The following is a 55,881-nucleotide window of genomic DNA, read 5'->3' on the forward strand; positions in this document are numbered from 1 at the left end:
GAATAATGAGCTGGCGATGACTTACTCTCACATGGGTAACCCCACACTACCATCAGCGCTAAGAGGTTTCACTTCTGAGTTCGGGAAGGGATCAGGTGGTTCACTCTTGCTATGGTCGCCAGCACAACTGTTTATGGATACTTGCTTTGGTCTTATTGACTGCCGAAGCGTTTTCCAAATCTTTACAGACTGGGCTGATTGAATCTGATTGTGTTCATTTTATCTAGTGGAATAACTAAATCAAGTTGCTTTGTAGATTTATGAATCGATTGATGCTTTATATACAACTGCTTGGGTGTTGTATAGTCAAGCCTCACGAGCAATTAGTATTGGTCAGCTTCACATATCACTATGCTTCCACATCCAACCTATCAACGTCCTAGTCTCGAACGGCTCTTTAGAGGAATAAATTCCTAGGGAAATCTTATCTTGAGGTAGGCTTCCCGCTTAGATGCTTTCAGCGGTTATCCCTTCCGAACATAGCTACCCGGCGATGCGACTGGCGTCACAACCGGTACACCAGAGGTTCGTCCACTCTGGTCCTCTCGTACTAGGAGCAGATCCTCTCAAATTTCCAGCGCCCACGGTAGATAGGGACCGAACTGTCTCACGACGTTCTAAACCCAGCTCGCGTACCTCTTTAAATGGCGAACAGCCATACCCTTGGGACCTGCTTCAGCCCCAGGATGAGATGAGCCGACATCGAGGTGCCAAACACCGCCGTCGATATGAACTCTTGGGCGGTATCAGCCTGTTATCCCCAGAGTACCTTTTATCCGTTGAGCGATGGCCCTTCCATACAGAACCACCGGATCACTAAGACCTACTTTCGTACCTGCTCGACTTGTGGGTCTCGCAGTTAAGCGCGCTTTTGCCTTTATACTCTACGCGTGATTTCCGACCACGCTGAGCGCACCTTCGTACTCCTCCGTTACTCTTTAGGAGGAGACCGCCCCAGTCAAACTACCCACCAGACACGGTCCTCGTCCCGGATAACGGGACAGAGTTAGAACCTCAACATTACCAGGGTGGTATTTCAAGGACGGCTCCATTGGAACTAGCGTTCCAACTTCAAAGCCTCCCACCTATCCTACACAAGTAAGGTCAAAGTTCAGTGTCAAGCTGCAGTAAAGGTTCACGGGGTCTTTCCGTCTAGCCGCGGGTACACTGCATCTTCACAGCGATTTCGATTTCACTGAGCCTCTGCTGGAGACAGCGCCGCCATCATTATGCCATTCGTGCAGGTCGGAACTTACCCGACAAGGAATTTCGCTACCTTAGGACCGTTATAGTTACGGCCGCCGTTTACTGGGGCTTCGATCAAGAGCTTCGCTTACGCTAACCCCATCAATTAACCTTCCAGCACCGGGCAGGCATCACACCCTATACGTCCACTTTCGTGTTTGCAGAGTGCTATGTTTTTAATAAACAGTTGCAGCGGCCTGGTTTCTGCGGCTGTCATCAGCTCAGGAAGCAAGTTCCATCACCAACAACAGCGTACCTTCTCCCGAAGTTACGGTACCATTTTGCCTAGTTCCTTCAGCAGAGTTCTCTCAAGCGCCTTGGTCTACTCGACCTGACCACCTGTGTCGGTTTCGGGTACGATTCCTGTGTAACTGAAGCTTAGAGACTTTTCCTGGAAGCATGGTATCAGCCACTTCGCTGTACAAGTACAGCTTGCTATCGGATCTCAGTATAGAGTACCCCGGATTTGCCTAAGATACATACCTACATCCTTCCACCTGGACAACCAACGCCAGGCTGACTTAACCTTCTCCGTCCTCTCATCGCATTACACAGAAGTATTGGAATATTAACCAATTTCCCATCGACTACGCCTTTCGGCCTCGCCTTAGGGGTCGACTCACCCAGCCCCGATTAACGTTGGACTGGAACCCTTGGTCTTTCGGCGAACGGGTTTTTCACCCGTTTTGTCGTTACTCACGTCAGCATTCGCACTTCTGATACCTCCAGCATACTTCTCAATACACCTTCATCGGCTTACAGAACGCTCCCCTACCACTTGACTAATGTCAAATCCGCAGCTTCGGCACATAGTTTTAGCCCCGTTACATCTTCCGCGCAGGCCGACTCGACTAGTGAGCTATTACGCTTTCTTTAAAGGGTGGCTGCTTCTAAGCCAACCTCCTAGCTGTCTATGCCTTCCCACATCGTTTCCCACTTAACTATGATTTTGGGGCCTTAGCTGGCGGTCTGGATTGTTTTCCTCTTGACTACGGACGTTAGCACCCGCAGTCTGTCTCCCGGATAGTACTCATAGGTATTCGGAGTTTGCATCGGTTTGGTAAGTCGGGATGACCCCCTAGCCGAAACAGTGCTCTACCCCCTATGGTATTCGTCCGAGGCGCTACCTAAATAGCTTTCGGGGAGAACCAGCTATCACCAGGCTTGATTAGCCTTTCACCCCTATCCACAAGTCATCCCCTGGCTTTTCAACGACAGTGGGTTCGGTCCTCCAGTTAGTGTTACCCAACCTTCAACCTGCTCATGGATAGATCGCCTGGTTTCGGGTCTATACCCAGCAACTAAACGCCCTATTAAGACTCGATTTCTCTACGGCTCCCCTATACGGTTAACCTCGCTACTGAATATAAGTCGCTGACCCATTATACAAAAGGTACGCAGTCACACCACGAAGGTGCTCCCACTGCTTGTATGCATGCGGTTTCAGGATCTATTTCACTCCCCTCACAGGGGTTCTTTTCGCCTTTCCCTCACGGTACTGGTTCACTATCGGTCAGTCAGGAGTATTTAGCCTTGGAGGATGGTCCCCCCATATTCAGACAAGGTTTCACGTGCCTCGCCCTACTCGTCATCATTATGTGTGCCCTTTCGTGTACGGGAATATCACCCTCTACGTTCGCACTTCCCAGAGCGTTCCACTAAAACACACATAACTTAATGGGCTGATCCCCGTTCGCTCGCCGCTACTGAGGGAATCTCAATTGATTTCTTTTCCTAAGGGTACTGAGATGTTTCACTTCCCCTCGTTCGCCTTGCAACACTATGTATTCATGTTGCAATACCTACCTTAAAGTAGGTGGGTTCCCCCATTCAGACATCTCCGGATCAAAGGATATTTGCCGCCTCCCCGGAGCTTTTCGCAGGCTATCACGTCTTTCATCGCCTCTGACTGCCAAGGCATCCACCACATGCACTTAATTACTTGACTATACAACCCCAAACAGTCGACGTTACCTACAAGTTAGTAACTTCAACATTTCAGTTTAGAGTACTGTGTATTTAAACACTGTACAGCTTCAATCTAAATTCATATACCAAAACGCTTGATTCAGTTAATTTGCTAGTTCTCAATTCATTCAGATTAATTGCTTAATCTAAACTCTTGAGTGAACAATTTATTTCAGACTCAATTTTGCCAATCTGTTAATGAATAAACATGCCTTCGTCAGGTCATGCTTAATACCGTGATACTTAAATCACAGAAGTTAATAAACCAAGACCGAAATCTCTATTTACTAATTTCTGTAATCCGAACTTATCTTAAGTTCTGGTGGAGACTAGGAGAGTCGAACTCCTGACCTCCTGCGTGCAAAGCAGGCGCTCTACCAACTAAGCTAAGTCCCCAGCTTACATCATCAGTCATGTATCTTTTATCTATAACTTTAACCAGTCAAAGTCATGGTGGGTCTGACAAGACTTGAACTTGTGACCCCACGCTTATCAAGCGTGTGCTCTAACCAACTGAGCTACAGACCCTCAGATACATCTATGAAGAACAACTTGTTGTGGATTCTTACCAATCGTCAATCTTTCGTTAAGGAGGTGATCCAGCCGCAGGTTCCCCTACGGCTACCTTGTTACGACTTCACCCCAGTCATCGGCCACACCGTGGTAACCGCCCTCTTTGCAGTTAGGCTAGCTACTTCTGGTGCAACAAACTCCCATGGTGTGACGGGCGGTGTGTACAAGGCCCGGGAACGTATTCACCGCGGCATTCTGATCCGCGATTACTAGCGATTCCGACTTCATGGAGTCGAGTTGCAGACTCCAATCCGGACTACGATCGGCTTTTTGAGATTAGCATCACATCGCTGTGTAGCAACCCTTTGTACCGACCATTGTAGCACGTGTGTAGCCCTGGCCGTAAGGGCCATGATGACTTGACGTCGTCCCCGCCTTCCTCCAGTTTGTCACTGGCAGTATCCTTAAAGTTCCCGACATTACTCGCTGGCAAATAAGGAAAAGGGTTGCGCTCGTTGCGGGACTTAACCCAACATCTCACGACACGAGCTGACGACAGCCATGCAGCACCTGTATGTAAGTTCCCGAAGGCACCAATCCATCTCTGGAAAGTTCTTACTATGTCAAGGCCAGGTAAGGTTCTTCGCGTTGCATCGAATTAAACCACATGCTCCACCGCTTGTGCGGGCCCCCGTCAATTCATTTGAGTTTTAGTCTTGCGACCGTACTCCCCAGGCGGTCTACTTATCGCGTTAGCTGCGCCACTAAAGCCTCAAAGGCCCCAACGGCTAGTAGACATCGTTTACGGCATGGACTACCAGGGTATCTAATCCTGTTTGCTCCCCATGCTTTCGCACCTCAGCGTCAGTGTTAGGCCAGATGGCTGCCTTCGCCATCGGTATTCCTCCAGATCTCTACGCATTTCACCGCTACACCTGGAATTCTACCATCCTCTCCCACACTCTAGCTAACCAGTATCGAATGCAATTCCCAAGTTAAGCTCGGGGATTTCACATTTGACTTAATTAGCCGCCTACGCGCGCTTTACGCCCAGTAAATCCGATTAACGCTTGCACCCTCTGTATTACCGCGGCTGCTGGCACAGAGTTAGCCGGTGCTTATTCTGCGAGTAACGTCCACTATCTCTAGGTATTATCTAAAGTAGCCTCCTCCTCGCTTAAAGTGCTTTACAACCATAAGGCCTTCTTCACACACGCGGCATGGCTGGATCAGGCTTGCGCCCATTGTCCAATATTCCCCACTGCTGCCTCCCGTAGGAGTCTGGGCCGTGTCTCAGTCCCAGTGTGGCGGATCATCCTCTCAGACCCGCTACAGATCGTCGCCTTGGTAGGCCTTTACCCCACCAACTAGCTAATCCGACTTAGGCTCATCTATTAGCGCAAGGTCCGAAGATCCCCTGCTTTCTCCCGTAGGACGTATGCGGTATTAGCATCCCTTTCGAGATGTTGTCCCCCACTAATAGGCAGATTCCTAAGCATTACTCACCCGTCCGCCGCTAGGTCCGGTAGCAAGCTACCTTCCCCCGCTCGACTTGCATGTGTTAAGCCTGCCGCCAGCGTTCAATCTGAGCCATGATCAAACTCTTCAGTTAAAATCATTTTGCACCTTATTTATAGACAAGGTGCCAATTCTGGCTCATCAATTACTGACTTAAATTTCGCTCAAATAAACTTCGAGTAATTTAAACCAATCAATCAATGAAAATTATTTCGATTAATCAATCAGTAAAAATCCACACAAGTTGTTCTTCAATTCTCTTAATGATTTTTCTGCTCCTCGTCAGAGACAGTTCCAACACAATACTAAGCTTTTATCTTAACCCTGTAAGCTAAGTTATTCTCGTGTATCGCGTCGGGATGAGTGCATTATAGGGAAAAAAAACCGGTACGCAAGCACTTTTATAAATATCCATGCTCGACCGGTTCTTTTTCAGTCAGATAAATTTAAAAAAATAATTTAAATTATTGATTTATATATTTAATTTATTTTTCCGTTGTTTTGATCTTTATATCTACAATCTTTATAGGCTGTTTTGGTACGTTTTGATGCATGCCATAGTTTGATGTAGGAACCTGAACAATACGGTCTACTACATCCATTCCTTTTACGACTTTACCAAAAACGGCATATCCCGGATTTCCCGGTGAACGGTTAAGAAATTTATTATCTGCGACGTTTATAAAAAATTGGCTAGTAGCTGAATCTGAATCTGATGTACGAGCCATCGCTAAAGTACCACGTGTATTTGCAATACCATTTCCTGCTTCGTTCTTAATAGGTGCTCGTGTTGTCTTTTCCTGCATATTTGCAGTCATGCCACCCCCTTGTGCCATGAAACCTGGGATCACACGATGAAAGATTGTCTCTTTATAAAAACCAGACTTTATATAGCTTTTAAAGTTATTCACACTAATCGGTGCTTTATCGTCATACAACTCTATTTCGATGTTGCCTAAATTTGTTTGCATTTCAACTAAGCTATTAGCCCATACTGAGTGACTACTTAGACCTAGACAAAACAACATCAATAACTTTTTCATATTTTCCTACAATAAGCTTTATAAAAAGATAATTATTAAATCTAATCGCCTACAGCGAAGAATTCTAGTGACTATTTATTAAGAATTTTTAAGTCTATTTGTTTATTTAATCCATGTTCCACGTGAAACATGGATTATTGAATTTACTTAACTATTTTTATCCCAAAATTTTCTGAAGTTTTTACTAATTTCGATAGTATGACGTTTGGCTTTTCTAGAAATTGGAGTCAGGTTAATAAAACCATGAGTCTGTTCCGGAAACTCTTCATAATACATTTTTACGCCATTTTGTCTTAATTTATGACTATATATTTTCGCTTCATCATGTAAGACATCGTGTCCAGCTGTAATCACAAAAGCTGGTGGATTTTTCTTTAGGTTGCCATAGGTGGGTGAAATAATTGGATCATCAAGTTCTACATTATGCTGAGTTGCATAATATTGTGTGACGTAATCAATATCGGTATTTGTTAAAACCAATCCTTCGTTATAGGCATAAAAAGAAGGATGTCTGCTTTTAAAATCTACTGTTGGATAGATAAGTAATTGTGCTTGTGGTGCATAAGCTTTATTTACTGATCTTTGCGCTACAACAGTACTAATATTTCCTCCTGCACTGTCCCCTGCAACCGCAATTCTATTTTTTAATATTTTTAATTGTCTGCGATTTTGATAAACCCATGCTAATGCATCTTCACATGACTGAATTAAATGTTGTGGTGAAACTTCCGGAGCAAGAGGATAGTCGATACTGAGGACCTGTACTTTTGCATATTTTGCTAATAAACGACAAACTTCATCATGAGTATCTAAACCACCTACAACAAAACCACCCCCGTGATAAAACACGATTAATGGCAGTTTCTTATTAGGAGCCGGATGATAATGTCTGGCAAAGATTGTGCCGCTTTGTAGTGGAAGACGAATATCTTCTACTGATTCAATATAAGTTGGTTTTTGACGTATGGCCTGCATTTGTGCATCAAACATTCTTCTTGATTGAATCGGATCAGAGCCAATGAAACCCACTCTCCCCTGTTTGATTTGCACAGCCATCATGCATTTCGTAAATGAATCGAGATCTGGGTATTGATAAGAATATCCTAAAATTTTAGCGAGAGACTCTTGGGCTAGTCGGGGTAACCTATCAAGTGCTCGAGCAGCAGGGCCTTGTCCCTTATCTAGCAATGTTTGAATTTTTTGATTAAATGCTGTCATGCCTGTCTCCTTGAATCCCTCTTATCCTTCATATTTTCTACAGAATTCTTTGTTGTTTGACTATATTCGCATACAACTCATGCAATCAAGATACAAAGGTAAAAACCAATCTACGCTAATCTGATTTATAGCAAATGTCATTAACAAATCTGTCGATTAAAACAGGACTTTTTTGCCAATTATTGTTAACAGACAAAAAGAGGGACTGCTATGTCAGCAAAACTAGTTGTTACTATGTTAGCAACCAGTCTTTTAACTGTAGGCTGTGTTGCTTATCCAGATGATCCTTATTATCGTGGTGGCGGATATGGTTACCATGATCATGATCGTCGCTATGATCGTGATGATCAACGTCGATATAATGATTGGGAACGAAAACGTTGGGAAGAGCGTCAACGAGTATATGAGCAACAACGTAAAGACTTTCGTGAACAAGAAAAAAATCGTCGTGAATGGGAAAAAAGGCACCGTGATTGGGATAAAAAACGGGTAGAAAATCGAGATCATGATCGCCGAGATTATCGTCACGATGATTAAACTCACTAAGATATAAAAAGCCCCAAAGAGATAAGTCTTCTGGGGCTTTTTTGAGGAATATAAATTCTCTCTAATTTATAGAAAAATGAGTAGCAGCTCATTTCATATATGTATCGGCATCATGAACATATATGTTCTATAAACTCATATCTCTTATTTTTAGCAGTGTATTACTGAGCAGTTGCAGAACCTGAAACTGAACCAGAAGCACCAGCGTCTACTTGACCAGGTTGTGCTTGACCAGAAACACCTGCATCGATACCAGCACCAGCATGTACGCCAGATGGGCTAGCACTTGTTTGAGCAGAACCAGAAGCGTTTAAACCAGCTTCTGATGCACAACCAACAGCTGTAAGAGCAACACCAGCAAGTACTACAGAGATAAGACCTAATTTTTTCATGATTGCTTTCCTTTCATTACGACAAACGTTTAAATGCAAAGTTCATCTTCGCGCTGCCTATAATTCACAATTTTTTTTTCTGACGTGCGTATCATTGGTTGTCTTTTGTAGTAATAGAAGTACAAATTCTGCAATTTTTTATTAAATTCATTTTTTTAATATGACCAACCTAATTTGTAAATTAAACCATAGATAAACGATTGTTTAATTTTATCAATTTTTTCTTTTCATTCTGCTTGGCCGTTATATTTAAAATTTTTCCATTTATAGAAACGCTATATAAGGTACGTAGACTGTTACAGAGCTTTTTGGCCCTTAAAAATGGTTTTTCATAAAAAAGCCGCGAATGATCACGGCTCTTTTAAAAGTGAATACGGCTTAAATGTTAAATTATGGCCACTGCATTTCACCTTTTACGACCTTAGCCCCTAACTCTAAGCTATCCACGCTTTGAAGTGTTGGATATTGCTTTTGCATGAGTTTGCTCAACTCAGTAGCATTTTTAGTTGCTTTAGCTGCTTTTTCATAGCTATTTAAATAATTAATTGAAAAGTTAACAGCATCTAGGCCTTGTGGTGCACCTTCTACCATATGAGCAGGTACAACAATTTTAGGTTGAAGGGCTTTAATGCTTTCTAAAGATTGAATGACTTCCACACGATCTTTGGTTTTAGGGGTATCGGCCATCCATAAATGAATGCCTGAAGATACCGGAATACCACCCACGACTGCTTTTGCAGAAGGAACCCATAAATAAGTAAGCTCTTTTTTACCTTTAATCTCGATTGATTCATTCTCAAGTTTTAAAGTTTTAGCAGTGTAAGCTTGAGGCACAATAATTTGGCTAGGTGCATTTGCACCCATTTGTGGCCCCCAATATTTAACTTTAAGCGCTTGAGTATCCTGAATATGCTTTACTGTTTCCGGCGTAGCAATGATCTGTACATTCGGGAAATACTGTTTAAATACGTCTAAGCCGAAATAATAGTCCGGGTCACCATAGCTTACAAAAATAGTTTTTAATGTTTTACCGCTATCAAGAATATTTGCAGCAATACGTAAAGCTTCAGATTTTGAAAATTGTGCATTAACCAATAAAACTTCCTTATCCCCTTTTATTAAGGTTGAAGTCACACCGAAGTGTTCTGGTTTAGCAAGAAAACTCTGAATTTTCAGTTCTTGAGCAAAAGCTGACTGAGCCATGGTTAATGCTGTAGCAGTAGCCAGTGCGGAAGCGGTTAATTTAAATAATTTCATTAGGTATTCTCCTGTTTCATGAAGAACACTTTAAATTGCAATTTATGTAAGATAAACGCACTAATTTAAGATAAACTGTTGCATATATTGTAATAATAGCTAGATATATGGATACTTTAAAAGCGATTCAGGTCTTTGTTTCTATTGCACAACATGGCAATTTGACCAAAGCAGCCGAGCATCTTAATTATTCTCGTGCCATGGTTTCGCGTTATCTTGAACACCTTGAGCATACGTTCTCAACTCGACTTTTCCAAAGAAATACCCGAAAAATATCTCTTACTCCAGCAGGTGAGAAAGCTCTACTCTACTGTGAAAATATTTTACAACAGCAGTTACTCTTACAAGAACTCGCTGCACCTGAGCAGCATAATGGAACAATTCGTTTTACGTGCGGTTTATTTTTGTTTGAACTGGGGGTAGCAGAATGTATTCGACAGTTTAAACGTCAGCATCCACATATTGATTTTGATGTTTACTTAACTGAAAACACCATGGATCTTATCGATGCACAAGTAGACTTGGCGTTACGTATCACTCAAAAGGTGGCCGATGGTTTAATTGCACGACCCGTTTGTCAAATCGAGTCTGTGTTCTGTGCTCATCCTGATTATTTGAAACAGCACAGTCCCCTGCTCCATCCTCGTCAACTTATTCAACATGAATGTATTGCTCATCACAGCCAACATCAATACTGGACACTTTTTGATAATGAACAACAGCCTCAGAACTATCCTTTAAATGTCACTTTTAAAAGTAATGATGTGAATGCGCTTTACGATATGTGCTTACACGCACAGGGAGTCGCAATGTTACCTACTTTATTAGTGGAAAAGGATTTAAAAGAAAAACGTCTAACTCCTTTATTTAAAAACTTTACGGCCCCTGAGTTAAGTTTGTCGGTCGTGTATGCTTCTAGACAGCATTTACCTCGAATTACTCAAGAATTTATAGCTTTTATGATTGAAAAGCTGGATTTTTACTTAAAACCGCAAAATTAAAGCTTTAAATTGCCGTGTACGCTTGAATTTTTAGGCAATGCCCATACTTCATCCCTATTAATGAATTACAGCATATGCATGGCAGTTCAGGTTTTACGCAGTAAATACTGATGCCAAAAAGGACTGTACATGTTTAAAAACCCATTTAAACGGAGATCATCAATGGCTAATGAGCAAAATGAGCAAGCTCAAGACATTCAAAATGAGCAAGCTGAGCAATCTAACGAGCAAACTCAGGCTGAAAGTGTAGAGCAAGCAAACGACGTTACCGTTGAATCTTTACAAGCGCAAATCACCAAACTAGAAGAAAATCTTAAGCTTGAAAAAGCTCGTACTGCTAATGCAGTTTACGAAGCACAAAAAAGCGTAGAGCGTATTCAACGTGAGTCTGAGAAACATAAAGAGACTGTACTTGAAAAATTTGCCAAAGAATTGTTGGACTCTGTCGACAATTTAGAACGTGCAATTCAGGCAGCTGGTGGTGAAGAAACACCTGTACTTGAAGGTGTTAAGTTAACCTTAAAGTCACTGTTAACGACTCTTGAGAAATTTGGTGTTGTAGAAGCTGATACTCAAAATGGTTTCAATGCAGATTTACACCAAGCTGTTGGTATTGATCCAAATGCCAAAGCCAATGAAATCGGCACCGTTTTACAAAAAGGCTATACCTTAAATGGTCGCTTGTTGCGCCCTGCTATGGTTATGGTTGGTCAATAAAATGAGCAAAAGCGAAGCATCGCTTCGCTAAAAGCACAAAATTTGAGAGTTTTTTGATTTTTTTTCATAAAAATGCTTGAAAAAAACCGATTGACTCTCATATCGAATAACAAGCAAAAACATTGCAACAGAATTTTAGAGGAACACACCAAATGGCGAAAATTATTGGTATTGACTTAGGTACTACCAACTCATGTGTTGCTGTACTTGAAGGCGATAAAGTAAAAGTAATCGAAAACGCTGAAGGCGCACGTACAACTCCATCGATCATTGCTTATAAAGATGGCGAGATCTTAGTTGGCCAAAGTGCTAAGCGTCAGGCAGTAACAAACCCTAAAAATACATTATTCGCGATCAAGCGTTTAATTGGTCGTCGTTATGAAGATCAAGCAGTACAAAAAGACATCGGTCTTGTACCGTATAAAATCATCAAAGCAGATAATGGTGATGCTTGGGTTGAAGTAAACGATAAAAAATTAGCACCTCAACAAATCTCTGCAGAAATCTTGAAAAAGATGAAGAAAACAGCAGAAGATTACTTAGGTGAAACAGTAACTGAAGCGGTAATTACCGTTCCTGCTTACTTTAACGATGCTCAACGTCAAGCAACTAAAGATGCGGGTAAAATCGCTGGTTTAGATGTTAAACGTATCATTAACGAACCAACTGCTGCTGCACTTGCGTTCGGTATGGATAAAAAAGAAGGCGACCGTAAAGTTGCAGTTTACGACTTAGGTGGTGGTACATTCGACGTATCTATCATTGAAATCGCGGATCTTGATGGCGACCAACAAATTGAAGTGTTATCAACTAACGGTGATACTTTCCTTGGTGGTGAAGACTTTGATAACGCATTAATTGAATACTTGGTTGAAGAATTCAAGAAAGAACAAAGTGTGAACTTGAAAAATGATCCACTTGCGTTACAACGTTTGAAAGAAGCTGCTGAAAAAGCAAAAATCGAGCTTTCTTCATCAAATGCAACTGAAATCAACCTTCCATACATCACTGCTGATGCTTCTGGTCCTAAACACTTAGTGATCAACGTAACACGTGCAAAACTTGAAGGTTTAGTTGCTGATTTAGTTGCTCGTACGATTGAACCTTGTAAGATTGCACTTAAAGATGCTGGTCTTTCGACTTCTGACATCTCTGACGTAATCTTGGTTGGTGGTCAGTCTCGTATGCCGCTTGTACAACAAAAAGTACAAGAATTCTTCGGTAAAGAGCCACGTAAAGACGTGAACCCTGACGAAGCAGTTGCTATCGGTGCTGCAATTCAAGGTGCTGTATTATCTGGTGACAAGAATGACGTATTACTTCTTGACGTAACACCATTAACTTTAGGTATTGAAACAATGGGCGGTGTATTAACACCAATCATTGAGAAAAACACGACGATTCCTGCGAAGAAATCACAAGTGTTCTCTACTGCTGCTGATAACCAACCAGCTGTAGATATTTCAGTTTACCAAGGTGAACGTAAGATGGCTCAACAAAACAAATTGTTGGGTAACTTCCAATTAGGCGATATCCCACCTGCTCCACGTGGTGTGCCGCAAATTGAAGTATCGTTTGACATCAACGCTGACGGTATCTTGAAAGTATCTGCGAAAGATAAGAGCACTGGTAAAGAGCAATCGATTCAGATTAAAGCAAACTCAGGTTTGTCTGATGCTGAAATCGAAGCAATGATTAAAGATGCTGAAGCGAATGCTGAAGAAGACCGTAAGTTTGAAGAACTTGCAAAAGCTCGTAATGAAGCTGATGCATTAATTTCAAGCTCGAACAAAGCTGTTAAAGATCTTGGTGACAAAGTGACTGAAGATGAAAAAACAGCGGTAAGCACAGCAGTTTCTGAACTTGAAGCAGCAACTAAAGAAAATGACGTTGACGCGATTAAAGCGAAAACTGAAGCTTTACAAAACATTTTGATGCCGATCACTCAACGTGCTTATGAACAAGCACAACAAGCTGGTGGTGCTGAAGGTTTTGATCCTAATGCATTCCAAGGCGGTGATGCTGGTCAACAAAAAGCTGATGATGGCGTTGTAGATGCTGAATTTACAGAAGTAAAAGATGACAAAAAATAATTTGTCTCTTTAAAAAGACCGCGCGAAAGCGCGGTTTTTTATTATTTACAAAAAAATAACAATTATTATTTTTATATTTATTTGCTATTTTTTAGTCAAAAAAGTCAATTATAAAAATTAACTATTTATTATTTATAAAAAATTTAAAGAATTAGAATCACTGTTATTAAATCCATTTATTTTTACATTAATGCCAAATAAATAGATTTATTTATTCCGTTTCTTTAGCAAGATCACAAAATGATCGCCTTCTTTGGTCTCCTTTATCACTTTGACGAATCTAAATTACTTACTAACAATAAGAATTTATTTATATTTTTATTTTTGCCATGAAAAAATTTCTATGGTGGGGAATAAGCTTTTACTTAAGTATGAGCTTACACACAGTTGCTTTAGCTCAAAGCCATTTATCAACTATTTCTTTTAATCAACCTCTAAAATACAAGATTGATTATATAGATCCACGCTTTCATATTACCAAGGAACAATTTGTTCAAATTGGCAAAGAAGCTGCTGAAATTTGGCAGAAAGAAACTGGAAAAACTTATTTTATTTATGACTCACAAGCAGAGCTTACAATTAATTTAGTATTTGATGATTATCAAACTGCTCAAAATGAAAGAAAAATTAATATAAATAAGTTATTACAGCAGCAGGAAGAATGGCGGGAGAAAAATAAAGCTGTTCTTTTATCTAAACAACAAATAGAGGAGGAAACTACCCTTTTGAATGAAGCCAAAATCCAGCTTAATAATAGATTTGAACAATATCAAAAGGATGTAACTATCTTTAACCAAGGAAATGTTGGGAAATTTAATCAAGCTGATTTAATTAAACGTCAAGCTGAGCTAACTAGATTATCATTAGATTTAAAAACAAAATTTTCTCATCATAGTAATAAAATAGAAACTCTTAATGCGCAAATTAAGCTAATAAATCAACATCAAAACATGCTTAATCAAGCTATCAAGGAATTTAATTTAAGCACAACTGATCGTCCTGAGTCTTTTCATAAAGGCTTATTTAGTCAAAATCAAATTCAGATTTATGGCTTTAATTCATTTGATGATTTGCGTTTAACACTTGCCCATGAATTTGGACATGCATTGGGACTAAAACACACCACTGATCCTAAATCTTTGATGTACCCTCGTTTAAAGGAACAAGATATTCATAACTTCAAATTAACACATTCAGATTTAGATTTACTGAGTTCGACTTATAGTTCAAATGACAAAAATCATTAAAACTAACTGATTAAATAAACTAAATAAAATAAAAACTGTTCAAATTTTACTAACAAATAATTTGGCAAATGGTAAAAAATAATGAGACCAAAGTCTCATTTATTTATCGAAATTGTATATTTTTTGATTGATTTTTCATTTTATCTTCTTATAATACGTTTTTTTTTAAATCTCCCCCCTGACGACTATGCGCTTAACATCTTTGTTATTAGGCTTGGCTTTTGCTTTTTCTAATTTTCAGGCCAATGCTCATCTTGCAACTCCTGTAAACACTCAAGTTCAGCAAAAAAATGCTCAACATTTAACATATAGAATTGCTGAAGTTGATCCTCGTTTTGGTTTAAGTCAAGATCAATTGATTCAGATTACTCAGCAAGCTGCTGATATCTGGAAAGAAGGTACAGGTAAAAATTACTTTACTTATGACCCAAATGCAAAGTTAGAAATTCGTCTTGTATACGATGATAGCCAAAATCGTTCAGCAGAGCGTCAAAAAATTTCTGCTCAGTTTAAGCAAGATCAACAACGTGTAATTGATGAACAGCAGCAAATTAAGCAGTTGAAGCAAAATTTAAGTCAAACTCAATCTGATCTTGAAAACAAAAAACAGATCTTAAATGAGAAGTTGAAAAATTTTGATCAACAAATGATGCAGTTTAACGAAGGTAAATTAGCACCTGAATACACAGCAAAATCTCTTGCGAAGACTCAGAAAGATTTACAGAAGCAAACTGTTTCTTTGAAGAAAGATATTGCCGCTTATAATCAGCAAGCTGCAGATTTAAACAAAAAGGTTAATCACTTTAATCAGATTAACGATCAGTTCAATCAATCTTTAAATCAGTTTAAGCTAAATGCCCAAGCTGATGTATTTAAGAAAGGGATTTATAACGGTAAACAAATCACAATTTATGAGTATAGCTCAATTGATGATTTACGTTTAACGATTGCTCATGAATTAGGCCATGCACTAGGCTTAAAACATAGCGATCAACCGGGTGCCCTAATGTACTCAGTTCGCAAAGACAGCGATAAAAAAAGTAATGTTTTAACTGATGCTGATCGTGATCTATTAAACGCTTTACCTCAATAATTAGATATGAGACATAACGATGTATCTATTTTATAAATAGATACATCGAAATTCATGTCAAAGTCATGTTATTGTGGTTGTAAGAGCCGTCTAAAATAGAATGGAGATCAAGATGAGTTATTATCATATCCTGATTGAAGTAAATGACCACATTAGTACGATTGAACAAACTCGAGATATCGAACTATTTGATATTATTGAACTTAAACCGTACCTTCATTCTATTTTGCTGCCTTACTTTAACGAGCAAGAAATTGAGCTTGAAGATGAAAATATTGAATATAAAGATATTTTACATCTTGAAGTTAAACAGACTTTACTGCCTATCGAACATTTAATTGAAGAAGAACAGAAGCAATTACCAAGTGACACTGATGTCACTATAACTGCTTATGAAATCTTTAATGATCGCGACCTAAGCCAAGATGTCACTTCAGTTATTTTTGATATTTTAGAAGCAGTAAAGCTAGATCAATCCATAATTTAGTTATTCAATAAAAAAGGTCTGCATATGCAGACCTTTTTATTTAATGCCTTATTGCATCATTTTTCGTGCTTGTTCCTGACGGAATGCACGTAAAATTTGTTGCCCTGCCCGTCCTGTTGGATTTAAACCTAAACGGGTTTGCTCCTGACGTATAGCAACACGGGTTTTATCCCCAATCAATCCATCAACAGCACCAATATCATAACCACGATTAATCAAAAATTGCTGAATCTCTCGACGCTCTGCACGAGAAGTACCTGGATCATCTGTTGGCCAAGAAGCAATGAATGGTTTCCCACCTTTTAAACGATCAGATAAATGTGCAATTGCAAGTCCATAACTTTCGGCTGCGTTATAGCTATAAATAGCATCAAAATTTTTAAATACTAAAAAGATTGGACCACTTGCTCCTGCAGGCGCCATTAACCCAGCTGGTGTGCTACCAGATAATGCACCTTGAATTAAGGGTGTACCATCAATTCGGGTTACTCCACGTGAACTCCAGCTACTCAATGGCTTTTTAGAGCGACGCCCTTCTCCATCAATTGACATACCTGATGGAATTTTGACTTCAAAGCCCCAAGGCATACCAGTTTGCCATCCAGCTTTATTCAAGAAATTAGCCGTAGATGCCAATGCATCTGCTGTGCTAGATACTAAATCACGACGACCATCACCATCAAAATCAACAGCTAAGCGTTCATAAGTTGATGGCATAAACTGTGTATGTCCAAAAGCACCAGCCCATGAACCTTTAAGTTGATCTTCAGTTAAATCACCGCGTTGCAAAATACGCATAGTGGCAAAAAATTCTGTCCGGAAATAACTTTGCCGGCGCCCTTCACAACTTAATGTTCCAAGTGCCTGCAATAAAGGATATTTTCCAGAAATATCGCCAAAATTACTTTCAACGCCCCACACTGCCACAATTGTTTCAGGCGGTACGCCATAAACTTGAGAGGCACGATTTAAAACATCACGATATTGCGCTAATTTTTGTTTCCCAAGCTCAACACGTTCTTCATCTACAAGACCAGATAAATAGTCCCAAATTGGTGTCGAAAACTCTGGCTGATAATTTAACTTATCAATTACTGAGTAGTCCGGCGTTAAATTTTGTGTATAACGGTCATACGTGCTACCCGAAACACCCGCAGCAATCGCTTGCGAACGTAAATTTGCCAAACAACTCTGAAAATTATTATTAGGCGTGTAAGTATTGCTATTCGTTACAGGAACTGTTGCATTACTAGATATTGTAGAAGTAGAACCATTAATTATCAGCTCTGCTTGAGCCTGAGTCATTGTCAAAAATATAGACCCAACAATACAAGAAAAACGTCGCATATTATCCTAGTTCAATTTTTAAATTTAAATTTGTCTTTACCATACCATTATGGACTCAAAATTTTCAGAGAGAAATCGTAAATTTGAATTCATAATTCCTTCTTTAAATTCATTTCCAGAGTTTTAAATTCAAATTTTGCATCCAGTTTTAAATTTAAAACTTCCAACATCAGATTAATTATTTTTAAATTCAAAAATCGCATCCATACTTTAAATTCAAAACATCAGTTTAAATTTAAATATTCAAACCATAAACCAACTGTGGATAACTTATAAAATCACACACTAAAACTGCCGAAATCCCTATATTCTCTGTATCTTTCATCATCTTTATACGCTACAAGCCCCTCACCACTCATGGATACATGTTTTAAATTTAAAAGTTAGATATAGTTTTGAATTCAAAATACCACTCAGATAACATGCATCTTTTTTAAATTCAAAACGCACATAAGCTAGAGACCCGATTTAAATTCAAACTTTAGGTATTGGGGATAACTTATTTTAAATTCAAAACCACCAAAAACAAGTTATTCTATTTTTAAATTCAAAATTACAACCTTTATTTAAATTCAAAAGCTCAATAGAAGTTATCCACAGCAAGACAATATTAGATTTTTTAATTTTTTTAAATTTAAAAGATAAAAAAAGCGATCCGAAGATCGCTTTTTTGCAAATTTTAACTGAATTAAATGGTCATATCAGCTGTTAATGCGAGTGGTTCTGGCAAAATTTTCGCTAATTGACGGCATAAATTCGTCAATTCATTACTATCCACAGGCATTAAGGTAATGTGGCCTAACTTACGGCCAGCACGTTCTGATTTGTTATAAAGGTGCAGATGAGCGCCATTTAGTGCTAAAACATCTTCAGTTTTAGGATGCTGACCAATAATATTGATCATGACCGTTGGTCGAACAACGTCTGTTGAACCTAATGGTAAGCCTGCAACAGCTCGAATATGGTTTTCAAACTGTGAACATACAGCACCTTCAATTGACCAGTGACCTGAATTATGAACACGTGGTGCCATCTCATTCGCGCATAGGCCTTGTTCTGTCACAAATAGCTCGAGAGTTAGCACACCTACATAGTTGAGATGATTTAACAAACGTGTAATGTAGTCTTGAGCAACAGGTTGTAGAGCTTCACTATTCGGTGCAGGAACGATTGAGTGCGACAAAATACCGTTGTGATGGTGGTTTTCAGCCAATGGCCAAGTCTTCACTTCACCATTTTGACCACGTACTGCAATAATCGAAACTTCGCGAGAAAACTTCACAAAGCTTTCAGCAACTAAGCTTTTTGCAGGACCAAGCTCTGCCCAAGCTGTATCAATTTGGTCTTCTGAACGAAGTACAAACTGACCTTTGCCGTCATATCCACCAGTTGCTGTCTTGAGCACAATTGGTAAACCAAGCTCAGCAACAGCTTTTTTTAAGCTTTCTAGGCTGTCTACAGCACGATACGGCGCAACAGGAATCGCAAGTTCATCAAATAATGCTTTTTCTGACAAACGATTTTGTGCAGTTGCTAAAGCAATACGGGGAGGGTGCAATGTTTTGGTTTGTGTTAAAACATCTACGTCCGCAACCGGCGTATTTTCAAACTCAAGACTGAAAACATCAGCACTTTCAATAAACTGCTTTAAACCTTGTTCATCTTGGCTAGAAAAAACTTGGCCTAAAACACCTGCTGGACAATCTGTATTTGCTTCAAAAAAAGTACATTGAATATTTAATGGTAACGCTGCTTGCGCCATCATACGGCCCAATTGCCCACCACCAAAAATACCGATAGTTTTATCCATTTCAGCCTCTTAAACCTGTCCCGGAATATTGTTGCTTGCAACTTTATCAGTTTGCGCAGCACGGAAATCTGCAACATTTTTTGCGATTTCAGGACGAGTTAAACCTAAGATTTGAGCAGCCATAATCGCAGCATTAGTCGCACCAGCTGGGCCAATTGCCAAAGTACCGACTGCGATACCTGCTGGCATTTGTACGATTGAAAGTAATGAATCTACACCATTTAAAATTGATGATTTAACTGGTACACCCAACACAGGTAAGTCAGTTTTTGCCGCACACATACCCGGTAAATGCGCAGCGCCACCAGCGCCTGCAATAATCACTTGAATACCGCGATCACGCGCAGTTTCTGCGTATTCAAATAAACGGTCTGGCGTACGGTGAGCAGATACCACTTCCGCTTCAAATGGGACACCAAGCTGTTTAAGCATATTGGCAGTATGTTCAAGCGTTGCCCAATCGGACTGGGAACCCATGATAATTCCGACTAAAGGTTGGGTATCTGTTGCGACCGCGTTCATTGGCATTTCCAAAGCGTAAAAATGGTAAAAACTCGACTTGTACCAAGCCAAGCATGAGAGAAAAAGATGAGGCCAATATTATAGCTGTTTTTTCACTCACCCCAAAGCCCAAGTTTATGAGGAAAAAGCGTGAATCCGATGGATTTAACAACGATCTGTCTGAAAACCCAATTTCAAATAATTTTACTGGCTTCTAAATACAAAATAGACACAACCAAACAAGCATAACATGGCCCAAACATAGTCTAATTTAAACGGCTGCTTAAACAGCAACACCATAAATGGTACAAATACAATGAGGGTAACCACTTCTTGGGTAATTTTCATTTCACCCAAAGTCCAGTTTTGATCACTCAAGATTCGAGTTGCTGGAATCATAAAACTATATTCCAGTAGGGCAATAATCCAACCGAATAAAATCGCTTGCCAGAATGGAGCATGGTGCAAAAACTTAAGATGCCCATACCATGCAAGTGTCATAAAACAGTTCGAAATAATTAATAGCACAAAAGCTAAAACCGTTGGGCTCAAAGGCACATCCTTCATCGTCACGATGATTTAAGTATTAATATGGATCAAAAACATTATAAAAGATAAAACTATAATTCAGCTTAAATCTAAAAAATAAAGCTGTACTTTTATGAGTGCCTCAAACACATAGAACAACAACGAATTTTGACTATCTTTTCCAGTTGAGCCTTGCTATCGTTGCTGGCAAATTTATCAATAATGAAAACACAGTAATTCACATTAATACTGTGTACAAAAGCAGTGGAGAAGGCGAGCAATGCATCTGCATATCTTGGGTATTTGTGGCACTTTTATGGGCTCTTTAGCACTTTTAGCTCGTGATTTAGGACATAAGGTAACAGGTTCCGATTCAAACGTTTACCCGCCAATGTCTACCCAGTTAGAAAATGCAGGTATTGAACTCATGCAAGGCTATGACCGTAGTCATTTACAGCCTCATCCAGATTTGGTCATTGTCGGCAACGCTATGAAACGTGGTATTGATGCCGTCGAATACATGCTCAATGAAGGCCTGCCATATATTTCTGGTCCACAGTTCCTTGCTGACCACGTTTTACAAGGCAAACATGTCCTTGGGGTGGCGGGTACTCATGGAAAAACAACTACAACAACCATGTTGGCTTGGGTACTTGATCAGGCGGGTTTAAACCCAGGCTTTTTAATTGGTGGTGTTCCACTTGGTTTTAGTGAAAGTGCTCGTTTAGGCGGTGGTAAATACTTCTGCGTTGAAGCCGACGAATATGACTCAGCTTTCTTTGATAAGCGTTCTAAGTTTGTTCATTATCATCCAAAAACGGCGATTTTAAATAACCTTGAATTTGACCATGCCGATATTTTTGATGACCTAGCAGCAATTCAAAAACAGTTCCATCATCTGGTTCGTACTATTCCAAGTGAAGGCCGTATTATTGCGCCAATTACCGAAACTCATATTGATGAAGTACTTGAAATGGGCTGCTGGACACCAGTGATTCGTACAAGTTTAGAAGCAAATGAAAAAGCTGCTTTGTCTGCCGAATTAATTTCAATTGATGGCAGCCATTTTAAAGTCCTCGAAAATGGTCATGCCATTGGTGAAGTGAAATGGAGCATGACAGGGCAACACAGCGTAGCAAATGCTTTGGCAACCATTGCAGCCGCTCAACATGTGGGTGTTTCGCTTGAAAAGGCTTGTGACGCTTTATCTAACTTTGGCGGTGTAAAACGCCGTATGGAGTTACTCGGTACAGTCAATGGTATTGAGGTTTATGATGACTTCGCTCACCATCCAACAGCAATTGATACGACTTTGGATGGCGCACGTAAACGTTTAGGCGAACGTCGTTTATGGGCCATTATTGAACCGCGTTCAAATACCATGCGCATGGGTAGCCATAAAGATGGCTTGGCACATTCAGCACGCTTAGCAGATGACGTTATCTGGTATCAGCCAGAAGGTTTAGACTGGGATTTGCAACCAGTAATTGAAGCTGCTTCAAACCGCGCTCAAGTCAGCCGTTCACTTGATGAAATTATTAACCGTATTGTTAATGAAGCAGGTGAGGGCGATGCTGTTGTGATTATGTCTAATGGCGGCTTTGGTGGCTTACATCAAAAACTTATAAACGCATTAAAAGCAAAAGCTGCTTAACTTTCTCTCTAGATGATTTAATAAAAAACGGGTTTCAAACTGAAACCCGTTTTTTTTAGTTTAATGGTTTTTAAACCTGCTTTAGCTCTATATCTTCTATAAATTTATTCGAGATGAATAAACGTAACGTATAAACAATACCCATCGCAAACACGCTATACCCCACGTTATTACAAATAAATGGAATACATAAAATAATGAGTGTGGTAATAGGATAAAACCATTTAGAAATTCCAGATAAACATTCAAACTCATATAACATCCATATACAAGTGGTATAAAGCACAACACTCACTGCGACAATTACGCCCATATATAAATCAGAGATATGTGCATGATGGGTAGTGACATCCACGGCAGCGGCAAGCGCAGCACCTACCGCAGCAATACTCACAAAAACAAAATAATGACCATAACCCCATACAAATGGGCGTACACCTTTAAAATGATGATGCTGTTCACTGCGATCAAAGTAAGCCCACCACATTGCAAACATGAGCATCAATCCACCAATCATTAAGAAAACGGCTGGAATATTGATAGATTGAGCCGCAAGCGCATCACGTATGGCATTAAAACTCCCTACGATTGATTCGCCTAAAACAATAATAGTGAGGAGAGCATAGCGCTCTACAATATGATGAGGATGCCACGGTGTAGGCGAATGTTTTTCCGCATAGATAGGAACAAATAACTCGAACACAACCAGACATAAAAATAGAGGTATAGAAAGGACATGAGCAAAGTTAGCTACAAGCCAACCAATTTGTACCAAGACTATACCGATCGCATAGCGGTAAGCCGTAACTCGCCGTTCAGGATCATGTTTTGCTGCGCGAAGCCACTGGGTGACTAAAGCCAAGCGCATAATCACATAACCTACAATAATGATGTCAAAGTCCTGACTACGAAATACATCAGGAATACCTGCGGCCATGACCAAAGAACCCACAATCTGCACAAAGGTAAGGCACCGATATAATGCGTCATCATTATCGTAAGCTGAAGCGAACCATGAAAAATTCATCCACGCCCACCACAGTGCAAAAAATACCATCAGGTAGCTTGGCAGAGCATGCCAGAGATGATTTTCAATAATCGCATGATGTAACTGCTGACCCGCTGTGGCAATCGCAACCACAAAAATTAAATCGAACAATAGTTCAAGGGGAGTCGCTGCTCTATGCGGCTGTTTTGGATCTCTTGGAGATAAAGGCCTCAAACTTAATTTTTTCTGTTTTTCTTGAGTAGTCATAAAATTAACGTTCTCGAATAAAGTGCCAACACGTTAACACTTTAATATTAACGTCCAGATCACGCATTAAAAATTATTCAGGTCTGATGATTAATCTTTACTCATCAATAAACTATATTTCATTTTTGTGACAATTCTTTATCAAGACAATAGCCTTAATTCTTTATCATAGCCCACGTTTTTTGTTCTCGTTTGGAATATGAATGTCTTTAGAAACACTCAACCTTAGCTTATTCCATGTCATCAATGGTGCTCAGGATGCGAGTCAATTTATCATTCGTCTTGCTATCTTTTTTGCTAATGATCTCCTGTATATTCTTTTATTCATACTTACATTTTTATGGTTTTATGGCGATCAAGATTTAAAAAATAGGGTCATTAAATCTGTCTTTTTAACCTGCATATCACTTTTGGTGGGTTATATTATTTCTTTGTTTTATCACCATCCAAGACCGTTTGTGATGGGTATAGGCACCACGTTTATTGAACATGCGCCAACAGCGTCTTTTCCAAGTAATCATATGCTAATTTTTAGCACCATCGCGCTATCTTATTTATTTGCTCAGCGCAAAATAATTGGAATGATTCTTTTATTTTTGTCATTTGTGGTGGCATGGTCACGTATTTATTTAGGTGTGCATTTTCCTTTAGATATGTTGGGTGCTTTTATTGTCGCGCTATTGGTCAATACAGCCGGTTATTACTTTTGGAATGCTTACGGTACAGGTTTAACCGCATTCTTTATTCACCTTTACCAGATTATATGTAAACCACTTTTAGATCGTGGTTTGATTAAATAATCCATAGAACTTTTGGTATTCACACTACGACATTAAGTTCAGTTGCGTAATACAAAAAAATCTGCCATTCTATGTGAAATTGGATAGGTTTTATCCAATACAGAATTTAGTTTGACAAGGGGAGTAGCCTCCTCCAAACATAACAGCAATGTTATGTGTCAGATATCGTCAATACACTTTTATTAAAAAGTCGGTATCTGAGCATCGTGAAATTCATGATGTAGGCAAGACCTTGATCATGTTGATACAGATGTTTAATTCATCTGGCAACTGGTCGAGGTTTTTTTATGCCCAATTGCCGGATGTAGGGAGGATTTATGGAAACAATCGGCAATTTATGGCTGTACGTAGCATTCTTTGGCATAGTCATTGTCATGCTCCTAATTGATTTCTTGGGCTTTAAACAAAAGCAGGGCCAAGATGTCTCAATTAAGCAAGCTGCCTACTGGAGTGTGGCGTGGGTAAGCGTCGCGGTCTTATTTGGTGGCGGTTTATGGCTTTATCTTCAACAAACGGTTGGGGTGACCTTAGCAAACCAAAAAACCATGGAATACTTTGCAGGTTACTTACTTGAAAAGTCCCTCGCGATTGACAACGTTTTCGTCTGGTTAATGATTTTTGCGGCATTTGCTATTCCAGCGGCACTACAACGTAAAATTTTGCTCTACGGCGTATTAGGCGCAATCGTACTGCGTACTCTCTTTATTTTTATTGGTGCATGGTTCGTTCAAGAGTTCTCTTGGGTGCTTTATATTTTCGGTGCGTTCTTGGTATATACAGGCTTCAAGTTCTTAAAAGGCCAAGAAGAAGAAACCAATATCGAAGACATCAAAGTTTTAAAGTGGCTACGTAAGCACATGCGTATTACGCCACAGCTTGAAGGTGACAAATTCTTTGTACGTCAAAATGGTTTATTGTGGGCAACGCCGTTATTTCTAGTTTTAATTTTAGTTGAAGCTTCAGACGTAATTTTCGCGGTAGATTCTATTCCTGCTATTTTCGCAGTAACGAGTGATCCATTTATTGTTTTAACGGCGAACTTAATGGCAATTTTAGGTTTACGCGCAATGTTCTTCTTACTTGCTGGCGCTGCTTCTAAACTGCATTACTTACCGTATGGCTTAGGCATTATCTTATTGTTCATTGGTGCAAAAATGTTATTGCTTGATGTATTCCATATGCCAATCTGGATCTCGTTAAGCTTTATTATCATAGTGTTAGCAATCACTGCTTACCTTTCTTTACGACACAACAAAAAACAATTGCAGTCTTAATTCATTACAACAAGGCATCTCAAGTGTAGATGCCTTGTTATCTAAATTTTTAAAAGAGACTGTACTTTAAAAAAACAGATCAATATCATATGCCAACTAAAAATTTATCTTTCCTAATCAGAAACATAATAGATAACAGCGATTCGGTATTTCATGCCGAACATACTTATTAAAATGTGTGGAGTCTCATGCGTTCTAAAAAAATTAATCTTGTCGTGGTCCCTTTATTACTCACAGCATGTAGCCATAAAGATGGTCCATTAGTACAAGACGTATATAACAACCAATATGACTGTGCTCGCGACTGGAATAACGAAACATGTAAACAAGAAAATAGCTCAAGTGGACATGGTTCTAGCTATGTTGGTAGCCGCTATTTAGGTCCCGCGTATTATCGAAACAATCGGGAAGTTTCTTTTCACGGCAATACCTTACATCCTTACAGCAATTTGAGTGTAGGTCACCCCATTATTTCAAGTACGGCGAAAAGCGCATCTTCTTCATCCCCAATTCGTGGGGGATTTGGTCGTAGCGGCTTCTCTTTCGGCGGCTAACTCCTCAGGCATTCACTGAATATGAAAAGAAAAATATTTACTCCACGTCCAGACTGGCAAGTGGAGCATCAACATATTGGTTTCGATTATTTTAATTTACCTTCTCTCGATGGCTCAATTTACTGGTCTGAAGGGGTTGCTTATGAATTTACGCTTAAGCAGATTGAACAACTTGAAGATGCAGCAAATGAACTGCATCAGATGTGTTTATCGATAGTAGGAGATCTCATTCAACGGGGTGACTATCCTGCTTACTTTCAAATTCCCGAAACCGCTATAAGCCATATTGAATACTCATGGAAACAAAATGCTCCGATGCTGTATGGCCGTTTTGATTTCGCTTACGATGGGCGAAATATCAAAATGCTGGAATATAACGCCGACACACCGACTGGCTTACTTGAAGCTTCTGTAGCGCAGTGGCTGTGGATAGAACAAGTCTCGGGCATTGCAAACCGGGACCAGTTCAATAGCATTCATGAAGACCTGATTAAACGCTGGAAGACAATTTTACCGCGTGGTAGCCATGTGCATTTTGCTGCCTGTCAGGAAGCGGGAAGGGAAGACTGGGGCAATTTAGAGTACTTGATGGATACCGCTTATCAAGCTCATCTACAAGTTTCCGAGCTTTCTATGGAGAACATAGGCTGGAACGGGCAAGATTTTGTTGACCTTCATAACCAGCCCATTCAAAACATATTTAAACTCTATCCATGGGAATGGATCTGGGAAGAAGCATTTTCTCAATATATTCACCCACAAACACAATGGATTGAACCTTGCTGGAAAATGCTACTTTCAAATAAAGCAATTCTGGTTGAGCTTTGGAAGCGTTATCCAAACCATCCATTATTGGTCGAAACCCATACCTATGACCCGCAACAAGCTTTGTCTGGCAAATGGGTGAAAAAGCCGATTTTGGCAAGGGAAGGTGCCAATATTCGGGTTTTACAAGACGGCCATGACCAAGGTGCAGCTTCTGGTAGCTTTTATTTTGATGACTATGACAAATATGGTTATGTCGTACAGAAATGGGTCGATACCCCATTATTTTCAGGACAACTGCCTACACTCGGTTTATGGATGGTCGGACATCAATGTGCCGGCATATCTATTCGTGAAGATTGCTATGACATTATTGGTAATGACGCCCATTTTGCAGCGCATTATTTTGTCGAGTAATAAACGCCTAGAAAGATATAAAAAAGCACTTTTTGGGTGCTTTTTTATTGTGCCCTCAACGCAATCAATCAGTGCATTCTAAGTACATAGCGAATAATAAACTTTAGCTTTTAAAGTTAAATTAGAACAAAAATTCAAAAACAATATTAATTAACCTCATATATTTTAATATTTTTATCTAATTTATTTTCTTAAAAGTCAATATTGGCAAGCTCTTTGCATTTCCAAAAAAGAAAAAAGCCTAGATTTTAGGGGCTCGTGAGAGCCCTGATTTTTTTAAGGAGTGATGCCATGAATGCTATTCCAACTCTAACGCCGCTTGCCATGCCGTGTAACAGCAGTTTTGATGCAAAAGATTGGGAAATTTTATCGAGCCATTGGTATCCGGTAGCGCGTATTCAAGATGTCTCTACTGCGCCTCAACGAGTCACACTACTAGACGTTAATATGGCACTCTACCAGACAGAAAGTGGTGAAATTCATCTGGTCCGAGACATTTGTCCACATCGTGGCGTGCCTTTAACCAAAGGTTGGGTCGATGGTGAGGAGATTGTGTGTCCTTATCACGGTCTACGCTATAACACTGAAGGGAAATGTACTCAAATACCAGCTCAGCCCGAACTAACAAAAATTTCTGATCGTTTTTCTCTGACCAAATTTCCGGTTGTACAAAGATACGGCCTCATTTGGACCAGTATTCATGGTCGTGATATTGCTAAAGCCAATATTCCTGTATTAGATACTTGGGATGATGCAGAGCATCAAGCGATTTTGCCACCTTTTGTAGATATTGGTGGCTCTAGCGGTCGTCAGCTTGAAGGGTTTATTGATGTCGCTCATTTTGCGTGGGTGCATCACAACGCCTTTGCGAATCGTGGTAATCCTGTGGTCCCTAAATATCACACTGAACGTACCAATTATGGCTTAAAAACGGTCTATATCAGCAATGTCAGTAATTATCCGCATGAACTAAAACATCTCGAACCAGAAGGCTTTTTGTGGAAGCGTACTTTTGAGGTTTATCCGCCATTTTCTGCCGTGCTTACTGTCGATTTCCCACAAAGTGGAGTCTTAAAAATTTTGAACGCCTGTTGTCCTATCTCAAGTAATAAGACCCGTTTATTTGTTCCACTTACACGTAATTTTGACCAAACAGGTGATTTAGAAAAAGTATATGCATTTAATGCGCAAATTTTTGCCGAAGACCAAGACATGGTCGAATCACAAAAACCAGAAGAACTACCGCTCGATCTAATGATGGAAGCACATTTTGAAGCAGACCGTTCATCAACGACTTATCGACGGATTTTAGCTGAATGGGGACTAAGTAAACGTTATACGGTTTAAATCTTGGCTAACTGGGGTACAATCAATCGAAAAAAGTGAAAATATATAGGCTATCCATGTCATTGATCGCAAATACCACCGTTGTACGTGGTCGTTTTTTAGATATTCAACAAACTATCTCTGAGCCAACTGATATTCCAAATCAAGTACGTTATTTGGAAGATGGTGTATTGATTAGTGAACATGGAAAAATCAAATGGTTTGGTGCATGGGAAGATGCAGAGCAGCATCTACCTGCTGGAGTTGAGGTTCAACATTATCCAGAACAATTGATTGTACCTGGCTTTATTGATACCCATATTCACTTCCCGCAAACCGAAATGGTGGGAGCTTACGGCGAGCAACTTTTAAGCTGGCTTAATACTTATACTTTCCCAACCGAAATCCAGTTTCAAGACAAAGCATATGCAAGTGAAATTGCCCAGTTCTTTATTCAGGAACTCTTAAAACACGGTACAACCACAGCACTGGTGTTCTGTACTGTTCATCCCGAGTCTGTTGATGCCTTATTTGAAGCCGCAGAACGCGTGCAGATGCGTTTAATTGCCGGTAAGGTACTCATGGACCGTAATGCCCCTGAAGCGCTGTGTGACACGCCAGAAACGGCTTACAGCGATACTAAAGCACTCATTGAAAAATGGCATGGTAAAGGCCGTGCGCTGTATGCGATTACGCCACGCTTTGCACCGACTTCTACACCTGAGCAATTGAAAAGAGCAGGGCAGTTAAAACAAGAATTTCCGGATGTGTATGTCCATACGCATTTAAGTGAAAACAAAGATGAAATCGCATGGGTGAAATCTTTATTTCCGGAACAAGCTGGCTATTTAGATGTTTATCAACACTATGGCCTAACTGGTAAACGTTCTGTGTTTGCGCATTGTGTTCACTTAGAAGATCAAGAATGGCAATGTATGCATGACACACAATCGGCTATCGCATTTTGCCCAACTTCAAACCTGTTCTTAGGCAGTGGTTTATTTCCATTGAAAAAAACTTGGGAAAAACAAGTGAAAGTAGGCTTGGGTACAGATATTGGGGCTGGCACATCGTTTAGCTTACTGCAAACTGTTAACGAGGCTTATAAGGTTCAGCAGTTACAAGGTGATAAACTCTCAGCTTATGAAGCGCTTTATCATGCAACCTTAGGTGGAGCAAAAGCGCTTGATTTACAAGATCAGTTAGGCAACTTCAACATCGGTAAAGAAGCAGACTTTGTAGTACTCAACCTAAAGCCAACAGCATTACAGGAGCTTCGCCAGTCTAAATCCAAATCTGTTGAAGATTCACTGTTTGCATTATTCACTTTAGGTGATGACCGTAATATTGAGGCGACTTATATTTATGGAAACCGTGCTTATCAAAAAGAAACAGCCAAATAAAAAAGGCATTGTTAAGTTTTTGTTATTATTTGGAATATGTGCTCTTGCATTAAAGCATGATCGACATAATCCGCAAAATGATAAAATTTCAGACCCATCAAAGGGTGCATGAAACGTCATTTTGCTTTAAAATTTTACCATTAACTCAGATTTTCGAGGTGTTGCAGGTCAACACCTTTTTTATTTTTTCTTTTATATCTTGTAGGAATCTGCCATGACTGTTGCAATGAGCATCATGATTTCAACCGAAGAAATTCAAGCAAAAGTCAAAGAGCTCGGCGAGCAAATCAATTCTCATTATGCAAATAGTGACAAAGAATTGGTTCTGATTGGTCTACTTCGTGGTTCTGTTATTTTCATGGCAGACTTATGCCGTACCATTACCAAACCGCACGAACTCGATTTCATGACAGTGTCTAGTTACGGCGGCGGTACCACTTCAAGTCGAGACGTTAAAATCTTAAAAGATCTTGACGGTGAAATTCGTGGTAAAGATGTGCTGGTGGTTGAAGATATTATTGACTCTGGCAACACCTTAAGCAAAGTTGTGGAAATGTTGCAAACTCGCGAACCAAATTCGATTCAATTATGCACATTAGTGAGTAAACCATCACGCCGTGAAATTGATCTCGAAGTTAAGTTTTTAGGTTTTGAAGTTGAAGATCGGTTTATTGTAGGCTATGGCTTAGACTACGACCAGAAATATCGTCACTTGCCATTTATTGGTGAGATTGGGTTATAAATTTCATAAAAATGGCACCATAAGGTGCTATTTTTTTATATAACGTTTTAGCTTTGAACAAAAAAGACACAAAAAGTCGCAATCTGCTACAGACAAAACAGTTGGCTCTATCGCACGATAGAATATGAAGCAAAATCATTAACTTCATCAAAAAAACAACTGGAGAACAAATATGTGGTCACTTATTGTTGCTATTGTGGTTGGTTTCTTCGCAGGCTTAATTGCACGTGCTTTACATCCTGGTGATGATAAAGCAGGTTTTATCGTTACTACTTTAATTGGTATCGCAGGTTCACTTTTAGCCACTTATGGTGGTCGTTTACTTGGTCTTTACGGAGAAAATTCAGCTGCGGGCTTTATCGCTTCCGTAATTGGTGCAGTCATCATTTTGTTTATTTACAACTTGATTGCACGAAAAAGCTAAACTTCAGTTCATTCATAAAAAAGCACCTAATGGTGCTTTTTTATTTACAGGCCTAGCTCTTTCCAAACTTCCTGAATTTCTTCAGCAGACCTTGCACCTACTAGTTTAAAACCGTTTGCAAAAATTAGGGTAGGAGTGGCATTAAAACCTAGTTTTCTTCCAAGTTCCAAGTTCCGATCAATTGGGTTTGCGCAGCTCGCAACTGTTGGTTTTACACCTTGTTCAATCAGTTTCTTCCAAGAGTATGACTGGCTCGGTGCACACCAAACTTGTCTAGAAACCACAATAGACTGAGGTTTTAAAGGGTAAATAAACGTGTAAATTGTTACATCTTTAAGTTTATCGAGTTCAGGTTCAAGTTTTTTACAGTAAGGGCAATTCGGATCAGAAAATACAGCTAAAACATGCTGACCATTACCTTTGACCGTTTTAATGGCATCTTTTAAAGGTAATTGCTTCCAATCAATTGAGTTTTGTCCTAGAACTAAGTCTTTGGTTAAATTCTTCTGGTCCTTTAAGCGGATCATGGAGCCTACCAACATATGCTGACCATCTTCACCAAGATAAATGATTTGTTGATCTAGATTAGCACTATATAACCCAGGCATTTCGGTTTTCTGAATATTACTAATTTTTAAATTAGGATATTGTTTTTTAATATTTTCCCGAACTGTATCTACATTAGCGAAACTCAAACTTGTTGTTAGACTAAATAATGCCAATATTCCTAATTTTTTAAGCATAAAACCGACTCGAGGACAGGAGAGTGAACATTTTAGTCAGTTCCGTTAATGAAAACAGAACTGATTACCGAGATATAACCAAACTTCTACCCAGTTATGCTAATGTTTCACGTGGAACATAAATAGGTTTTAAAGTATTAATTTCTACCGATATATGCACGATTTCATCATGAATCGATAAAGCATGACGAATCTGGTCTGCATTCAAAGAAATATCATCAGTTTCTAGCGCTAAAATACAAGAAAATTTACCTTTCGCGACTTTCCAGACATGAATATCTGTAATTTCAACATGTTTTGGAAATTCGGCTATTACTTCCCGAATTTCTTCAACTACTGGATGATCCATTTCAGCATCTAGAAGAGTTTTTCCTGTCTCTTTCATTAAACCAAATGACCACTTTGCAACTAAAATAGCACCTAAAATCCCTAAAAGGGCATCTAAAAAATCCCATCCAAAATACTTACCGGCACAAAGCGCAACAATTGCAAAAACAGAAGTTACAGCGTCTGCAACCACATGTAAAAATGCAGCTTTTTGGTTCAAATCATGGTGATGAGGCCGATGCTCATGGTGATGGTGATGGTGATGGTGATGGTGATGGTGACCATCATCATGAAGTAACCAAGCACAAATCAAGTTAACAATTAAACCTAAAATTGCAATTGGAATAGCTTCGTTATAAAAAATCTCAACTGGATTCAATAAACGTTGAAATGACTGAAAAGCCATAATAATAGCGACAACCATAAGCAAAATTGCACTGCTATAGCCGGCTAAAATCTCAATCTTCCACGTCCCAAAACTAAAACGATGGTCTTTTGAATAATGTTGAGCTGCGCGATATGCAAAATAGGCTAAACCGAGCGCCAACATATGTGAGCTCATATGCCAGCCGTCAGCCAAAAGTGCCATCGAGTTAAAAAACCACCCTCCAAATATCTCTAAAACCATCATGGAAGCCGTTAAAATGGTTGCAATCAAAATCCGTTTTTGTGCTAAGGGATTTCCTTCATCAAACTGATGTTGATGATGACGTGATACACTATGATCCTGCATAAAATTTAAACCCAATATACTCCCTACCAGTATATTAAATTCTACAAGAGAAAACAGATGAGTCACATTGGTCAGGATAAAAAAATTCTTAATCGTGTAAAACGGTTAAAAGGACAAATCAACAGCATTGAAAATGCGATAGAACAAGCAGAATCTTCATGTATCGATATTTTGCAGCAAGTTGCAGCCATAAAAGGTGCTATAAACGGTTTAATGAGTGAATTAATGGAACAGCACTTACATCATCATGTGCTTAAAGGAGCGGAAATCGATCAAAACGAGCTAGAAGAATTTTTAAAAGTTTTAAAAAGATATGGCTAAAAGAAAGTTCTGGATGACACAACAATACGTATCATCCAGATTATTTAAAATTATTTTCCAATGCAGAATGAACCGAAGATTTTGCCTAATAGATCATCGGCACTAAAGTCTCCAGTAATTTCACCTAAAGCATTTTGAGCAAGACGTAGTGATTCAGCAACGAGTTCACCAGCGTTAAATACAACAAGTTGCTCACGTGCCTCTGCCAAATAGAGCTGAGTGCGCTTCATTGCGTCTAAATGACGAGTTCTCGCAATAAATGTATCTTCCTCAGGGTGAAAGCCTGCATGTGCTGTAATCGCATCTACGAGGCCTTGTACACCCATCTCTTGTTTTGCTGAAACTGTAATATGACGGAATCCTTGATAATCACCTATTGCGGCAGATTGACCAGTTAAATCACATTTATTGCCGATTAACATGAGACGACGCGGTTCAATATGTTCAGCAAAGTATTCTTGAGCGAGTTGTAATGGGTCATCACCTTGATTTAAATCGTAGACCAATAACAGCAAATCGGCCTGCTCAATTTCTTTGATTGCACGGCGAATACCTTCTTTCTCGACCACATCTCCAGTTTCACGAAGACCTGCTGTATCAGTTAAGGTAATTGGTAAACCATTTAAGCTAATTTTTTCATGCAAAACATCACGAGTCGTACCAGCAATGTCCGTTACAATCGCTCGTTCTACACCAGCAAGCGCATTTAACAAGCTCGATTTACCGGCATTTGGTTTACCCGCAATAACAACCTGTAGACCTTCACGGAGTAATTGTCCTTGTCGTGCAGAAGTTTGAACGGCATGCACCGACTGTTGAACATCTTCCAGTAAAGCTAAAATTTTACCATCAGCCAAAAAATCAATTTCTTCTTCTGGAAAATCAATCGCAGCTTCTACGTGCAAACGTAAATGAATCAGTTTTTCTAAAACTGTATTAATTTTTGTTGAAAATGCACCTTGCAGAGAACGAACTGCCGAACGAGCCGCAGCTTGAGAGGTGGCATCAATTAAATCGGCAATAGCTTCCGCTTGTACCAAATCCATTTTGCCATTTTCAAAAGCTCGCATGGAGAATTCCCCAGCTTTCGCAGCAATTGCACCTAGCTCAAATAAACGGCCAAGAAGAGCATTTTGAATGACGGGACCGCCGTGCCCCTGTAACTCGACAACATCTTCACCAGTAAACGAATGCGGATTTGGAAAGCATAGGACAATGCCTTCATCCATAATGCTTCCATCAGCATCATAAAACTTACGAAAACCTGCCATACGCGCTTCAGGCAAGTTTTTTTGTGTCAGTTTTTGAGCAATATCATAGGCCTTAGGTCCAGATAAGCGAATCACGCCCACTCCGCCACGCCCTGGTGGCGTTGCAATTGCAGCAATTGTGGTTTGACTTTGCATATTATTCACCTAAAAAACCTAAAATACAGCCAAAGAAAAATCCGCCTAAGATTACCATCTTAAGCGGATTGATTCAGCAAAAGTTCAACGATTAAGATGCTGATTCCGTCTTGTTTAGACGACTTTTCTCAACACTCTTGTTAATAAACCATTGCTGTAAAATGGTAATACTGTTGTTCACAATCCAGTACAACACTAGACCCGCAGGGAAGAACAACATAAATACCGTGAACATAATCGGCATAATGCGGAATACTTTCGCTTGCATTGGATCAGCTGGTTGCGGGTTCAACATTTGCTGAGCAAACATTGTCGCACCCATAATTAACGGCAAGATGAACCAAGGATCCATTGCAGATAAGTCTTGAATCCAGCCTAACCATGGTGCGTGACGTAATTCCACACTTTCCATGAGTACCCAGTACAACGCAAGGAAAATTGGCATTTGTAGCAATAACGGCAAACAACCAGACAATGGGTTCACTTGTTCACGTTTATAAAGCGCCATCATTTCTTGCGAGAAGCGCATACGGTCTTCACCGAACTCTTCTTTCATGCGTTGCATTTCTGGTGCAATCACACGCATTTTCGCCATAGAACGATAACTTTTTGAAGATAAAGGCCATAAAATCATCTTCACCATAATGGTAAGTAAGATGATTGACCATCCCCAGTTGCCTACAATGCTATGGAAGAATTGAAGACCTAAGAACAATAACTTCGCAATTGGCCATAACCAACCATAGTCCACAGTCTGGTTCAGACCAACAGCTAAATCTTTTAATTCAGATTGTACTTTAGGACCTGAATAAAGCTTTGCATCTACTTCCATTGAAGTGCCAGCTGGAACATTAATTACTGGCGAAGTAAAGCCAATAATATTCATATGATCCGCAGACTGACGTGATTCAAGCTTAGCAACATAAGGCTGACCATTTGCTTGAGTCAGTTTAAGGTTTCCTGGAATCCAAGCACTTACAAAATAGTGCTGAACAATCGCAACCCACCCACCTTTAGCATCAGCATTTAATTTTTCTTCTGAGAAATTAGCAAACTTAAGCTTGTTATAGTGTGAATCAGGCGTACCCCAAGCTCCCCCTAAGAACGTCCCTAGAGTAAAAATACCTTGAGAAGACTTACCAGGATCCTCAGAGTTATCACGCTTTAACTGTCCAAACATCTGACCTTGCCAGTTTTGTTGGCTACGGTTAATCACTTGATGGCTTACAACAATCGGGTATTGACCTTGGGTAAAGGTAAAAGTTTTAATAATTTCAACGCCTTCTGGTGTTTTAAATACCATTGGTACGCTTAAAACTTTTTCAGACTGACCCTTTTGATCCTGCACACCCTTAGCATCAGCCAAAGTATATGATGTTTTTTCAACCGCATATAACGGACGACCACCACGACTACTATCTGGTCCATTCAAACCAATTAAGCCAGACTGAGCAACATATGTACGCTTGGCATCATTTTCAAGCATAACAAAAGGTTGATTACTGTCTTTGCTTTTGTCGTGAGAGAGTAATTCAATACGAACAATATCACCACCTTTTGGATTAATCCAAAGATGATAAAGGTCAGTTTGTACTGAAATAAGCTGTTGATTCACAGGTGCTGTCGCATCTGTGGTTTGTGACTGCGCAATATTTGCTTGTGGCACATCGGAAGCCACTGTTGCAGTTTTAGCATTTGGCAAATCAGCAGATATTTCATGTGAACTTACAGCCGCCGCTTGTTGTTGCGGTGCAGTTGCAGCATTTCCATAATCTTTTTGCCAAGCCAAAATGAGCAAATATGCGGTGACAAACATGGCCCCGAGAATTGCAAACCTGGCCCATTGTTGCATATCTATTACCCCAAATGGTTAGAGAGATTTTGCTTCATTAAACGATCACGAAAGGGTACAGCAACATGATGCGTTTGAGAATCTATTTGATGAAACGAAATAAAACGAATTGCTTTTGGCGGTACCGGATCATATCCGGAGCCTCCCCATGGATGACATCTGCAAATACGTTTAGAAGATAGCCAAACGCCTTTGATTGCACCATGAGTTTGTAATGCTTCTATCGCATATTGGGAACAAGTTGGAATATAACGACAACGGGGTCCAAGAAGCGGACTAATCGCAATTTGATACAGTCGAATGAACCAACGCAAAATACGAACCATTGGTCATCTCTTAATTTTGCGAGGTTGGGACAACTTTAGAATGTTTTTTTGCCAAGCGTTGTAATTTTTGCCAAGCAAAATCTAATTGTTGATATAGCTCAGCGTTCGTAATCGTTTCTATACCAACTTTAGGCATTACAACAACATCTATGTCTAACCCAAATTTCGGCTGATTTAGGCGAAAGCTCTCACGAGCAAGACGCTTTATTCGATTTCTTTCATGCGCACGGCGCACTTTTTTCTTAGCAACAACAATACCCAAACGGCTATTAGGCTGTTCGGTGAATTTTGCAAGAAATAAAAAATGGGGTTGATGCACTTTAAAAAGCGCACCATCAAATACACTTTTATAATCTGCAGCACAGCGTACACGACGATCTGTGCTAAAACTGTAAAGTGCCATCACACCCAAGTCTGGTCAGCGAAACAGTAATTAAACAGTTAAGCTATGACGACCTTTTGCACGACGACGAGCTAATACTTGACGACCAGCTTTAGTTGCCATACGAGCACGGAAACCATGAACGCGTTTACGCTTTAATTCAGATGGTTGGAAAGTACGTTTCATATCGAAACTCCCAAAAATGATCTTTCTATAAAGGTCCGCGATTTTATTGTGCAATGTTTACTCTGTCAATGATAAACAGAGAAAGTTTTGTATTTAAGTCAAATTTTTAGTTCTTCATCCTCTCTTTATATTAAGTCAATTTTTACCATTTAAAAGTTATACACAAAGTAATTGTTTATTTTTATTATGACTTTTAAGATATACACTTCTTATTTACATACTTATCAACAAACCTAGATGTGAAATGAGTTTGGATTTGGTATATTTGAATTTAAATTCATATTTTTTAGTTATCCACAATTGGGAGTCACCCTATTAAATAAATTCAAATTTTAAAATTTAAATTTATTCTTATTAGTGTGGACTTTTTCTGTGGATTTGATGGTTTTAAATTTAAAAAACATATATTTGAATTGTTGATAACTCTGTTTTTACTATCTTTATGGATTGTGGATAAGTTTATGTGATAATTTATCCACAGGATGTGCAAAAAGTTATACACAATTGGTTTTGAATTTAAATTTATTCACAAGAGATTTCTTTTTAGTCAAAATCAACCGAATTCGTCATGACAGATGTGGATAACTTGGGTAGAATGGCGACCCCTTCTCATCAGGAAGGGTTAATCTTTAAATGATTTGAATTTAAAACGCAGACATAGGGGATACACATGCTTTGGACAGACTGCTTAACTCGCTTGCGACAAGAGCTCTCTGATAACGTCTTTGCGATGTGGATTCGCCCTTTAGTAGCTGAAGAAGTAGAGGGTATCCTACGTCTATATGCCCCTAATCCTTATTGGACACGTTATATTCAAGAGAATCATTTAGAGTTAATATCTATATTGGCGGAACAATTGTCTGAGGGACGTGTACGTCAGGTTGAAATCTTGGTCGATTCGCGTCCTGGTAGTATTTTGTCTTCTAATGAACAACCAGCAACAACTACAGCTGCTTTACAAAGTGCACCAGTTTCACAACCTACTAAGGTTAAAAGAGAACCAGAACCTGTTGCTAACCCTGCAGTTAGTTCGAAAACTTCAAAAAAGAAACTATTAAACCCACAATTTACTTTTTCGCTATTTGTTGAAGGCCGTTCTAACCAAATGGCAGCGGAAACTTGTAGAAAAGTATTAACACAATTAGGTGCTTCTCAACATAACCCTTTGTTTTTATATGGTCCAACGGGTCTTGGTAAAACTCACTTAATGCAAGCGGTTGGTAATGCTTTACTGCAAGCTAAGCCAAATGCGAGAGTCATGTATATGACTTCGGAAAGTTTTGTACAAGATTTTGTGAGTTCATTACAAAAAGGAAAGGTTGAAGAGTTTAAGAAAAATTGTCGTTCTTTAGATTTGTTATTAGTGGATGATATTCACCTTTTGGCTGGTAAAGAAGCTAGTCTTGTTGAATTCTTTTATACATTTAACGCCTTACTTGATGAATCTAAACAAATTATTTTAACGTCTGATCGATATCCTAAAGAATTAACAGAACTTGATCCACGATTGGTTTCTCGTTTTTCTTGGGGACTGTCAGTAGGTGTTGAACCACCAGATATTGAAACACGAATCGAAATTCTACTTAAAAAAGCTGAGAATAGTGGCGTTGATTTGCCTAGAAACTGCGCATTATTTATTGCACAACAAGTGGTAGCAAACGTACGTGAACTTGAAGGTGCTCTTAATAAAGTTGTCGCAATTTCACGTTTTAAAGGTGCTCCAATCGACCTTGATGTTGTGCGAGAGTCTTTAAAAGATGTATTGGCAATCCGTGCTCGTACAATCAGTGTGGAAAATATCCAACGTGTAGTGAGTGAATATTTCCGTATTCCTCTAAAAGAACTGGTAGGTCCAAAACGGACACGAATTTATGCTCGACCACGCCAATTGGCAATGGGGCTTGCCCGTGAGTTGACTGGTGATAGTTTTCCGGAAATTGGAATGGCTTTTGGTGGGCGAGACCATAGTACCGTGATGCATGCTTGTGAAAAAGTGGTCAGTTTGCGGGAAGAAGATCCTATCTTTGACGAAGATTATAAGAATTTACTACGTCTTCTTCAGAGTTAATGAAATCATAAGACGTTGTTGCAAAGTCTCCATAAGTGCAGCATAGTACACAGCTAAAAAATGAAATGTTTGCTCCAAGTTGCTAGAGGAATGAATCGTGCGTTTGAAAATCGCTAAAGAAAGTTTACTCAATGTTTTATCGCATGTTGTCGGTGCGGTAGAACGTCGTCATACCTTGAATATTCTTTCAAACGTCAAAATTCAGACTAATGGTCAAGCACTCACCATTACTGGTTCGGATTTAGAAGTTGAACTGGTGGCGAGCACTGCTTTATCAGAAGGGGCGTGTCTTGAAGCAGGTGAAACGACTGTTCCTGCTCGTAAATTAATGGACATTTGTAAGTCTTTGCCTACCGCTGCATTGATTGATTTACAAATTACTGAAGATCAAAGATGTATTTTAAAGTCTGGTAATAGCCGTTTTGTATTAGGTACTTTACCAGCAGAAGATTACCCGTTGTTAAATACTGAGAATAGCCAAGGTACGCAAGTACAGGTGACTCAACGTGAACTAAAGCGTTTATTTGAAAAAACTGCTTTTGCAATGGCTGTACAAGATGTACGTTTTTATTTAACTGGTACTTTGTTAGAAATTGATGAAAATCAATTGCGTGCAGTCACAACTGATGGCCACCGTCTTGCCCTTTGTGAAATTTTGGCTTCTTCTAGTTCGTCTCAATTAGTACAAGCAATTGTGCCTCGTAAAGCTGTTGGTGAACTACAACGCTTACTTAGTATTGAAGATGAGCAACTCACTTTGCTTATTGGTCGTGAATTATTAAATGTAACGATTAATACGCCAAGCCGTGATAAAGAACAAGGTGATATTACAGTTCGTTTTACGACAAAATTGATTGATGGGAAATTCCCAGACTACCGCCGTGTGATTCCACGTGGTGGCGATAAACATGTTTTGATTGGTCATGACGTATTTAAACAATCATTACAACGTGTCGCAATTTTAAGTAATGAGAAATTACGTGGTGTGTTCTTAAACTTTAATCAGGATTCTTTACAGCTTCGTGCAAATAACCCTGAACAAGATGAAGCGATTGAGGATTTAGCAATTCAATATCAAAATACGCCATTAGAAATGTCATTTAATGCTCAATATTTACTTGATGTGTTGGGTGTATTAGATGGTGATGATGTAAATATGAGCATGACTGAAGCGAACCAGTCGGTATTAGTGCAAGATCCTGCTCATCCTGACCAGACTTATGTTGTTATGCCGATGCGTGTCTAAACTGGTTTAATTCTATGCATCTTACGCGCTTAAACATAGAACGCGTGCGTAATTTAAAAACGGTTGCACTCCATGGTTTGCAACCGTTTAATGTTTTTTATGGCGCTAACGGTTCGGGTAAAACATCAATTTTGGAAGCGATCCATTTACTTGCAACAGGTCGCTCATTCCGCACACATATCCCAAAAAACTATATTCAATATGAGGCTGACGACGCGATTGTGTTTGCTCAGTCAGCAACTGAAAAAATTGGTATGCAGAAACTCGCTTCTGGCGAGCAGTTGATGAAAGTGAATGGAGATACAGTTGCAACCCAAGGTCAACTCGCCAAATTACTCCCTTTACAACATATTGATCCACAAAGTACAGATATTATTGACCATGGTGCTAAGCCAAGACGTCAGCTTTTAGATTGGCTAATGTTCCACGTGGAACCTGAGTTTTATTTTGCTTGGCAGTATTACTCTCGAGCTTTAAAACAGCGAAATACTTTACTCAAAACAAGACGCAATCTTTCTTTGGCTGACTTAGAGCCGTGGAACAAAATGTTGAGTAATTATGGTGAAATTTTACACTCACAGCGTTTAAGTATCGTAGAACAATGGAACGTATATTTCCAAAATGATTTAAGACAGTTACTGCCTGATTTAGAGATTGAGCTGGAATATAGCCCCGGTTTTCATACAGAGCAGGGGCTCATGCAAGACTTGCTGAATCAGCATCAAAAAGACATTGAAAGACGTTATACAGAGTATGGTCCACATCGGGCAGATTTGCGCTTAAAAACACCTTTTGGACACGCCGATGATGTTTTATCAAGAGGTCAGAAAAAACTCCTGATTATTGCCTTAAAACTGTCACAAATTGCAATGTTGCATGCGAGTAATAAGGAAACTGTGGTATTATTAGATGATCTGACAGCAGAATTAGACTTAACCGCACAACAACGTTTAATTGAACGATTAAGCCAACTTGGTAGCCAGGTTTTTATGACAACTTTAGATCATGCATCGGTAAAAAAACATTTACATGATCTGTCTATTTCATATCAATTATTCAGTGTTGAATCCGGTCAAGTTAGTCTTGCTTCACCATAATTTTTTGATGTTAACCATCTTTGAATAAACCTATATTTGCTAGGGAGAAACCATGAGTTCAGAGTCTCAATCAGCCTCTCAAACAGAACAAACCAATGAAAAGGCTTATGATTCCTCTAGTATTAAAGTATTACGTGGATTAGATGCAGTTCGTAAACGTCCGGGCATGTATATTGGGGATACAGACGACGGTACCGGTTTACACCATATGGTATTCGAGGTTGTCGATAACGCAATCGATGAAGCCTTAGCGGGTCACTGTGATGAAATCATTGTCACGATTCACGAAGATGAATCGGTGAGTGTTTCAGATAATGGCCGTGGTATTCCAACTGATATTCACCCTGAAGAAGGTGTATCCGCAGCAGAAGTTATTCTTACCATTCTGCATGCAGGCGGTAAGTTTGATGATAACAGCTATAAAGTTTCAGGTGGTTTGCACGGTGTAGGTGTATCAGTCGTAAATGCACTGTCTAGTAAATTACATTTAATTATTAATCGTGCTGGCCAAATTCATGAACAAGAATACCATCATGGTGATCCGCAATATCCATTACGTGTGATTGGTGAAACGGATAACACAGGTACGATTGTACGCTTCTGGCCAAGTGCAGAAACTTTTAGTCAAACCATTTTTAACGTTGAAATTTTAGCGCGCCGCTTACGTGAACTTTCTTTCTTAAATGCTGGTGTACGTATCGTTTTACGTGATGAGCGTATTAATCTTGAACATGTTTATGACTATGAAGGTGGTTTATCTGAGTTTGTTAAATACATTAACGAAGGTAAAAATCATCTGAACGAAATTTTCCATTTCACGGCTGATGCAGATAACGGCATTGCTGTAGAAGTTGCATTGCAGTGGAATGATAGTTATCAAGAAAATGTTCGTTGTTTCACAAACAACATTCCACAAAAAGATGGTGGTACACACTTAGCAGGTTTCCGTGCGGCATTAACGCGTGGCTTAAACCAATATCTTGAAAATGAAAACATTCTCAAGAAAGAAAAAGTGAATGTGACTGGTGATGATGCGCGTGAAGGTTTAACTGCTATTATTTCGGTTAAAGTTCCTGATCCAAAATTCTCTTCTCAAACGAAAGAAAAATTGGTATCGAGTGAGGTAAAACCAGCAGTAGAGCAGGCAATGAACAAAGAGTTCTCTGCTTACTTACTAGAAAACCCGCAAGCTGCAAAATCAATTGCTGGTAAGATTATTGACGCTGCTCGTGCACGTGATGCTGCGCGTAAAGCGCGTGAAATGACACGTCGTAAGAGTGCATTAGATATCGCAGGCTTGCCAGGTAAATTGGCTGACTGTCAGGAAAAAGATCCGGCACTTTCTGAATTATATCTTGTCGAGGGTGACTCTGCGGGTGGTAGTGCCAAGCAAGGTCGTAACCGTAAAATGCAAGCTATTTTACCTTTGAAAGGTAAAATCTTGAACGTTGAACGTGCCCGCTTTGACAAAATGATTTCGAGTCAGGAAGTCGGTACATTAATTACAGCACTTGGCTGTGGTATTGGCCGTGAAGAATATAACCCTGACAAGCTTCGTTATCATAAAATTATTATTATGACCGATGCCGATGTCGATGGTTCGCACATCCGTACATTGTTATTAACGTTCTTCTTCCGTCAAATGCCGGAGTTAGTTGAACGTGGTCATATCTATATTGCACAGCCACCTTTGTATAAGCTCAAAAAGGGTAAGCAAGAGCAATATATTAAAGATAATGATGCCTTGGAAACTTATTTAATTTCAAATGCAATTGATGAGCTTGCTTTGCATATTAGTGCAGAAGCACCTGCAATTACAGGCGAAGCATTAGCAAAAGTGATCCAAGACTATCAAGTTTCACAAAAGAGCTTACAACGTTTAACGTTGCGTTATCCAGCAAGCTTACTTGATGCATTACTTGAAGTAGATGCCTTTAAAGCTGATCAGAACCATGACCAGGCTTATGTACAGCAATGGGCTGATCAAGTACGCGAAGCTGTACAAAGACTACAGCCAAGTTTGCGTCCTGAAATTACGCTTGAAACCTTTGAACGTGAAAATGCTCAAGGCGAGAAAACAGCGCATTATTGGCCACGTGTGACGGTATATGTCCATAACTTGCCACATGCTTACTTGCTTGATGCTGGTTTATTAAACTCAGCAGAATATGCACGTTTATTGAAGAACTCTAAGAGTTGGTTCAATTTAATTGAAGATGGTGCATATTTACAGAAGGGTGATCGTCGTATTCAAGTGGCTAACTTCCATCAGGTATGGCAGCACATTCTGCAAGATTCGCGTCGCGGTATGATGATCCAGCGCTATAAAGGTCTGGGTGAGATGAATGCTGAACAGCTTTGGGAAACCACAATGGACCCTGAAAACCGTAATATGTTACAGGTGACTATTGATGATGCAATCGAAGCCGATCGTATGTTCTCATGCTTAATGGGTGATGACGTTGAACCACGTCGTGCCTTCATTGAAGAAAATGCATTAAATGCAGATATTGATGCTTAATTGATAGCTAGATTCTAAATCAGTCTAAGGAGAGAAGATGATGAGTCAAAAGTTTATAGCAAGTATGCTGATTTCATGTGCAGCTTTAGTGAGTCATTCTGCATTTGCAGCTGACTTGGAAGCTGACATGAAAACTTTAGCAAAGAGCACAAAAGCCTTTGCTGAAGCGAAAGATCTCAATAACGCAAAACAGCAGCTTGTGATTATGCGTCAGGCTGCATTATCTTCAAAAAAATCTTTACCTCATAAGTTAGAAGGTTTACCGCCGGAAAATGTACAGGTAAAGCAATATCAAGCGGGTTTAGATCAGTTGGTTGCTGAAATTGATCGCGTTACTGTATTGGTTGATAAAGGTCAATTAGACCAAGCCAAAACTGAAGCAATAAATCTGGTTAATATTCGTAATGAAAACCATAAAAAATTTAGATAGATTCATTTTGATCTAAATAAAATAAAGGGAATGATTGATTCATTCCCTTTATTTTTTTGGTTTATTTGAGTGGATTAACTTGAAAAAGATTAATTTTCTACTAAGTCTGTAACTTGAATGAGTGCGTGGCCAAACAAATATCCAGCTGTTAACAAAAGGCAGATCCACAAAATAGCTCCAGCGACATTATAGATTAAAAACTTTCCATAACTCATATTGCTAGAGCCAGCAGCTAATGGTGCAAAAGAGCGTGCAAAAGGAATAAAGCGTGCCAGAAGAATGGTTTTGCCACCGTGTTGTAAGAAATAACGGTTGGTTTTATTTAAATACTCTTTCTTAATCAAACGTGATTTTGCTTCAAAAATACGGTTACCAAAATGACGTCCAATAGAGTAGTTCACAATATAGCCTAGGGTGGCAGCTATGGTAAGCAAAGTAATCATATAACCCAGATGCATCATTTCAATTACTGAGCAAAGTGCCCCTACAGTTAGAAGTAAACTATCTCCTGGTAAAAAGAACATAAAAACAAAAGCTGTCTCAGAAAAAATGATCAAAAAGAGTATGGCATAGACCCATGCGCCATACTCCTGAATTAAAATAGGTAAAAAATGTTCAAAATTAGTAATAAAATCAATAAAATTCATTCAGTTTGTCTGATCCCGAATTAAATACCTACTCAAGAAGGGTAAAAACGAAGTTACAGAATTTAGTTAAATTATCTGTATATGGCAACCCTTAAGATGTAGCTTAAGTTTTATATGTTATCAAATTTGAATCTATCTCAAAAATTTAACAGCTGAATGAAATATTATTAGAAGTCATTCAAATTTTTATATAGTAGTGCAAATAAAGCTCTAATTTGAACTAAAAGCCAGTACTGGTACTTAAAAATACCAGTACTGATAAGAACTTAGTTTTCGAAAGAAGCTTCCATTTCCTCAAGTTCCATCATGAGTTCTAAAAGTTGCTCTTCATGTTGTTCAAGCTTCGCCTTCAACTCAGTCTGTTCATTCATCAGCTTAAGCAAATCATCTTTACGATTCGCTTCATATAATGAGCTATCTGCTAAAGCTTCTTCAATTTCAGCAAGTCGCGGTTGAAGCTTTTCAATTTGTGATTCAACCTTCTCAATATTTTTACGAATAGGTCGGGTCTGTTCACGACGGCGTGCGGCTTCCTTACGCTGTGCTTCTTTATCAACTTTAGTTGGAGCAGGGACAGCAGATGATGAGTTATTTGCTGCTACAGCAGTCTGAGCATTAATCTGCTGCTGACGCGCTTCACGTAGCCATTTAGCATAATCCTGCAAATCACCTTCAAATTCGGTACATTTGCCGCCGTGTACTAAAAGAAGCTCATCACACACACTGGCAATAAGTTGGCGTTCGTGAGAAACCAGAACAACAGCACCTTCAAAATCTTGTAAAGCCATGCTCAGTGCATGACGCATATCAAGATCTAAATGGTTGGTTGGCTCATCGAGAATTAAAACATTTGGACGCTGCCATACAATCAGTGCTAGGGCCAAACGAGCGCGCTCACCGCCAGAAAAGCTTTCACATGGGGTATCCATGCGTTCACCACTAAACCCGAAACTCCCCAGAAATGAACGTAAAGTGGCTTCACTAATTTGTTTATCTGCCAAACGGGCAAGTTGAAGCATCGGGCTGGCATGGCCGTCTAAAGCATCCATTTGGTGCTGTGCAAAGTAACCAATATTAAGTAACTCTGAAGCTTTACGTTCACCTGCTAGAAGTGGTAAATCACCGACCAAGCTCTTAATCAAAGTTGATTTACCTGCGCCGTTCATACCAAGTAAACCAATACGCGAATTTGGTGTAATTTGTAATCTGATTTTTTCAGCAATTAGCTTTTCACCATAACCTATGCTGGCATTATCTAACGTCAGCAACGGTGAACTCATTTTGGTCGGTTCACGGAAACTAAAAGTAAACGGCGTATCAACATGAGCAGGTGCGAGTTGTTGCATACGCTCAAGTTGTTTAATACGACTTTGTGCCTGACGAGCTTTAGTGGCTTTTGCTTTGAAACGGTCAATAAATTTTTGTAGGTGAGCACGGGTTTCTTGCTGCTTCTCAAAAGCTTGTTGTTGTTGTGCTAAACGTTCACTTCGAGTTGTTTCAAATGTGGAGTAATTACCAGTGTAAAGCGTGAGTTCTTGATTTTCGATGTGAAGAATATGATCTGTAATTGCATCTAAAAAGTCGCGGTCATGCGAAATGAGGATGAGGGTACCTTCATAGGCTTTAAGCCAGTCTTCTAACCACAAAATTGCATCTAAATCTAAGTGGTTTGTTGGTTCATCTAGTAACAGTAGATCAGAACGACTCATTAATGTACGCGCCAAGTTTAAGCGCATACGCCATCCACCAGAAAAGCTAGCAACGTTTAAACGTAATTGATGTTCTAAAAAACCTAAGCCAGCCATAAGCTGGGCAGCTTTAGATGGTGCTGAATAACCGTGAATTTCATCAAAGCGGCCATGTAGTTTAGCCAAGTCTGAATCTGTGAGTTGATCTGGATGAGCAAGATTATTTTGAATATCCCAATATTCTTCATCACCAGAAAGAACAAAATCGATGGCAGGCATGTCTAGAGCTTTAACTTCTTGTGCCATATGCGCCACTGTCCAGACCGAAGGGCGAGTAAGAGTACCTTCATCTGCGCCTAAACTGCCTAGTAATGCTGCAAATAATGTTGATTTACCTGCACCATTGACCCCAGTCAGACCAATCTTCCAACCTGGGTGTAATTGCATAGACGCTTTTTGAAAGAGAACACGTCCACCGCGGCGTAAAGAAACTTGGTCAAATTGAATCATCTTGTCTTATCGAGGTGAGTTAGGGATGCTGTATTTTAAAGAGAACTGAACCTGAAAACAAAACTTTCAGAGTTTTAGTTTCTAAATGTTGAGATTGCATGGCTTAACCTATCTTTATTAAAGCTATTCGTCTGAAAATATCTAAATTTTTAACGAGATAGACCACATTCTAAAAAATATGGCTAAAATAAAAACAATTTAAAACTTGGTTGATAAATGAACTCCTAATAAAACTAGACTAAGGAAAGTCAAATGAAAAAAGGATTGGGGATAATTGGTGCAGTATTTTGCTGTGCTATGGGAACAGCACATGCTGGGCAAAATGTATGTGTATTCGATTTATTGGGAAAATCAGGTGAATCCTACAAAATGATGGAAGAGTGGGCACTGGCAGCGAAAAGTTGGCAGGCCGACATTACTTTAATTCCATTTCAAGACGAAGCTTTGGTAGATCGTAGACTGCGTGAGGGCAAATGTGACGCAGCTTATATGACCTCAATGCGAGCGCGAAATTACAATAAATTTGCAGGTTCGATTGATGCTATTGGTGGGGTGACAAGTAATGCAATTGCTCAAAAGGCAATTAGTTACGTTTTAGACCAACGTAATAAACATCGTATGGTAACTGCACAAAATGGAACAAACTACGAGGTGGTGGGGATTGTCCAGATTGGTTTGGCTTACTTGTTTGTAAGAGATAAAAGCCTCAACTCAATTGAAAAAGTACGCGGTACTAAATTTGCTATTTTACAATATGACGCAGCCCAAAAAATTATGGTGGAAAGTGTAGGTGCCCATCCTATTCCATCAGAAATTACAGATTTTGTGAAAAAATTTAATAATGGCCAAGTCGACGCCATTGCTGCCCCTGCTTATGCGTATAAACCATTAGAAATAGGCAAAGGTATTGGAACAAATGGGGCAATGTTTACTTTTCCCGTAGTCAACGTTACAGGGGACTTAATTGCAAGAAGTGATAGGTTTCCAGCCAATTTTGGAATGAAGTCTCGTGACTGGTTTATTAAGCAATTACCGCAAAATTTTGCGATGGTGAAACGGTTGGAAGCTGGAGTACCCTCTAAAATTAAAATCAATTTTTCAGTTGAAGATAAACTGAAATATCAAAAAATATTACGAGAAGGTCGCCTTGGCCTTACAAAGCAAGGAGTATATGACGCAACCATGATGAGTGTACTAAAACGTGCACGATGTACCATTGAACGAACAAATTTTGAATGTACGCTCAATGGTGAGTAGTTTGTTTTTTAATCACAAAATCGCTACACATATTTCAAAGCTGAATATGGGTATGAAAATTGTGAATATAAAAAGTAACTTACGGAAAATTAGTAGTTTTTAATTTTGATAAATAATTTAAATAGCACAAACAATGATCCAATGAGATAAAAATATTTGAGTAAAAGCTCTATTTTTTTCTAAAAAACATGATTAATATCTGTGTTTGAAAGGAAACTTCAAACAAAAAATCTGTTCCGTGGAAGGATGAAGAAAATGAAAAAAATCGTACTTGCTATGGCTGCCGCTTCTGTTGTTGGTTTTTCTGCTTCAGCGCAAGCAGCGAGTACCGTGTGTGTATTCGACCTCTTAGGAAAAGCAGGCGACTCATATAAAATGATGGAAGAATGGGCTCTAGCTGCAAAAGGCTGGGGTACTGAAATTAACTTGGTTCCTCGTCAGGACGAGGCTGTTGCAGATAATGATTTCAAAGCTGGTAAATGTGATGCGGTAGCAATGACTGCTATGCGCGCACGCCAATATAACAAATTCGCAGGATCAATCGACTCGCTTGGTGGTGTTCCTAATAACCAAATCGCGCAACGTGCTATTACTTATGTATTAGATGCACGTAATGCTGCCAAAATGACAACTAACCTTGGTGGTAAAAAATACGAAGTTGCTGGTATCTCTCCGCTAGGTTCAGCATTCATTTTCGTACGTGACAAAAACATCAACTCTGTTGAAAAAGCTGCGGGTAAAAAATTCGCCGTGTTAGGCTATGACGATGCACAAAAAATTATGGTGCAGCGTGTAGGTGCTCAGGCGGTTCTTTCTGATATTTCAAACTTTGCTGCTAAATTTAACAATGGTCAGGTAGATATGGTAGGTGCGCCTGCTTATGCATACAAACCATTAGAATTAAACAAAGGTTTGGGTGCAAATGGTGTAATGTGGAACTTCCCAGTATTACATGTAACTGCTGACCTAGTATTACGTGCTGATAAATTCCCTGCTGGCTTTGGCCAAAAGTCTCGTGACTGGTTCGTGAAACAATTACCTAAAAACTTTGCAATGATTAACCGTTTAGAAGCGCAAATTCCAGGTAAATATAAAATGAACCTAAGTGCTGAAGACAAACTTAAGTATCAAAAAATGTTACGTGATGGCCGTATGGACTTAACTAAACGTGGTATTTACGATGCTGGTATGATGTCTGTATTGAAAAAAGCACGTTGTTCTGTAGACAAAGCTAACTTTGAATGTTCAATGCCTGGTGAATAATTCATATTGATCTTAAAAGCCTAGACTTAGTTCTAGGCTTTTTTGCTTTATATAGGCTGTCAATTCAGCCATTGTGGTGAATTGAAAAGTCGCTAATCTAATTTGAAGATAAAACTTCATCTGGATATATGAAGGTATAAAAACTGAACAAGGATGTGAGTGATCAAAGAAGTACTATCGATATTTAAATATCTATTTTTCTTTAATTGAGCTCATATAAACAGAATTGCTCGTAAAAATATCTTAAACGCAAATTTTAGATGAAGCATATCTCATGAGAATCATGCCGACCAGCGTGAAATTTCTTGATGCTAAAAACAAAAAATCTACAAGGAAAGGAAAAGAATATGCGATTTTCCAAAACGCTTTTACTTGCGATGGGACTCACAACAATTTCATTTGCAGCCGAAGCCAAACAAACTATTTGTGTTTTTGACTTCGTTGGTAAAAATGGTGACGTCTATGCACTCATGAAAGATTATCAGCTTGCAGCGAAAAACTGGGGAGCTGATATCGAACTCAAAGTAAATCAAAACGAAGCAGTGATTGCTGAAGATTTTAAAGCTGGTAAGTGTGATGGCATTAGCGTATCGGGTATGCGTGGGCGTCAATTCAACTCATTTACAGGTTCATTAGATGCTATTGGTGCGATTCCCGATCTCAAACTTGCTGTTAAAGTCATGCAAGGTTTGGCGAGTCCAACCTTTAGTAAATATATGGTGAATGGGCGCTATGAAGTCGTTGGTGTTATTCCGGTAGGGGACGCTTACCTTTTAGTAAACGACCGTAGTATTAATACAGTGGCGAAAGCTGCGGGTAAAAAAATTGCTGTACTAGATTACGATGAAGCGCAAAAAATTATGGTTCAGCAGGTAGGGGCACAGGCTGTGAGTGCTGATGTGACTAACTTTGGAGCTAAATTTAATAATCATCAGGTTGATATTATTGGTGCCCCAGCAGCAGCTTTTAAACCTTTAGAACTACAAAAAGGCTTAGGTACGAAAGGAGCAATCGTTAACTATCCAATCTTACAGGTGACTGGAAATATTATTATCCGTCCAGATAAATTCCCAACTGGATTTGGTCAAAAATCTAGAGAGTGGGTGGCAGGCCAGTTACCACGTGCCTTTACTATCTTAGGTAAAATGAAAGCGGATATTCCGCAAAAATACTGGATGGATGTACCTGCTGCGGATAAACCAGGCTATCAAAAGCTTATGCGTGAATCACGAATTAACCTTACAAAGCGCGGCGTTTATGATAAACGGATGATGAAACTATTATGGCAATTCCGTTGTAAGCAAGACGCGAAAAACTTTGAATGTGGCTTACAAGATGAGAATTACAAATAATCTTGATAAAAATACTCAAGATTCGCTTTAAACTTCGAAGACAGACCCTATATTGATTATGCTATACTCAATATAGGGTCTTTTTTATTTTGAAAGGCACAGCAAAATCCGAGGAACAATCATCATGAATGCCCAAGCTCTAGTTTTGACAGATAATGCTGCCAATAAGGTACGCCAACTCCGTGATAGTGAAGGGAATGACGATCTCATGTTACGTGTATATGTAACCGGAGGCGGGTGTTCAGGGTTTTCATACGGCTTCAATTTCGCCGAAAGCGTAAATGAAGATGATGCTGAATTTGTAAATGGCGATGTAAAGATGCTGGTTGACTCGCTCAGCTATCAATATTTAGTTGGCTCAGTGGTTGATTACGTTGAAGGCCTTGAAGGTTCACGCTTTATTGTGCAGAACCCAAATGCGACAACAACTTGTGGTTGTGGTTCTTCGTTCTCGATTTAAAAAGAATTTTAAATAAAAAAGCCTCTCTATTTTGAGAGGTTTTTTTATTGATGAAATCATCCGCGATCATCTATAGATTCTAAAAAGTATTGCACGAGTTCAGGTGCATTCTGATAAGGAATCCAATGAGAAGCGTTCATGAAAATAGCTTTATAACTATTTTTAAAATAACGTGAGTTTAGCTCGGCGCTTTTTTCAGTAACGGCAATATCATCTTTACCCCAAATAAACAGAGTTGGCACATCTATTAATTTAAAAGGATTCTGAGGTTTATCCCAGAAAAATCCACGATACCAATTCAACGCCGTAGTTAGCCTATTTTCTTTTATAAACTCCGTCTCGAATATTTCAATTTGCTGCTCGGTCATGCCAGATGACTTAAGAAAGTTACGGCCTAATTTAGGCATCTTTTTAAATAAAAGTTCGGGGAGAATCGGGAGCTGAAAAATTGCAAAATAATAAGATTTAAAAAGTTGTCTGCTGCTTAAACAAGCTTTTAAAAAAGCAGCTTGATGAGGTACAGAAACTAAAGTGAGATGTTGAATATATTGTGGATACTTCATGGTTACACTAGACGCAATTACAGAACCCCAATCATGCCCAATTAAATAAACTGGCTGACCAAGCTGCTCAATAAAACTTGCTACATCTTCGACTAGCTCACTTAAAGCATATTCAAAGCGGCTTTCCGGTCTAGCATTTAAACTATACCCACGTTGATGAATCGCAAGTGTTCTAAACCCATGCTGATGCAATAGTTCAGAGGTTTGCTCCCAACTATGGGCAGTTTCTGGAAAACCATGCAATAAAACAACAAGTGGACCATCTAAAGGGCCTGAATCAATCACATCGAATGTCCAAGCCCCACGAATATATTGATGAATACGTTTGGTCAAATCCATAACAACATGCCTTACTTATTTTTGTTGGCATTTATCATGAGTTTTTATGCACATTTAAATAACAGCATTTCGGGTCAGTAAATGTGCTATGAGGTCGAATCTAGGTAAAAGAACTTATAAAAAATCTTATACCGCCGTGATTGTTCCTAAAATTCTAAAATCAGACGCACCAGTTACTGCTGGTAAATTACCACTTAAACTATTCACAAAACGCATTGCTAACCATGCAAATGCTGTAGCCTCGACCCAGGTAGGGGAGAGTCCTAAAACATCTGTGGTTTGAACTGACCAATTGTGCTTACGTAAACGCCAGCGTAATTGTTCTAACAAATAAGAGTTATAAGCCCCACCACCACATACATATACTTCGCCTGTTTCCATATCAGAACGATAAATCGCTTTTTGAATAGCACGCACAGTAAGTTTTAATAAGGTTGCTTGAATATTTTCTGGTGTATCTTCTAACTCATCGTAAGTTAAATCATTACGCCAATCGATTAACTGATCATCTAGCCAGTCAATATTGAAATCTTCACGTCCCGTACTTTTAGGTGGCTCTTTAGAAAAATATTCATGCGCATGAAGGCGGTCGAGTAACGAACGAATAGGATGCCCATAAGCAGCCCAATCACCATTTTCATCATATGGATGACCCGTATGACGATGACACCATGCATCCATCAAAATATTCGCAGGTCCCGTATCAAAACCGAATACACCGTCAGGATTATTGGCAGGTAACATACTTACATTGGCAATGCCGCCTAAATTCAAAATCACACGATGAATGCTTGGATGTTGAAATAATGCTTGATGAAAAGCTGGGACTAATGGAGCACCTTGTCCGCCTGCAGCCATATCTCTACGACGGAAATCTGAAACAACCGGGATTTGAGTGATTTCAGTAATAATGTTTGGGTCGCCAATTTGTAACGTAAAGCCATGCTCTGGACGATGACGAATAGTTTGCCCATGCGAACCGATCGCTTTAATTTGGCTACGGTCTAATTGATGCTTTTCAATTAAGCTATTAATCCCATGACCAATCATTTTGGCTAGAGCAACATCAGCTTTACCCATACGGTCAATTTCATTGTCATCGGGTAATGTTAATGCCATAAGCTCATCACGTAACTCGGGTTCGAAAGGAACTGTAAGAGTGGCATGAAGCTGTAGTGGCTCAAATGAAGCCGCAACAATATCTACACCATCCATACTAGTGCCATTCATTACGCCGATATAGATTGCGCTCATATGCAACTTCCCCCTGCAAGACGCTGAAAAAATGTTAGTATATCGCACAAATTGAATAACTGATGTGTTTAGGTTTTGTGATGTCAAATTTCTTGCCCGCCGAAGAACAGCTTGCCCTCATCCAACGAGGCACGCACGAAATTATTTCAGAAGAAGATTTACTGAAAAAGCTTAAAGAGAATCGTCCTCTTAAAATTAAAGCTGGTTTTGACCCTACAGCACCAGATTTACATTTAGGACATACGGTACTTATTAACAAACTAAAAACGTTCCAAGACTTGGGCCATGAAGTTACCTTCTTGATTGGTGACTATACAGCAATGATTGGTGACCCAACTGGTAAAAGTGCAACTCGTCCGCCTTTGTCACGTGAACAAGTTGAAGCCAATGCTAAAACTTATCAAGAACAAGTTTTTAAAATCTTAGACCCGAATAAAACAAAAGTACGTTTTAACTCAGAGTGGTTTAACCAAAAGTCTGCTGCTGACCTTATTCAGTTAGCCAGTCAACAAACTGTATCGCGTATGTTAGAGCGTGATGACTTTACTAAGCGTTATAGCAACCATCAGCCAATTGCGATTCATGAGTTCTTATATCCTTTAGTTCAAGGCTATGACTCAATTGCGCTTGAAGCTGACGTTGAGTTAGGTGGTACAGACCAAACCTTTAACTTACTCATGGGTCGTACTTTACAAAGCCGTTATGGCCAAGAATCACAAGTGTGTATCACTGTGCCGATTCTAGAAGGTTTAGATGGCGTAAATAAAATGTCTAAATCTTTAGGTAACTATATTGGTGTTTTTGATGCGCCAGGTGCAATGTACCAAAAAGTATTATCAATGCCTGACTCTTTAATCGAACGTTATTTCGATTTATTAAGTTTTAAATCTCTTGATGAGATCAAAGCTTTATTAGATGAAATCGCGGCTGGTCGTAATCCACAAGAAGTAAAACGTATTCTTGCACTCGAGTTGGTTGAACGCTTCCATGATGCTGAAGCAGCTGCCAATGCTCATAAGAGTGCAGGTAACCGTATTACAGAAGGTGAGGTGCCAGAAGATACACCTGAAGTGACTATTTCACGTGGTGAGTTTGGAGGCGAAATCTTTATTGCTACGATTTTACGTGTAGCAGGCCTAAATCCAAATGCAGCAGCTGCAAAAGATGCTGTAGCACGTGGTGCAGTAAAAGTTGACTGGAATGTAGTAGATGCAGGTTTCTCTGTAAAAGAAAATGGCACTTTCATTATTCAGTCAGGTAAGAAAGCAATTGCACGTGTAACTTTCACTGACTAAGAAAGTTATATAGTGAAAAAGCAGGAGTAATCCTGCTTTTTTTATTTCTGGATCTCAAAATCAATTAAGGGTTCCACGTGGAACAATTTGTAATTAACTTAATAGGTAGAAAAATAGAATAAGAAAAAAATAGAAAGTATGAATCAATAAATAGAGTATTTGCTCTAGTTTATCTTTGGAATAGAAAATGCTATATATGCCTATAACCTCTATAAGAAGACATCAAAAATCTAAGGTGAACTGTATTTTCCTAAAATAAAAATGAATAAAAGTAGTGAAAATGCCTAAAAAAAAGCCATATATATCACTTTTTTCGCAAAATAGTAGAAAAAAACGGCACTCAAGAGAAAAAGGCTGAAATACCCCTTGCAAAGGTAAGTTAATGGTCTATAATGCACATCCATCGGCGGTGATGCAGATAGAAACTTGTTGAAAAACAGTTACTTGAGATTAAGTTGGTTACTTTAAGTGATAAAT

General features: G+C 39.3%; 44 protein-coding genes, 2 tRNA genes, 3 rRNA genes and 3 pseudogenes. 27 read left to right on the forward strand and 25 right to left on the reverse strand.

Annotation, left to right across the window (positions count from 1 at the left end; all coding sequences use genetic code 11):
* Positions 1–8: 8 nt before the first annotated feature.
* From rrf to MKL35_RS18140, 7 genes are all read right to left on the reverse strand, one after another.
* A 5S ribosomal RNA gene (gene rrf / locus MKL35_RS18110) occupies positions 9–123 on the reverse strand.
* Between the two features lie 179 nt (positions 124–302).
* Positions 303–3,193: ribosomal RNA gene (locus MKL35_RS18115) — 23S ribosomal RNA — on the reverse strand.
* A gap of 340 nt (positions 3,194–3,533) precedes the next feature.
* Positions 3,534–3,609: transfer RNA gene (locus MKL35_RS18120), tRNA-Ala, on the reverse strand.
* A 55-nt stretch (positions 3,610–3,664) separates the two neighbouring features.
* Positions 3,665–3,741: transfer RNA gene (locus tag MKL35_RS18125), tRNA-Ile, on the reverse strand.
* A gap of 59 nt (positions 3,742–3,800) precedes the next feature.
* A 16S ribosomal RNA gene (locus MKL35_RS18130) occupies positions 3,801–5,338 on the reverse strand.
* Together the 16S, 23S and 5S rRNA genes with 2 tRNA genes alongside form the textbook arrangement of a ribosomal RNA operon.
* A 391-nt stretch (positions 5,339–5,729) precedes the next feature.
* Positions 5,730–6,287 carry a peptidylprolyl isomerase gene (locus tag MKL35_RS18135; RefSeq protein WP_032012035.1) on the reverse strand — a complete coding sequence of 186 codons (558 nt, stop codon included), beginning with the start codon at positions 6,285–6,287 and terminating at the stop codon, positions 5,730–5,732.
* Positions 6,288–6,434: 147 nt separating this feature from the next.
* Positions 6,435–7,505, reverse strand: a complete 1,071-nt coding sequence (locus tag MKL35_RS18140) for an alpha/beta hydrolase (protein ID WP_004711227.1) — start codon at positions 7,503–7,505, stop codon at positions 6,435–6,437.
* A 210-nt stretch (positions 7,506–7,715) separates the two neighbouring features.
* Here MKL35_RS18140 and MKL35_RS18145 point away from each other — a divergent pair, with 210 nt between their 5' ends.
* Entirely contained in the window at positions 7,716–8,042 is a 327-nt protein-coding gene (locus tag MKL35_RS18145) for a hypothetical protein (protein WP_004711230.1), read from the forward strand.
* 170 nt (positions 8,043–8,212) lie between these two features.
* Here MKL35_RS18145 and MKL35_RS18150 read toward each other — a convergent pair whose 3' ends face one another.
* Both MKL35_RS18150 and MKL35_RS18155 read right to left on the reverse strand, forming a co-directional pair.
* Positions 8,213–8,443 (reverse strand): hypothetical protein, encoded by a 231-nt coding sequence (locus MKL35_RS18150; protein WP_002051903.1) that lies wholly within the window; start codon positions 8,441–8,443, stop codon positions 8,213–8,215.
* Between the two features lie 390 nt (positions 8,444–8,833).
* Positions 8,834–9,700, reverse strand: coding sequence for an MBL fold metallo-hydrolase (locus MKL35_RS18155; protein WP_032012034.1), 867 nt, complete (start codon positions 9,698–9,700; stop codon positions 8,834–8,836).
* 107 nt (positions 9,701–9,807) lie between these two features.
* On the opposite strand from MKL35_RS18155, the pseudogene MKL35_RS18160 reads away from it, so the two are divergent.
* From MKL35_RS18160 to MKL35_RS18185, 6 genes and pseudogenes are all read left to right on the forward strand, one after another.
* Positions 9,808–10,735: pseudogene (locus MKL35_RS18160) on the forward strand (LysR family transcriptional regulator).
* Between the two features lie 128 nt (positions 10,736–10,863).
* Entirely contained in the window at positions 10,864–11,418 is a 555-nt protein-coding gene (gene grpE, locus MKL35_RS18165; protein WP_002051954.1) for a nucleotide exchange factor GrpE, read from the forward strand.
* A 152-nt stretch (positions 11,419–11,570) separates the two neighbouring features.
* Positions 11,571–13,511 carry a molecular chaperone DnaK gene (gene dnaK / locus MKL35_RS18170; protein WP_004884231.1) on the forward strand — a complete coding sequence of 647 codons (1,941 nt, stop codon included), beginning with the start codon at positions 11,571–11,573 and terminating at the stop codon, positions 13,509–13,511.
* Between the two features lie 329 nt (positions 13,512–13,840).
* The gene (locus MKL35_RS18175) at positions 13,841–14,758 is read left to right on the forward strand and encodes a matrixin family metalloprotease (RefSeq protein ID WP_032012033.1); all 918 of its coding nucleotides are present in this window, start codon (positions 13,841–13,843) and stop codon (positions 14,756–14,758) included.
* A gap of 81 nt (positions 14,759–14,839) precedes the next feature.
* Positions 14,840–15,851: pseudogene (locus MKL35_RS18180) on the forward strand (M57 family metalloprotease).
* Between the two features lie 100 nt (positions 15,852–15,951).
* A complete protein-coding gene (locus MKL35_RS18185; RefSeq protein ID WP_006581484.1) occupies positions 15,952–16,338 on the forward strand; it encodes a hypothetical protein in 387 nt (128 codons plus the stop codon).
* Between the two features lie 48 nt (positions 16,339–16,386).
* Here MKL35_RS18185 and MKL35_RS18190 read toward each other — a convergent pair whose 3' ends face one another.
* The 4 genes from MKL35_RS18190 to MKL35_RS18205 all read right to left on the reverse strand — a co-directional run bounded on the left by MKL35_RS18190 (position 16,387) and on the right by MKL35_RS18205 (position 20,563).
* A complete protein-coding gene (locus MKL35_RS18190) occupies positions 16,387–17,685 on the reverse strand; it encodes a lytic murein transglycosylase (RefSeq protein ID WP_032012031.1) in 1,299 nt (432 codons plus the stop codon).
* A gap of 688 nt (positions 17,686–18,373) precedes the next feature.
* Complete coding sequence (locus tag MKL35_RS18195; protein WP_002051942.1) at positions 18,374–19,495, reverse strand: 5-(carboxyamino)imidazole ribonucleotide synthase; 1,122 nt, start codon at positions 19,493–19,495, stop codon at positions 18,374–18,376.
* A gap of 9 nt (positions 19,496–19,504) precedes the next feature.
* Entirely contained in the window at positions 19,505–20,017 is a 513-nt protein-coding gene (purE, locus tag MKL35_RS18200) for a 5-(carboxyamino)imidazole ribonucleotide mutase (RefSeq protein ID WP_000994663.1), read from the reverse strand.
* Positions 20,018–20,200: 183 nt separating this feature from the next.
* Positions 20,201–20,563 carry a DMT family protein gene (locus MKL35_RS18205; RefSeq protein ID WP_004711246.1) on the reverse strand — a complete coding sequence of 121 codons (363 nt, stop codon included), beginning with the start codon at positions 20,561–20,563 and terminating at the stop codon, positions 20,201–20,203.
* Between the two features lie 241 nt (positions 20,564–20,804).
* Between MKL35_RS18205 and mpl the strand changes: the two genes are divergently transcribed.
* On the forward strand, positions 20,805–22,178 hold the full coding sequence (gene mpl, locus MKL35_RS18210) for a UDP-N-acetylmuramate:L-alanyl-gamma-D-glutamyl-meso-diaminopimelate ligase (RefSeq protein WP_006581480.1): 1,374 nt from the start codon (positions 20,805–20,807) through the stop codon (positions 22,176–22,178).
* A 70-nt stretch (positions 22,179–22,248) separates the two neighbouring features.
* Here the strand turns inward: mpl and MKL35_RS18215 are convergent.
* A pseudogene (locus MKL35_RS18215) lies at positions 22,249–23,500 on the reverse strand (low temperature requirement protein A).
* Positions 23,501–23,636: 136 nt separating this feature from the next.
* On the opposite strand from MKL35_RS18215, the gene MKL35_RS18220 reads away from it, so the two are divergent.
* The 8 genes from MKL35_RS18220 (at position 23,637) to MKL35_RS18255 (ending at position 31,138) form a co-directional block, all read left to right on the forward strand.
* Positions 23,637–24,233 carry an undecaprenyl-diphosphatase gene (locus MKL35_RS18220; protein WP_004711250.1) on the forward strand — a complete coding sequence of 199 codons (597 nt, stop codon included), beginning with the start codon at positions 23,637–23,639 and terminating at the stop codon, positions 24,231–24,233.
* Between the two features lie 317 nt (positions 24,234–24,550).
* Complete coding sequence (locus MKL35_RS18225; RefSeq protein WP_004711252.1) at positions 24,551–25,507, forward strand: TerC family protein; 957 nt, start codon at positions 24,551–24,553, stop codon at positions 25,505–25,507.
* A 188-nt stretch (positions 25,508–25,695) separates the two neighbouring features.
* Entirely contained in the window at positions 25,696–26,061 is a 366-nt protein-coding gene (locus tag MKL35_RS18230) for a hypothetical protein (RefSeq protein WP_016804248.1), read from the forward strand.
* 21 nt (positions 26,062–26,082) lie between these two features.
* A complete protein-coding gene (locus MKL35_RS18235) occupies positions 26,083–27,243 on the forward strand; it encodes a glutathionylspermidine synthase family protein (RefSeq protein ID WP_032012029.1) in 1,161 nt (386 codons plus the stop codon).
* 291 nt (positions 27,244–27,534) lie between these two features.
* Positions 27,535–28,590: an aromatic ring-hydroxylating oxygenase subunit alpha gene (locus tag MKL35_RS18240; protein WP_032012028.1), complete on the forward strand. Its 1,056-nt coding sequence runs from the start codon at positions 27,535–27,537 to the stop codon at positions 28,588–28,590.
* Between the two features lie 56 nt (positions 28,591–28,646).
* A complete protein-coding gene (guaD, locus tag MKL35_RS18245) occupies positions 28,647–29,972 on the forward strand; it encodes a guanine deaminase (protein WP_032012027.1) in 1,326 nt (441 codons plus the stop codon).
* A gap of 214 nt (positions 29,973–30,186) precedes the next feature.
* Positions 30,187–30,714 carry a hypoxanthine phosphoribosyltransferase gene (gene hpt, locus MKL35_RS18250; RefSeq protein ID WP_002051884.1) on the forward strand — a complete coding sequence of 176 codons (528 nt, stop codon included), beginning with the start codon at positions 30,187–30,189 and terminating at the stop codon, positions 30,712–30,714.
* Between the two features lie 172 nt (positions 30,715–30,886).
* Positions 30,887–31,138: a GlsB/YeaQ/YmgE family stress response membrane protein gene (locus MKL35_RS18255; RefSeq protein ID WP_000269732.1), complete on the forward strand. Its 252-nt coding sequence runs from the start codon at positions 30,887–30,889 to the stop codon at positions 31,136–31,138.
* 44 nt (positions 31,139–31,182) lie between these two features.
* Here the strand turns inward: MKL35_RS18255 and MKL35_RS18260 are convergent, their stop codons facing one another.
* Together MKL35_RS18260 and dmeF are read right to left on the reverse strand one after the other, a co-directional pair.
* Entirely contained in the window at positions 31,183–31,881 is a 699-nt protein-coding gene (locus MKL35_RS18260) for a DsbC family protein (RefSeq protein WP_004884261.1), read from the reverse strand.
* A 94-nt stretch (positions 31,882–31,975) separates the two neighbouring features.
* Positions 31,976–32,956: a CDF family Co(II)/Ni(II) efflux transporter DmeF gene (gene dmeF / locus MKL35_RS18265; protein WP_081404499.1), complete on the reverse strand. Its 981-nt coding sequence runs from the start codon at positions 32,954–32,956 to the stop codon at positions 31,976–31,978.
* Between the two features lie 42 nt (positions 32,957–32,998).
* On the opposite strand from dmeF, the gene MKL35_RS18270 reads away from it, so the two are divergent.
* Complete coding sequence (locus MKL35_RS18270; protein ID WP_002051959.1) at positions 32,999–33,262, forward strand: metal/formaldehyde-sensitive transcriptional repressor; 264 nt, start codon at positions 32,999–33,001, stop codon at positions 33,260–33,262.
* A 50-nt stretch (positions 33,263–33,312) separates the two neighbouring features.
* Here the strand turns inward: MKL35_RS18270 and mnmE are convergent, their stop codons facing one another.
* The 5 genes from mnmE to rpmH form a co-directional block, all read right to left on the reverse strand.
* The gene (gene mnmE / locus MKL35_RS18275) at positions 33,313–34,668 is read right to left on the reverse strand and encodes a tRNA uridine-5-carboxymethylaminomethyl(34) synthesis GTPase MnmE (RefSeq protein WP_032012025.1); all 1,356 of its coding nucleotides are present in this window, start codon (positions 34,666–34,668) and stop codon (positions 33,313–33,315) included.
* 91 nt (positions 34,669–34,759) lie between these two features.
* Entirely contained in the window at positions 34,760–36,520 is a 1,761-nt protein-coding gene (gene yidC, locus MKL35_RS18280) for a membrane protein insertase YidC (protein WP_004711270.1), read from the reverse strand.
* A 5-nt stretch (positions 36,521–36,525) separates the two neighbouring features.
* Complete coding sequence (gene yidD / locus MKL35_RS18285) at positions 36,526–36,846, reverse strand: membrane protein insertion efficiency factor YidD (RefSeq protein ID WP_002051924.1); 321 nt, start codon at positions 36,844–36,846, stop codon at positions 36,526–36,528.
* Positions 36,847–36,856: 10 nt separating this feature from the next.
* A complete protein-coding gene (gene rnpA / locus MKL35_RS18290) occupies positions 36,857–37,249 on the reverse strand; it encodes a ribonuclease P protein component (RefSeq protein ID WP_004706196.1) in 393 nt (130 codons plus the stop codon).
* Between the two features lie 30 nt (positions 37,250–37,279).
* Positions 37,280–37,414: a 50S ribosomal protein L34 gene (gene rpmH, locus MKL35_RS18295; protein WP_000831329.1), complete on the reverse strand. Its 135-nt coding sequence runs from the start codon at positions 37,412–37,414 to the stop codon at positions 37,280–37,282.
* A gap of 670 nt (positions 37,415–38,084) precedes the next feature.
* Between rpmH and dnaA the strand changes: the two genes are divergently transcribed.
* The 5 genes from dnaA (at position 38,085) to cybC (ending at position 44,776) form a co-directional block, all read left to right on the forward strand.
* The gene (gene dnaA / locus MKL35_RS18300) at positions 38,085–39,482 is read left to right on the forward strand and encodes a chromosomal replication initiator protein DnaA (protein WP_002051932.1); all 1,398 of its coding nucleotides are present in this window, start codon (positions 38,085–38,087) and stop codon (positions 39,480–39,482) included.
* A 97-nt stretch (positions 39,483–39,579) separates the two neighbouring features.
* Positions 39,580–40,728 carry a DNA polymerase III subunit beta gene (gene dnaN, locus MKL35_RS18305; RefSeq protein WP_002051938.1) on the forward strand — a complete coding sequence of 383 codons (1,149 nt, stop codon included), beginning with the start codon at positions 39,580–39,582 and terminating at the stop codon, positions 40,726–40,728.
* A 14-nt stretch (positions 40,729–40,742) separates the two neighbouring features.
* Positions 40,743–41,825, forward strand: a complete 1,083-nt coding sequence (gene recF / locus MKL35_RS18310; protein ID WP_006581468.1) for a DNA replication/repair protein RecF — start codon at positions 40,743–40,745, stop codon at positions 41,823–41,825.
* Between the two features lie 52 nt (positions 41,826–41,877).
* Positions 41,878–44,346 carry a DNA topoisomerase (ATP-hydrolyzing) subunit B gene (gene gyrB / locus MKL35_RS18315; protein WP_002051923.1) on the forward strand — a complete coding sequence of 823 codons (2,469 nt, stop codon included), beginning with the start codon at positions 41,878–41,880 and terminating at the stop codon, positions 44,344–44,346.
* A gap of 37 nt (positions 44,347–44,383) precedes the next feature.
* Complete coding sequence (cybC, locus tag MKL35_RS18320) at positions 44,384–44,776, forward strand: cytochrome b562 (RefSeq protein WP_004711273.1); 393 nt, start codon at positions 44,384–44,386, stop codon at positions 44,774–44,776.
* A gap of 89 nt (positions 44,777–44,865) precedes the next feature.
* On the opposite strand, the gene MKL35_RS18325 is transcribed toward cybC, so the two are convergent.
* A complete protein-coding gene (locus tag MKL35_RS18325; RefSeq protein WP_106479805.1) occupies positions 44,866–45,423 on the reverse strand; it encodes a VTT domain-containing protein in 558 nt (185 codons plus the stop codon).
* A gap of 266 nt (positions 45,424–45,689) precedes the next feature.
* Positions 45,690–47,621: a ribosomal protection-like ABC-F family protein gene (gene abc-f / locus MKL35_RS18330; RefSeq protein ID WP_270914363.1), complete on the reverse strand. Its 1,932-nt coding sequence runs from the start codon at positions 47,619–47,621 to the stop codon at positions 45,690–45,692.
* A 252-nt stretch (positions 47,622–47,873) separates the two neighbouring features.
* On the opposite strand from abc-f, the gene MKL35_RS18335 reads away from it, so the two are divergent.
* The 4 genes from MKL35_RS18335 (at position 47,874) to erpA (ending at position 51,953) form a co-directional block, all read left to right on the forward strand.
* Positions 47,874–48,878 carry a putative solute-binding protein gene (locus tag MKL35_RS18335; RefSeq protein WP_004882608.1) on the forward strand — a complete coding sequence of 335 codons (1,005 nt, stop codon included), beginning with the start codon at positions 47,874–47,876 and terminating at the stop codon, positions 48,876–48,878.
* Positions 48,879–49,133: 255 nt separating this feature from the next.
* Positions 49,134–50,141, forward strand: coding sequence for a putative solute-binding protein (locus tag MKL35_RS18340; protein WP_002051905.1), 1,008 nt, complete (start codon positions 49,134–49,136; stop codon positions 50,139–50,141).
* Positions 50,142–50,488: 347 nt separating this feature from the next.
* Positions 50,489–51,493, forward strand: coding sequence for a putative solute-binding protein (locus MKL35_RS18345; protein WP_004882610.1), 1,005 nt, complete (start codon positions 50,489–50,491; stop codon positions 51,491–51,493).
* Positions 51,494–51,617: 124 nt separating this feature from the next.
* Positions 51,618–51,953, forward strand: a complete 336-nt coding sequence (erpA, locus tag MKL35_RS18350) for an iron-sulfur cluster insertion protein ErpA (protein ID WP_000993572.1) — start codon at positions 51,618–51,620, stop codon at positions 51,951–51,953.
* Positions 51,954–52,009: 56 nt separating this feature from the next.
* Here erpA and MKL35_RS18355 read toward each other — a convergent pair whose 3' ends face one another.
* Positions 52,010–52,855, reverse strand: coding sequence for an alpha/beta fold hydrolase (locus MKL35_RS18355; RefSeq protein ID WP_032012021.1), 846 nt, complete (start codon positions 52,853–52,855; stop codon positions 52,010–52,012).
* 126 nt (positions 52,856–52,981) lie between these two features.
* Entirely contained in the window at positions 52,982–54,109 is a 1,128-nt protein-coding gene (locus MKL35_RS18360) for an anhydro-N-acetylmuramic acid kinase (protein WP_270914364.1), read from the reverse strand.
* A 62-nt stretch (positions 54,110–54,171) separates the two neighbouring features.
* On the opposite strand from MKL35_RS18360, the gene tyrS reads away from it, so the two are divergent.
* Complete coding sequence (gene tyrS / locus MKL35_RS18365; protein WP_006581460.1) at positions 54,172–55,404, forward strand: tyrosine--tRNA ligase; 1,233 nt, start codon at positions 54,172–54,174, stop codon at positions 55,402–55,404.
* Positions 55,405–55,881: the final 477 nt, after the last annotated feature.

The organism is Acinetobacter sp. AOR41_HL (assembly GCF_027854645.1).
Lineage (GTDB): Bacteria > Pseudomonadota > Gammaproteobacteria > Pseudomonadales > Moraxellaceae > Acinetobacter > Acinetobacter nosocomialis.

What these genes read in the sequence shown, in the direction of transcription:
- MKL35_RS18155 (WP_032012034.1), bottom strand. Translation starts at nt 9,700, where the DNA reads ATGAAATTATTTAAATTAACCGCTTCCGCACTGGCTACTGCTACAGCA.
- MKL35_RS18335 (WP_004882608.1), top strand. Translation starts at nt 47,874, where the DNA reads ATGAAAAAAGGATTGGGGATAATTGGTGCAGTATTTTGCTGTGCTATG.
- dnaK (WP_004884231.1), top strand. Translation starts at nt 11,571, where the DNA reads ATGGCGAAAATTATTGGTATTGACTTAGGTACTACCAACTCATGTGTT.
- MKL35_RS18270 (WP_002051959.1), top strand. Translation starts at nt 32,999, where the DNA reads ATGAGTCACATTGGTCAGGATAAAAAAATTCTTAATCGTGTAAAACGG.
- MKL35_RS18190 (WP_032012031.1), bottom strand. Translation starts at nt 17,685, where the DNA reads ATGCGACGTTTTTCTTGTATTGTTGGGTCTATATTTTTGACAATGACT.
- rpmH (WP_000831329.1), bottom strand. Translation starts at nt 37,414, where the DNA reads ATGAAACGTACTTTCCAACCATCTGAATTAAAGCGTAAACGCGTTCAT.
- MKL35_RS18205 (WP_004711246.1), bottom strand. Translation starts at nt 20,563, where the DNA reads ATGAAGGATGTGCCTTTGAGCCCAACGGTTTTAGCTTTTGTGCTATTA.
- MKL35_RS18340 (WP_002051905.1), top strand. Translation starts at nt 49,134, where the DNA reads ATGAAAAAAATCGTACTTGCTATGGCTGCCGCTTCTGTTGTTGGTTTT.
- grpE (WP_002051954.1), top strand. Translation starts at nt 10,864, where the DNA reads ATGGCTAATGAGCAAAATGAGCAAGCTCAAGACATTCAAAATGAGCAA.
- purE (WP_000994663.1), bottom strand. Translation starts at nt 20,017, where the DNA reads ATGAACGCGGTCGCAACAGATACCCAACCTTTAGTCGGAATTATCATG.
- MKL35_RS18150 (WP_002051903.1), bottom strand. Translation starts at nt 8,443, where the DNA reads ATGAAAAAATTAGGTCTTATCTCTGTAGTACTTGCTGGTGTTGCTCTT.
- cybC (WP_004711273.1), top strand. Translation starts at nt 44,384, where the DNA reads ATGATGAGTCAAAAGTTTATAGCAAGTATGCTGATTTCATGTGCAGCT.
- mnmE (WP_032012025.1), bottom strand. Translation starts at nt 34,668, where the DNA reads ATGCAAAGTCAAACCACAATTGCTGCAATTGCAACGCCACCAGGGCGT.
- MKL35_RS18195 (WP_002051942.1), bottom strand. Translation starts at nt 19,495, where the DNA reads ATGGATAAAACTATCGGTATTTTTGGTGGTGGGCAATTGGGCCGTATG.
- MKL35_RS18260 (WP_004884261.1), bottom strand. Translation starts at nt 31,881, where the DNA reads ATGCTTAAAAAATTAGGAATATTGGCATTATTTAGTCTAACAACAAGT.
- rnpA (WP_004706196.1), bottom strand. Translation starts at nt 37,249, where the DNA reads ATGGCACTTTACAGTTTTAGCACAGATCGTCGTGTACGCTGTGCTGCA.
- MKL35_RS18135 (WP_032012035.1), bottom strand. Translation starts at nt 6,287, where the DNA reads ATGAAAAAGTTATTGATGTTGTTTTGTCTAGGTCTAAGTAGTCACTCA.
- MKL35_RS18220 (WP_004711250.1), top strand. Translation starts at nt 23,637, where the DNA reads ATGTCTTTAGAAACACTCAACCTTAGCTTATTCCATGTCATCAATGGT.
- MKL35_RS18235 (WP_032012029.1), top strand. Translation starts at nt 26,083, where the DNA reads ATGAAAAGAAAAATATTTACTCCACGTCCAGACTGGCAAGTGGAGCAT.
- MKL35_RS18175 (WP_032012033.1), top strand. Translation starts at nt 13,841, where the DNA reads ATGAAAAAATTTCTATGGTGGGGAATAAGCTTTTACTTAAGTATGAGC.
- gyrB (WP_002051923.1), top strand. Translation starts at nt 41,878, where the DNA reads ATGAGTTCAGAGTCTCAATCAGCCTCTCAAACAGAACAAACCAATGAA.
- tyrS (WP_006581460.1), top strand. Translation starts at nt 54,172, where the DNA reads ATGTGTTTAGGTTTTGTGATGTCAAATTTCTTGCCCGCCGAAGAACAG.
- MKL35_RS18140 (WP_004711227.1), bottom strand. Translation starts at nt 7,505, where the DNA reads ATGACAGCATTTAATCAAAAAATTCAAACATTGCTAGATAAGGGACAA.
- MKL35_RS18360 (WP_270914364.1), bottom strand. Translation starts at nt 54,109, where the DNA reads ATGAGCGCAATCTATATCGGCGTAATGAATGGCACTAGTATGGATGGT.
- MKL35_RS18345 (WP_004882610.1), top strand. Translation starts at nt 50,489, where the DNA reads ATGCGATTTTCCAAAACGCTTTTACTTGCGATGGGACTCACAACAATT.
- MKL35_RS18185 (WP_006581484.1), top strand. Translation starts at nt 15,952, where the DNA reads ATGGAGATCAAGATGAGTTATTATCATATCCTGATTGAAGTAAATGAC.
- yidD (WP_002051924.1), bottom strand. Translation starts at nt 36,846, where the DNA reads ATGGTTCGTATTTTGCGTTGGTTCATTCGACTGTATCAAATTGCGATT.
- MKL35_RS18240 (WP_032012028.1), top strand. Translation starts at nt 27,535, where the DNA reads ATGAATGCTATTCCAACTCTAACGCCGCTTGCCATGCCGTGTAACAGC.
- recF (WP_006581468.1), top strand. Translation starts at nt 40,743, where the DNA reads ATGCATCTTACGCGCTTAAACATAGAACGCGTGCGTAATTTAAAAACG.
- MKL35_RS18255 (WP_000269732.1), top strand. Translation starts at nt 30,887, where the DNA reads ATGTGGTCACTTATTGTTGCTATTGTGGTTGGTTTCTTCGCAGGCTTA.
- erpA (WP_000993572.1), top strand. Translation starts at nt 51,618, where the DNA reads ATGAATGCCCAAGCTCTAGTTTTGACAGATAATGCTGCCAATAAGGTA.
- MKL35_RS18145 (WP_004711230.1), top strand. Translation starts at nt 7,716, where the DNA reads ATGTCAGCAAAACTAGTTGTTACTATGTTAGCAACCAGTCTTTTAACT.
- yidC (WP_004711270.1), bottom strand. Translation starts at nt 36,520, where the DNA reads ATGCAACAATGGGCCAGGTTTGCAATTCTCGGGGCCATGTTTGTCACC.
- hpt (WP_002051884.1), top strand. Translation starts at nt 30,187, where the DNA reads ATGACTGTTGCAATGAGCATCATGATTTCAACCGAAGAAATTCAAGCA.
- mpl (WP_006581480.1), top strand. Translation starts at nt 20,805, where the DNA reads ATGCATCTGCATATCTTGGGTATTTGTGGCACTTTTATGGGCTCTTTA.
- dnaA (WP_002051932.1), top strand. Translation starts at nt 38,085, where the DNA reads ATGCTTTGGACAGACTGCTTAACTCGCTTGCGACAAGAGCTCTCTGAT.
- MKL35_RS18225 (WP_004711252.1), top strand. Translation starts at nt 24,551, where the DNA reads ATGGAAACAATCGGCAATTTATGGCTGTACGTAGCATTCTTTGGCATA.
- abc-f (WP_270914363.1), bottom strand. Translation starts at nt 47,621, where the DNA reads ATGATTCAATTTGACCAAGTTTCTTTACGCCGCGGTGGACGTGTTCTC.
- MKL35_RS18230 (WP_016804248.1), top strand. Translation starts at nt 25,696, where the DNA reads ATGCGTTCTAAAAAAATTAATCTTGTCGTGGTCCCTTTATTACTCACA.
- MKL35_RS18355 (WP_032012021.1), bottom strand. Translation starts at nt 52,855, where the DNA reads ATGGATTTGACCAAACGTATTCATCAATATATTCGTGGGGCTTGGACA.
- MKL35_RS18325 (WP_106479805.1), bottom strand. Translation starts at nt 45,423, where the DNA reads ATGAATTTTATTGATTTTATTACTAATTTTGAACATTTTTTACCTATT.
- guaD (WP_032012027.1), top strand. Translation starts at nt 28,647, where the DNA reads ATGTCATTGATCGCAAATACCACCGTTGTACGTGGTCGTTTTTTAGAT.